At 40.6% G+C, this 57,671-nt stretch carries 56 protein-coding genes (2 of these 56 cut by a window edge); 22 read left to right on the forward strand and 34 right to left on the reverse strand.

Going from position 1 to position 57,671, the window contains the following annotated elements; genetic code table 11:
- A protein-coding gene (locus ABJK37_RS18530; RefSeq protein ID WP_348357006.1) for an HD domain-containing protein crosses the window boundary here: on the forward strand, positions 1 to 175 show its 3' end. The gene continues 407 nt to the left of window position 1, outside the view; only the last 175 of its 582 coding nucleotides appear in the window; the start codon falls outside the window, past its left edge; its stop codon occupies positions 173 to 175.
- Positions 176 to 274: 99 nt separating this feature from the next.
- Complete coding sequence (locus ABJK37_RS18535) at positions 275 to 955, forward strand: glutathione S-transferase (protein ID WP_348357008.1); 681 nt, start codon at positions 275 to 277, stop codon at positions 953 to 955.
- A gap of 67 nt (positions 956 to 1,022) precedes the next feature.
- Here ABJK37_RS18535 and metJ read toward each other — a convergent pair whose 3' ends face one another.
- Positions 1,023 to 1,355: a met regulon transcriptional regulator MetJ gene (gene metJ / locus ABJK37_RS18540; protein ID WP_215926847.1), complete on the reverse strand. Its 333-nt coding sequence runs from the start codon at positions 1,353 to 1,355 to the stop codon at positions 1,023 to 1,025.
- A 145-nt stretch (positions 1,356 to 1,500) separates the two neighbouring features.
- Between metJ and metF the strand changes: the two genes are divergently transcribed.
- Both metF and ABJK37_RS18550 read left to right on the forward strand, forming a co-directional pair.
- Entirely contained in the window at positions 1,501 to 2,385 is an 885-nt protein-coding gene (gene metF / locus ABJK37_RS18545; protein WP_215926849.1) for a methylenetetrahydrofolate reductase, read from the forward strand.
- Positions 2,386 to 2,417: 32 nt separating this feature from the next.
- Positions 2,418 to 3,317 (forward strand): virulence factor BrkB family protein, encoded by a 900-nt coding sequence (locus ABJK37_RS18550; protein WP_348357011.1) that lies wholly within the window; start codon positions 2,418 to 2,420, stop codon positions 3,315 to 3,317.
- A gap of 7 nt (positions 3,318 to 3,324) precedes the next feature.
- Here ABJK37_RS18550 and ABJK37_RS18555 read toward each other — a convergent pair whose 3' ends face one another.
- Complete coding sequence (locus ABJK37_RS18555; RefSeq protein WP_215926853.1) at positions 3,325 to 3,960, reverse strand: DUF2959 domain-containing protein; 636 nt, start codon at positions 3,958 to 3,960, stop codon at positions 3,325 to 3,327.
- A 2-nt stretch (positions 3,961 to 3,962) separates the two neighbouring features.
- Positions 3,963 to 4,190, reverse strand: coding sequence for a hypothetical protein (locus ABJK37_RS18560; protein WP_348357012.1), 228 nt, complete (start codon positions 4,188 to 4,190; stop codon positions 3,963 to 3,965).
- A gap of 119 nt (positions 4,191 to 4,309) precedes the next feature.
- Here ABJK37_RS18560 and pip point away from each other — a divergent pair, with 119 nt between their 5' ends.
- The 3 genes from pip to ABJK37_RS18575 all read left to right on the forward strand — a co-directional run bounded on the left by pip (position 4,310) and on the right by ABJK37_RS18575 (position 6,726).
- Positions 4,310 to 5,278, forward strand: a complete 969-nt coding sequence (gene pip, locus ABJK37_RS18565) for a prolyl aminopeptidase (protein ID WP_348357014.1) — start codon at positions 4,310 to 4,312, stop codon at positions 5,276 to 5,278.
- The gene (gene dtd / locus ABJK37_RS18570) at positions 5,275 to 5,712 is read left to right on the forward strand and encodes a D-aminoacyl-tRNA deacylase (RefSeq protein ID WP_348357016.1); all 438 of its coding nucleotides are present in this window, start codon (positions 5,275 to 5,277) and stop codon (positions 5,710 to 5,712) included. The genes pip and dtd overlap by 4 nt, the downstream gene beginning before the upstream one ends.
- A gap of 90 nt (positions 5,713 to 5,802) precedes the next feature.
- Complete coding sequence (locus ABJK37_RS18575) at positions 5,803 to 6,726, forward strand: bifunctional GNAT family N-acetyltransferase/hotdog fold thioesterase (protein WP_348357018.1); 924 nt, start codon at positions 5,803 to 5,805, stop codon at positions 6,724 to 6,726.
- An 87-nt stretch (positions 6,727 to 6,813) separates the two neighbouring features.
- Here ABJK37_RS18575 and rpoH read toward each other — a convergent pair whose 3' ends face one another.
- The gene (gene rpoH / locus ABJK37_RS18580; protein WP_348357020.1) at positions 6,814 to 7,674 is read right to left on the reverse strand and encodes an RNA polymerase sigma factor RpoH; all 861 of its coding nucleotides are present in this window, start codon (positions 7,672 to 7,674) and stop codon (positions 6,814 to 6,816) included.
- Positions 7,675 to 8,388: 714 nt separating this feature from the next.
- On the opposite strand from rpoH, the gene ABJK37_RS18585 reads away from it, so the two are divergent.
- Positions 8,389 to 9,630, forward strand: coding sequence for an EAL domain-containing protein (locus ABJK37_RS18585; protein ID WP_348357022.1), 1,242 nt, complete (start codon positions 8,389 to 8,391; stop codon positions 9,628 to 9,630).
- A gap of 27 nt (positions 9,631 to 9,657) precedes the next feature.
- Positions 9,658 to 10,773: a succinylglutamate desuccinylase/aspartoacylase family protein gene (locus tag ABJK37_RS18590; RefSeq protein ID WP_348357024.1), complete on the forward strand. Its 1,116-nt coding sequence runs from the start codon at positions 9,658 to 9,660 to the stop codon at positions 10,771 to 10,773.
- Positions 10,774 to 10,807: 34 nt separating this feature from the next.
- On the opposite strand, the gene ABJK37_RS18595 is transcribed toward ABJK37_RS18590, so the two are convergent.
- Genes ABJK37_RS18595 through ABJK37_RS18605 form a run of 3 tightly spaced genes read right to left on the reverse strand, consistent with a single transcriptional unit; the run spans position 10,808 to position 13,694 of the window.
- Positions 10,808 to 11,275, reverse strand: a complete 468-nt coding sequence (locus ABJK37_RS18595; protein ID WP_348357026.1) for an Lrp/AsnC family transcriptional regulator — start codon at positions 11,273 to 11,275, stop codon at positions 10,808 to 10,810.
- A complete protein-coding gene (locus tag ABJK37_RS18600; RefSeq protein WP_348357028.1) occupies positions 11,272 to 12,390 on the reverse strand; it encodes an anhydro-N-acetylmuramic acid kinase in 1,119 nt (372 codons plus the stop codon). The genes ABJK37_RS18595 and ABJK37_RS18600 overlap by 4 nt, the downstream gene beginning before the upstream one ends.
- 8 nt (positions 12,391 to 12,398) lie before the next feature.
- On the reverse strand, positions 12,399 to 13,694 hold the full coding sequence (locus ABJK37_RS18605) for a peptidoglycan DD-metalloendopeptidase family protein (protein ID WP_348357030.1): 1,296 nt from the start codon (positions 13,692 to 13,694) through the stop codon (positions 12,399 to 12,401).
- Positions 13,695 to 13,903: 209 nt separating this feature from the next.
- Between ABJK37_RS18605 and tyrS the strand changes: the two genes are divergently transcribed.
- Complete coding sequence (tyrS, locus tag ABJK37_RS18610) at positions 13,904 to 15,103, forward strand: tyrosine--tRNA ligase (protein WP_348357032.1); 1,200 nt, start codon at positions 13,904 to 13,906, stop codon at positions 15,101 to 15,103.
- A gap of 74 nt (positions 15,104 to 15,177) precedes the next feature.
- On the opposite strand, the gene ABJK37_RS18615 is transcribed toward tyrS, so the two are convergent.
- The 4 genes from ABJK37_RS18615 to mtnN all read right to left on the reverse strand — a co-directional run bounded on the left by ABJK37_RS18615 (position 15,178) and on the right by mtnN (position 17,759).
- The gene (locus ABJK37_RS18615; protein WP_348357034.1) at positions 15,178 to 15,597 is read right to left on the reverse strand and encodes a DUF2721 domain-containing protein; all 420 of its coding nucleotides are present in this window, start codon (positions 15,595 to 15,597) and stop codon (positions 15,178 to 15,180) included.
- Positions 15,598 to 15,615: 18 nt separating this feature from the next.
- Positions 15,616 to 15,990, reverse strand: a complete 375-nt coding sequence (locus ABJK37_RS18620) for a rhodanese-like domain-containing protein (protein ID WP_348357036.1) — start codon at positions 15,988 to 15,990, stop codon at positions 15,616 to 15,618.
- A gap of 111 nt (positions 15,991 to 16,101) precedes the next feature.
- Positions 16,102 to 17,064, reverse strand: coding sequence for a cobalamin biosynthesis protein (locus ABJK37_RS18625; protein WP_348357038.1), 963 nt, complete (start codon positions 17,062 to 17,064; stop codon positions 16,102 to 16,104).
- A complete protein-coding gene (gene mtnN, locus ABJK37_RS18630; protein ID WP_348357041.1) occupies positions 17,064 to 17,759 on the reverse strand; it encodes a 5'-methylthioadenosine/S-adenosylhomocysteine nucleosidase in 696 nt (231 codons plus the stop codon). The genes ABJK37_RS18625 and mtnN overlap by 1 nt, the downstream gene beginning before the upstream one ends.
- Positions 17,760 to 17,888: 129 nt before the next feature.
- Between mtnN and ABJK37_RS18635 the strand changes: the two genes are divergently transcribed.
- Entirely contained in the window at positions 17,889 to 19,049 is a 1,161-nt protein-coding gene (locus ABJK37_RS18635) for a tetratricopeptide repeat protein (RefSeq protein ID WP_348357043.1), read from the forward strand.
- A gap of 88 nt (positions 19,050 to 19,137) precedes the next feature.
- Positions 19,138 to 20,307 carry a tetratricopeptide repeat protein gene (locus ABJK37_RS18640; protein ID WP_348357045.1) on the forward strand — a complete coding sequence of 390 codons (1,170 nt, stop codon included), beginning with the start codon at positions 19,138 to 19,140 and terminating at the stop codon, positions 20,305 to 20,307.
- Between the two features lie 90 nt (positions 20,308 to 20,397).
- Here ABJK37_RS18640 and ABJK37_RS18645 read toward each other — a convergent pair whose 3' ends face one another.
- Genes ABJK37_RS18645 through udk form a run of 3 tightly spaced genes read right to left on the reverse strand, consistent with a single transcriptional unit; the run spans position 20,398 to position 23,144 of the window.
- The gene (locus ABJK37_RS18645; RefSeq protein ID WP_348357047.1) at positions 20,398 to 21,237 is read right to left on the reverse strand and encodes a 2OG-Fe(II) oxygenase family protein; all 840 of its coding nucleotides are present in this window, start codon (positions 21,235 to 21,237) and stop codon (positions 20,398 to 20,400) included.
- Positions 21,238 to 21,264: 27 nt separating this feature from the next.
- Positions 21,265 to 22,473 (reverse strand): NupC/NupG family nucleoside CNT transporter, encoded by a 1,209-nt coding sequence (locus tag ABJK37_RS18650; RefSeq protein ID WP_348357049.1) that lies wholly within the window; start codon positions 22,471 to 22,473, stop codon positions 21,265 to 21,267.
- A gap of 47 nt (positions 22,474 to 22,520) precedes the next feature.
- Positions 22,521 to 23,144: a uridine kinase gene (gene udk / locus ABJK37_RS18655; RefSeq protein WP_348357051.1), complete on the reverse strand. Its 624-nt coding sequence runs from the start codon at positions 23,142 to 23,144 to the stop codon at positions 22,521 to 22,523.
- Between the two features lie 357 nt (positions 23,145 to 23,501).
- On the opposite strand from udk, the gene ABJK37_RS18660 reads away from it, so the two are divergent.
- Both ABJK37_RS18660 and ABJK37_RS18665 read left to right on the forward strand, forming a co-directional pair.
- Positions 23,502 to 26,612, forward strand: a complete 3,111-nt coding sequence (locus tag ABJK37_RS18660) for a TonB-dependent receptor (RefSeq protein ID WP_348357053.1) — start codon at positions 23,502 to 23,504, stop codon at positions 26,610 to 26,612.
- A 115-nt stretch (positions 26,613 to 26,727) separates the two neighbouring features.
- A complete protein-coding gene (locus tag ABJK37_RS18665) occupies positions 26,728 to 27,855 on the forward strand; it encodes an endonuclease/exonuclease/phosphatase family protein (protein WP_348357055.1) in 1,128 nt (375 codons plus the stop codon).
- A gap of 221 nt (positions 27,856 to 28,076) precedes the next feature.
- On the opposite strand, the gene ABJK37_RS18670 is transcribed toward ABJK37_RS18665, so the two are convergent.
- Together ABJK37_RS18670 and gltB are read right to left on the reverse strand one after the other, a co-directional pair.
- Positions 28,077 to 29,492 (reverse strand): FAD-dependent oxidoreductase, encoded by a 1,416-nt coding sequence (locus ABJK37_RS18670; RefSeq protein WP_348357057.1) that lies wholly within the window; start codon positions 29,490 to 29,492, stop codon positions 28,077 to 28,079.
- A gap of 9 nt (positions 29,493 to 29,501) precedes the next feature.
- Positions 29,502 to 33,968, reverse strand: a complete 4,467-nt coding sequence (gene gltB, locus ABJK37_RS18675; protein WP_348357059.1) for a glutamate synthase large subunit — start codon at positions 33,966 to 33,968, stop codon at positions 29,502 to 29,504.
- Positions 33,969 to 34,514: 546 nt separating this feature from the next.
- On the opposite strand from gltB, the gene arcB reads away from it, so the two are divergent.
- Complete coding sequence (gene arcB, locus ABJK37_RS18680; RefSeq protein WP_348357061.1) at positions 34,515 to 36,860, forward strand: aerobic respiration two-component sensor histidine kinase ArcB; 2,346 nt, start codon at positions 34,515 to 34,517, stop codon at positions 36,858 to 36,860.
- A gap of 102 nt (positions 36,861 to 36,962) precedes the next feature.
- On the opposite strand, the gene ABJK37_RS18685 is transcribed toward arcB, so the two are convergent.
- From ABJK37_RS18685 to ABJK37_RS18760, 16 genes are all read right to left on the reverse strand, one after another.
- Positions 36,963 to 37,514 (reverse strand): hypothetical protein, encoded by a 552-nt coding sequence (locus ABJK37_RS18685; RefSeq protein ID WP_348357063.1) that lies wholly within the window; start codon positions 37,512 to 37,514, stop codon positions 36,963 to 36,965.
- A gap of 25 nt (positions 37,515 to 37,539) precedes the next feature.
- On the reverse strand, positions 37,540 to 38,841 hold the full coding sequence (locus ABJK37_RS18690; RefSeq protein ID WP_348357065.1) for a lipase family protein: 1,302 nt from the start codon (positions 38,839 to 38,841) through the stop codon (positions 37,540 to 37,542).
- 46 nt (positions 38,842 to 38,887) lie between these two features.
- Positions 38,888 to 39,793: a hypothetical protein gene (locus ABJK37_RS18695; RefSeq protein WP_348357067.1), complete on the reverse strand. Its 906-nt coding sequence runs from the start codon at positions 39,791 to 39,793 to the stop codon at positions 38,888 to 38,890.
- Between the two features lie 170 nt (positions 39,794 to 39,963).
- Positions 39,964 to 40,842, reverse strand: a complete 879-nt coding sequence (locus ABJK37_RS18700) for a DMT family transporter (RefSeq protein ID WP_348357069.1) — start codon at positions 40,840 to 40,842, stop codon at positions 39,964 to 39,966.
- A gap of 1 nt (position 40,843) precedes the next feature.
- Positions 40,844 to 42,199, reverse strand: a complete 1,356-nt coding sequence (gene mgtE, locus ABJK37_RS18705; protein ID WP_348357071.1) for a magnesium transporter — start codon at positions 42,197 to 42,199, stop codon at positions 40,844 to 40,846.
- A 226-nt stretch (positions 42,200 to 42,425) separates the two neighbouring features.
- Positions 42,426 to 42,701, reverse strand: coding sequence for an HPr family phosphocarrier protein (locus tag ABJK37_RS18710; protein WP_348357073.1), 276 nt, complete (start codon positions 42,699 to 42,701; stop codon positions 42,426 to 42,428).
- Between the two features lie 18 nt (positions 42,702 to 42,719).
- Entirely contained in the window at positions 42,720 to 43,565 is an 846-nt protein-coding gene (rapZ, locus tag ABJK37_RS18715) for an RNase adapter RapZ (protein ID WP_348357075.1), read from the reverse strand.
- Positions 43,566 to 44,009, reverse strand: coding sequence for a PTS IIA-like nitrogen regulatory protein PtsN (gene ptsN / locus ABJK37_RS18720; protein ID WP_348357077.1), 444 nt, complete (start codon positions 44,007 to 44,009; stop codon positions 43,566 to 43,568).
- Positions 44,010 to 44,043: 34 nt separating this feature from the next.
- Positions 44,044 to 44,331 (reverse strand): ribosome hibernation promoting factor, encoded by a 288-nt coding sequence (gene hpf, locus ABJK37_RS18725; protein WP_215926940.1) that lies wholly within the window; start codon positions 44,329 to 44,331, stop codon positions 44,044 to 44,046.
- Positions 44,332 to 44,356: 25 nt separating this feature from the next.
- The gene (locus ABJK37_RS18730) at positions 44,357 to 45,850 is read right to left on the reverse strand and encodes an RNA polymerase factor sigma-54 (protein ID WP_348357080.1); all 1,494 of its coding nucleotides are present in this window, start codon (positions 45,848 to 45,850) and stop codon (positions 44,357 to 44,359) included.
- A 179-nt stretch (positions 45,851 to 46,029) separates the two neighbouring features.
- Positions 46,030 to 46,755 (reverse strand): LPS export ABC transporter ATP-binding protein, encoded by a 726-nt coding sequence (gene lptB, locus ABJK37_RS18735; RefSeq protein WP_348357082.1) that lies wholly within the window; start codon positions 46,753 to 46,755, stop codon positions 46,030 to 46,032.
- The gene (gene lptA / locus ABJK37_RS18740) at positions 46,755 to 47,303 is read right to left on the reverse strand and encodes a lipopolysaccharide transport periplasmic protein LptA (protein WP_348357084.1); all 549 of its coding nucleotides are present in this window, start codon (positions 47,301 to 47,303) and stop codon (positions 46,755 to 46,757) included. Before lptA ends, lptB begins: the two co-directional genes overlap by 1 nt.
- Positions 47,266 to 47,832, reverse strand: coding sequence for an LPS export ABC transporter periplasmic protein LptC (gene lptC / locus ABJK37_RS18745; protein ID WP_348357086.1), 567 nt, complete (start codon positions 47,830 to 47,832; stop codon positions 47,266 to 47,268). The genes lptA and lptC overlap by 38 nt, the downstream gene beginning before the upstream one ends.
- The gene (kdsC, locus tag ABJK37_RS18750) at positions 47,829 to 48,383 is read right to left on the reverse strand and encodes a 3-deoxy-manno-octulosonate-8-phosphatase KdsC (RefSeq protein ID WP_348357088.1); all 555 of its coding nucleotides are present in this window, start codon (positions 48,381 to 48,383) and stop codon (positions 47,829 to 47,831) included. The genes lptC and kdsC overlap by 4 nt, the downstream gene beginning before the upstream one ends.
- Positions 48,383 to 49,342, reverse strand: a complete 960-nt coding sequence (locus ABJK37_RS18755; RefSeq protein WP_348357090.1) for a KpsF/GutQ family sugar-phosphate isomerase — start codon at positions 49,340 to 49,342, stop codon at positions 48,383 to 48,385. The genes kdsC and ABJK37_RS18755 overlap by 1 nt, the downstream gene beginning before the upstream one ends.
- A gap of 24 nt (positions 49,343 to 49,366) precedes the next feature.
- Positions 49,367 to 50,323, reverse strand: a complete 957-nt coding sequence (locus tag ABJK37_RS18760; protein ID WP_348357092.1) for a calcium/sodium antiporter — start codon at positions 50,321 to 50,323, stop codon at positions 49,367 to 49,369.
- Between the two features lie 422 nt (positions 50,324 to 50,745).
- Here ABJK37_RS18760 and ABJK37_RS18765 point away from each other — a divergent pair, with 422 nt between their 5' ends.
- Genes ABJK37_RS18765 through murA form a run of 7 tightly spaced genes read left to right on the forward strand, consistent with a single transcriptional unit; the run spans position 50,746 to position 55,382 of the window.
- Entirely contained in the window at positions 50,746 to 51,546 is an 801-nt protein-coding gene (locus ABJK37_RS18765) for an ATP-binding cassette domain-containing protein (protein WP_348357094.1), read from the forward strand.
- Positions 51,543 to 52,322, forward strand: coding sequence for a lipid asymmetry maintenance ABC transporter permease subunit MlaE (gene mlaE / locus ABJK37_RS18770; protein WP_348357096.1), 780 nt, complete (start codon positions 51,543 to 51,545; stop codon positions 52,320 to 52,322). Before ABJK37_RS18765 ends, mlaE begins: the two co-directional genes overlap by 4 nt.
- Positions 52,323 to 52,333: 11 nt before the next feature.
- Positions 52,334 to 52,801, forward strand: a complete 468-nt coding sequence (gene mlaD, locus ABJK37_RS18775) for an outer membrane lipid asymmetry maintenance protein MlaD (protein WP_348357098.1) — start codon at positions 52,334 to 52,336, stop codon at positions 52,799 to 52,801.
- A 27-nt stretch (positions 52,802 to 52,828) separates the two neighbouring features.
- The gene (locus tag ABJK37_RS18780) at positions 52,829 to 53,473 is read left to right on the forward strand and encodes an ABC transporter substrate-binding protein (RefSeq protein ID WP_348357099.1); all 645 of its coding nucleotides are present in this window, start codon (positions 52,829 to 52,831) and stop codon (positions 53,471 to 53,473) included.
- Positions 53,474 to 53,788, forward strand: a complete 315-nt coding sequence (locus tag ABJK37_RS18785; RefSeq protein WP_348357101.1) for an STAS domain-containing protein — start codon at positions 53,474 to 53,476, stop codon at positions 53,786 to 53,788.
- A gap of 28 nt (positions 53,789 to 53,816) precedes the next feature.
- Positions 53,817 to 54,074: a BolA family protein gene (locus ABJK37_RS18790; protein WP_348357103.1), complete on the forward strand. Its 258-nt coding sequence runs from the start codon at positions 53,817 to 53,819 to the stop codon at positions 54,072 to 54,074.
- 45 nt (positions 54,075 to 54,119) lie between these two features.
- Positions 54,120 to 55,382 (forward strand): UDP-N-acetylglucosamine 1-carboxyvinyltransferase, encoded by a 1,263-nt coding sequence (gene murA, locus ABJK37_RS18795; RefSeq protein ID WP_348357105.1) that lies wholly within the window; start codon positions 54,120 to 54,122, stop codon positions 55,380 to 55,382.
- 46 nt (positions 55,383 to 55,428) lie between these two features.
- On the opposite strand, the gene ABJK37_RS18800 is transcribed toward murA, so the two are convergent.
- On the reverse strand, positions 55,429 to 56,490 hold the full coding sequence (locus ABJK37_RS18800) for a trypsin-like peptidase domain-containing protein (protein WP_348357107.1): 1,062 nt from the start codon (positions 56,488 to 56,490) through the stop codon (positions 55,429 to 55,431).
- 96 nt (positions 56,491 to 56,586) lie between these two features.
- Positions 56,587 to 57,671, reverse strand: partial view of a DegQ family serine endoprotease gene (locus tag ABJK37_RS18805; RefSeq protein ID WP_348357109.1) — the 3' portion only. The gene runs 286 nt beyond the window's last position; only the last 1,085 of its 1,371 coding nucleotides appear in the window; the start codon falls outside the window, past its right edge; the stop codon is at positions 56,587 to 56,589.

Below are 57,671 nucleotides of genomic sequence, written 5' to 3' on the forward strand. Positions count from 1 at the left end.
AATGCCGGTGCTTCAAAACTTGCATAATGGTTGCCAAAGCTGGATTGAACACGATGTTTCAGTGACTCAAATTTTGCACAAAAACGCCGCTATTGAAAAAGCTAATCCGCAACTATGGAAATGGTTAACGCAACAAGTCATCGAAGCCGGAGAACGTGTTGGATTGAGTAACTAATAAAAATCACGAATATATACAAATTTTCAAACTAAAGTGGTCTTAGATTAAGTCAGTGCGTATAAAACACTGCACCTTCGCTACTTACAGGAACCCAAGATGATCACACTTCACCACTTAAATAACTCTCGTTCACAACGTATTTTGTGGTTGTTAGAGGAGCTTAACCTCGAATACCAAGTTAAGACCTATCAAAGAGATGCGGTAACGAACCTCGCACCGAACACTTTGACCTTAATTCATCCTCTAGGTAAATCTCCCGTCATAACTGATGGCGATATCACTATTGCTGAATCAGGTGCAATAATTGAGTACTTAATTGGTACTTACCACAAAGAAAATGCATCAGGACAGCTTGTTGACCCACAGCGTGGTACTGAAGTACATAGACAATATACTTATTGGCTGCATTTTGCTGAGGGCACTTTAATGCCACCCTTAGTGGCCAAGTTAGTGCTTGATAAGGTTAGGACCAACGCCAAACCATTTTTTGTGAAGATCATAGGGAATAAGATTGTGGATAAGCTAATGGCGTCTTATTACGGTCCTATCATTGCCAAGAATATGGATTACATTGAAAGCCATCTGGCAAATAATCCGTGGTTTGCAGGGGAAGATTTAACGGGAGCGGATATACAAATGAGTTTTCCCTTAGAGGCCGCTGTTGCTCGAGGCAATACCAAGAACTTTCCTAACATTAATCAGTTTGTAGAAAAGGTCCATGCAAGATCAGGATATCAGGCGGCTTTAGACAAAGGTGGGAAGTACGATTATGTTTAGGGAAACCCCGCGTATTCTCCTTAAATTCTAATAGGAAATTAAGCACTTAAACGCTAGGTCGCAGTGCTTAATCACCCTCAATTTCTGTATCAATCGTTAACCCCATCTCCAGCATCAACTGTCTGGCTTCTTTGGGGATAAGCTGGGTATTATCTTTTTCTAAATCTTCATCATCTGGTAAGGGTTGCCCTGTAAAGGCATGTAAAAACGCTTCACAGAGCAATTCTGAATTAGTGGCATGACGTAAATTGTTTACCTGACGGCGAGTACGCTCGTCGGTTAGCACTTTTAATACCTTCAATGGTATAGAGACTGTGACCTTTTTCACCATCTCACTTTTTTTGCCATGCTCAGCGTAGGGGTGAATATATTCACCGTTCCATTTTGTCGAATTTGCCATAAATATATTCTTTAGTCTTTCTTATGCATGGAAATTCTAAACAATACCAGCAAAAGGTCAATGATAGACTTCTAAACATCTTGACGGCTCTGCGTGCAAAGTTTACTTTAGACGTCTAAACGGCTAAATACTTTTGGAGTTACCCATGGCGTCTTACGCACAAGGGATAGATGCATTAAATCAATCATTATCAGAGGTGCAGGGGATCGATGTATCCTTTGAATTCTTTCCACCTAAAACCGAATCCATGGAACAAACCTTGTGGAAATCAGTAGAGCGTTTAGCGCCACTTAAGCCATCCTATATGTCTGTGACCTATGGCGCCAATAGTGGTGAACGAGACAGAACCCACGACGTGGTGAAACGCATACAGGCAGAGACAGGGATTCAGGCAGTGCCACATTTAACTTGTGTGGATGCTACCCGAGAAGAGCTCATTGAAATTGCAAAGGATTACTGGCAAAGCGGGATCAGAAAAATCGTAGCATTACGGGGTGATTTGCCAGACGGAGTCGAAAAACCTCAGTCTTATGCATCTGATCTTGTGGCATTGTTAAAAGAGGTGGCTGATTTTGAAATTGCAGTAGCGGCTTATCCTGAAAAACATCCAGAAGCGCCAAATAGTCAATTCGATTTACTCAATTTAAAACGTAAGGCTGATGCCGGGGCAACAGAAGCCATCAGTCAGTTTTTCTTTGACGCCGAAGTGTTCTTACGTTTTAGAGATCGCGCCGCCGCTACAGGCATAGACTTGGATATTGTCCCGGGGATTTTACCTGTTACCAATTACCAGACATTGCAACGTTTTGCCGGGTTTACTAACGTACATGTGCCGCAATGGCTTCATAAAATGTATGATGGCTTAGATAAAGATGACCAAACTACCCGTAACTTGATGGGCGCTAATATTGCTATGGATATGGTTAAAGTCTTGGCCAAAGAAGGCATCAGAAAGTTTCATTTTTATACTTTGAATCGCAGTGAGCTAAGTTATGCTATTTGCCATATGTTAGGCGTTAGAGCAGACTAGTCTTATCTTGGCTATTAAGGTTTATTAAGTACATGCAGGCTAAATCAATAGGGATCGCAAATTTTGGAGAAAGCATGACAATAGCAAAACGATTTTTGCTGTTGTTTTTTGGTCACTGTAAAAAAGATAAAATAACAGTTTCAGCAGGGCATTTAGCTTATGTGTCACTGTTGTCTCTTGTTCCTTTTATTATGGTCTTTTTTAATGTTCTGTCTATCTTTCCGGCTTTTGCAGAAGTGAGAGGCGATTTAGAAGCGTTGATTTTTAGTAGCTTTGTGCCAACAGCTGGTGATCAAGTACAAACTTATATGAGTGAATTTGTTGGCAATGCTTCTAGTATGGGAGCCATTGGTATCATTTCACTGGTTATTGTTGCCTTAATGCTTATATCCAACATAGATAAAACCCTAAACAGTATTTGGCAATCGAAGAGTGAACGTCCACTGATATTCACTTTTGCAATTTATTGGATGGTGCTAACTTTAGGTCCCCTACTTATGGGCTTTAGCGTTATCATGAGTTCGTATCTTGTAGGGCTGGCGACCTATGCCGAAGAATATACGGCGGGTCTTACTACCACCCTTTTGAAAACCTTGCCTTTTATTACTTCAGTATTCGCTTTTTTTATTGTCTATATGTTGGTACCGAATAAAAAGATTTCACCAAAACATGCGGCATGTGGCGCTTTGGTTGCTGCGTTATTGTTTGAAGCTAGCAAGAAACTTTTTGCTGTCTATGTAACCAGTTTTCCATCATATGAACTGATTTACGGCGCGTTAGCGGTTATCCCAATTTTATTCGTTTGGGTTTATTTGTCATGGGTGGTGGTGCTGATTGGTGCAGAGGTGACTCATGTTTTAGAGGTGTTCTTGAACGAAGAATCAGAAGAAACCTTTACAGAAGATGATGACGACCTTGCATCGTCATCATAATTTAGAATTAATTTTGTAAACTAGAAATAAAGTTATTTGATTCAGATATGGCTTTGTTCATTTCTACAATCAACTGATTAATTTCTTTCTTAATGCCATTGAACTCGCCTTGTAGTGCACCTACTGCATTGGCATTAAGATTATGTTTTAAGTACAGAACATTGTCTCTTAGAGAAGACAGGATAGGATCCATAGTGCTTTCAGCTTTGCGCATAGTGCGAACTAAAGACGTATAACGACGTTGTGTGTCTTTTAGTTGTTTTTGGCTATCGCGTTTGAGTTTAGCGTTGGTGTATTTTTCTAGCTCATCTTCCCATTCATCAAATAACGCTTCAGCTACACTTTCTACTTTGTCAATGCGATCGGTAAGGGTATTGGCCGATTCTTCACTGGCTTCAAATTGATCTTTGAGTTGCTCATATACGTCTTGTAATTCACCGCCATCGAAGTTGATAAGTTGGCTAAATTCATCCAAGGCAGAAGTAAATTGCTGCTGTGCATCTTCTTGGGAATCTTTGGCGTCTTCAACGCGGTCCACCAAAATGTCGCGTTTTTCTACACCGACTTTTTCCCATGCGGCGTAATAAGCACTTTGACATCCTGCCAAACATACAAATAATGAGACTAATATTAGTTTTTTCATGATTATCCTTTAAAACGCGCCGCGTCAATAATGGCCCAAATATGAAAAATAAAGCCAAAAAAGGCCATAAAAAATAAGATGCCTGTAGCTGCAAGTGAGTAATTTACACTCACCAATACAAAAAATACTATGGCAGCTAAAATTCTACCTTGTACTAATTGACCTAAACCCGGAATAAAAAAATTGCAAATTGCAGCAATTACATTGCCACCTGAACCTTGACCTGACATATTGTGCCTCCACTAAGATAAAGTACTTTTTGTACGCTTTTGGTACATTTTTTTTCATACACTTAGGTAGTAAATTAAAGCATTAGTGAATAATAAACAAATAGGATGTGTAAATTTATATGACTCTACTCTTCCCTGATATCCAACCTTTTGCGTGTGAAATGTTACAAGTTTCCAATGGACACTCCTTATATGTGGAACAAGCTGGCAATCCTAAAGGCATACCAGTGCTGTTTTTACATGGTGGTCCAGGTGCGGGAATTGGTAAAGATTACCGACGTTTTTTCGATCCTGAAAAATACTGGATCATTGGATTTGACCAAAGAGGATGTGGGAAATCTCAACCTTTTGGTGAACTGGAAAACAATAATAGTCATGCCCTCGTAGACGATGTACTAGTCATTCAGCAGCATCTTAATGTCAAAAAGTGGGTACTATTTGGTGGCTCATGGGGTTCTACTTTAGCGTTATTGGTGGCTATTCGTCAGCCAGAGAGTGTGATTGGACTAATACTACGTGGGATTTTTCTCGCAAGAGAACAGGATTATGATTGGTATCTAGAAGCAACGGGAGGTGCCGCTCAACTGTTTCCAGAATACTATCAAGAGTTTTTAGTACCAATTAATGGTAAATCCCCCGATTTATCAATAGTTGATGCTTACTACCAAATATTTAAGAGCGATAATGAAATACAAAAAATGGCGGCAATCAAGGCATGGTGCCTATGGGAAGCCAGAATAAGCCGTCTTCACTGTCAGTTTGATGAGAGCCAACTAGTTTCAGACGTCCATAGTGCTATTAGTTTAGCCCTATTAGAATGCCACTACATAAAACACCAGTGTTTTATTCCAGAAAATTTCATTTTGCAAAACATTGATAAAATTCAGCACCTACCCGCAAGTATTATTCACGGCCGTTACGACAGTGTATGTAAAATTGAAGGCGCCTATTCTTTGAGTCAAGTTTGGCAAAACAGCCAGTTGAACATAGTACCTGAATCAGGGCATAGCTCCTCAGAAAAGTTGATTACCCAGGCGCTGTGTTCGGCAAGCCAAGCTATGGCAAAATTTTGGAAAGAGAAACAATGAAAGCGTTAATCCAAAGAGTCAAACATGCAAAAGTAGAAGTTGATGGTAAATGTGTGGGTGAAATAAAACACGGCATATTAGTGTTGTTGGGGATTGAAAAAGATGATGATGAGGCTAAGGCTAAAAAACTCAGTCAGAAGGTGATGAATTATCGTATATTTTCAGACCAACTAGGCAAGATGAATCTTAATGTACAACAAGTACAAGGTGAATTACTGATTGTTTCGCAGTTTACTTTAGTTGCTGATACACAAAGTGGTAATCGCCCGAGTTTTTCTTGCGCAGCGCCAGCACAGCTAAGTGAAACCTTGTATCAGTATTTTATTAAGTGTTGCAGAGACAATGGCGTACCCTGTCAAACGGGAGAGTTTGCTGCTGATATGCAGGTTTCGTTATTGAACGACGGACCCGTGACCTTTCAATTACAAGTATAATTTGCTGCTATTGATTTTATAGTTTCTAATACTTACTACTTTTGAGAGCTAACGTCTCCCGGCAACTAAATCATTGAGAGCCTTGATTAAATGTATAAAATTGAAACGCCATCTAGCGAACAAGATTTTAGTGAGTACTTTGCATTTCGTTGGAAAATGCTAAGAGAGCCTTGGAACTTCCCTGAAGGTTCTGAAAAGGATGAGTACGAACAAGTCAGCCAACACCGAATGATGCGTAACTCAGATGGAGAAGTGATAGCAGTTGGCCGAGTACATATGAATACGGCAGAAGAGGCACAAGTGCGTCATGTTGCGGTTGAAAAAGCGTACCAGGGGAAAGGGCTAGCTAAAATGTTAGTCACCTCTCTAGAGTCTGTGGCAAGAACTGAGGGCGCGGTGCGGATTGTGACCAATAGTACTCAAGCGTCGATAGCATTATTTACAAGTTTAGGATTCAAAGCTCAAAAAGGTGCACCCAAAGAGCTTGGGGAACAACAGCGTCAACAAATGGTCAAAAAATTAAGCGACCCGAGTAGTATTTTGTTGCACCCTAAGTGGTGCAAATTGTTACAAGATACTTGGCATGACACTATCCCTATTAGTGAACAAATGGGAATAAAGTTGCATCAATTTAGCGGCCGTACTCTCGAAACTAGAGCATCTTTGAATAAAAATATTAATCTACATGGCACTATGTTCGCTGGCAGTATTTTTTCTTTAGCCACTTTGACTGGGTGGGGGATGATATTTTTACAACTCAAAGAGAAAGGGCTGGACGGAGAAATAGTGTTAGGTGATGGCAATATTCATTATCATAAGCCTATTACTTTGCAACCTCGAGCATTGTGTAACATAGAGTCGTTAACTGGAAAATTCGAACCTCTTAGTAAAAACAAAAAATGTCAGATTAAGCTAAGCGTTGCCATTTTAGACGGTGATAATGCTGTTGCTGAATTTTCTGGGGTATTCTGGGTTTTACCCATTACCGAAGCTGCGGTTGCAGAAGATTCTTAATTTGTAGCAGTTTGGGGCAGAGATAAAAAATTAGACATAAAAAAAGCGCGAAAATCGCGCTTTTAACTAATTATTGGGCCATTGCGGTTAAGCGGCCATTGCGTTTTGTAGCTTTTTCATCGCATTCTTTTCAATTTGTCGAACGCGCTCAGCAGAAACTTGATATTTATCTGCTAAATCTTGAAGTGTGGTTTTGTCATCCGATAACCAGCGTGTTTGGATGATGTGTTGACTACGTTCGTCAAGAGTCTTAATCGCCGAGTATAGTCTATCAGATGCATTCGAATCCCAATCTGAATTAATGACTTCAGATTCTACGTCTTCACTTTTATCTTCAAGAAATTGTACTGGAGCAAAACTACCACTTTCATCATCATCAGCAGATAAGTCAAATGCCTGATCGTGACTGCTCATGCGAGCTTCCATTTGCAGCACTTCTTTAGTACTAACGCCTAAATCGTCTGCCACTTTTTGTACTTCAGCATGGGTAAACCAACCAAGGCGCTTTTTATTCTTGCGAAGGTTGAAAAACAACTTACGTTGGGCTTTAGTCGTGGCAACTTTAACAATACGCCAATTTTTCAATACAAATTCATGTATTTCGGCTTTTATCCAATGTACTGCAAAAGAAACCAAACGAACACCTACAGTTGGATCAAAGCGTTTCACAGCTTTCATCAAACCAATATTGCCCTCTTGAATTAAATCAGCCTGTGGTAAACCATAACCTGAATACGATTTTGCAATGTGCACGACAAAACGTAAGTGAGACATAATAAGCTTTCTTGCAGCTTGTAGGTCATCGTCTTGTTGTAAACGTTCAGCCAAAGCTCGCTCGTCTTCAGCACTAAGCATATTAATGCCACTTACCGCTTGTACATAAGTTTCAATGCTTCCCGTTTGCGGAACGGTTAACGTTAGTGCGCGTAAATCTGTACTCGTACTCATAGATACCTCGTATTACACTTTGCTCGCGATTCTAGCAAAAAACACATTGCTCCGCGACTCTAATTCATTTCGCAAACTCGCTATTCGTTTGCTCTAACTTAGTAGACCGCCGCAATCGTAAAAAATTCCAATTCGGATATCCGAATAGATGTTGTGGCGTAATCTATCTTTTCAAGTCGTGCTATATAATTAGAATACTGCTTGGTGAAAAATCACATTAGTCTCATTGCTACGAGCCAATCCAAATATTAGATTTAATCGGTAATAACTAGACTATTAAAAAGGTCGTTAATTTATGTTTTCGTAGGTTGCGCGTCAAGGAATTTTAGTGAGAAATGGAAACTTAATTTTGAGTGTTGATTTTTAGGTATCTCGATGTGAAATGAGCAACTCAAATTTATCCCTAAATTGCTTTAATTGAGAGACGATGGCATCAATTGACTTTTGATAACTGATACTATTTTTAATCAACAAGCCTAGTTAGCTCGTTTTTTTATGTTTCTAGCAACTAGAATAGTAAAAGTAAGGTGTGAGAGCACGAATTAGCAACTTTGTGAGCGCTTACCTTCGTTATAGATGATTAGAAAACAGACTATTCATCACGCTTTTTTTTAGTGTTATGATGTGCAAAATATGATCGCTATTCAATAAAATGGATCTGCTATTGTTGATCTAGCGATAACCCATAATAATAAAAATTTAGACAGGACGTATATGTTTGCTTTTATAGCTCGCCAACCAATATTGGACAGAAACAAAGAAGTTTTTGCCTATGAGCTTTTTTTTAGAGATGGCAAAAACAATTGTTATCCTGAAGTTGAAAGAGATGAGGCAACTTCCAAACTGATCGCCAAAAATTATCAGACCCTTAATTTAGATGACATATCTTGCAACAAAAAATCACTTATTAATTTTCAATCTGAAACATTAATGAGCGGTTTACCTGCTTCTCTTGACCCAGAAAATGTGGTGGTGGAGCTAGTGACCGGCCGCAATGAAGATAGTAGTCTTTTAGATGTGTGTAAACATGTAAAAAACATGGGTTATAAAATTGCATTGGAAGATTGCCGACTAAAGCCTAGTTGGGAAGAGTTTATACCTTATGTTGACATGCTTAAAGTCAACTCTAATCACGAAAATTTGGATTTTTTCGAAAAAAATGCAAACCGATTTATTGATGCAAATGTACAACTGATTGCAGACAAGGTTGAAACTCAGCAGAGTTTTAGTATTTTTAGAGACATGGGGTTTGACTATTTTCAAGGTTACTTTTTCGCTAGGCCGATGTCTGTGTCGAGCAAAAATATACCCACCTCCAAGCTAACTTTAGTTGAACTGATGGGGGCTAGTTCTAGCGAATCATTTGATATTGAAAGTATTAATAGTGTGATTGAGCATGATGTGGGTTTGTCATATATGTTGTTGCGCTTTATTAATAACCCAATGATCAACAAACGCTACAAAATTACTTCGTTACGCCATGCATTGAATTATATGGGTGAAGTTGAAATTAAGAAGTTTATAGCTTTGTTGGCTTTGGCTAATTTGTCAGATGACAAACCTTTAGAGTTGTTACATTTGTCTCTTGTTCGTGGACGGTTTTGTGATCTTGTTGGAACCGAAAAAAATATCGGTAATAACCCTCCTACAGCTTTTTTAGTCGGGCTATTTTCATTGCTTGATGCTTTGCTCGATCAACAAATGGAGTTCTTGATTGAAAAACTACCGCTAGTTGATGAAGTAAAAGAGGCGCTCTGTGGGGGACAGAATGATTTATCCATGTACCTCATGCTAGCTAAGGCTTTTGAAAGTGGTAACTGGTTGAAGGTGATAAGAATTTCTAAAATTCTAGAATTAGACCAAAAGCTACTCCATAGCCTTTTTAATGAAGCTATTCTTTGGGGCAATGGTGTTCGACGTTCAATATCCCCGCATTTTCCAGCAACAAAAACATAGAAATTTTAGACAGGACTGCCTCGTCGTATGAATCAGTTGTTCAAAGAGCATATAGTGGTGGCGCAGAATGCGTCCGGCAGAAACATGAATGTGCCTATGTATCGGTTTGTTGGTGCAAAGCCAGGACCTAAGGTTTATATACAAAGTTCGATTCACGGCGCAGAAGTACAAGGCAATGTGGTTATTTATCAACTTATCCAGTGGCTTAAAACTTTGCCTATTTGTGGTGAAGTATTGTTGGTACCTAACTGTAATCCTGTGGGCACTAATATCAAGGCAGGGGAGTATACCTTAGGGCGTTTCGACCCTGTTAATGGTACAAATTGGAATCGTGGTTATTACTATGATGATTGTTTTATTCGTAAATTTGCACACAGTATTGAAGATGAAGAATCTGTCGCGTCAATAAAATCTCGATTTCGCCTAGAAATGAAACAACAATTGCAAACTCGATTAAACGAAACGTGGGGGATTGGATTAGCCCAGCATCTCAATCTAAAATTGCAACAATTGGCATTTGATGCAGATTATGTGCTTGATTTACATAACGGCCCAGTGTCAACGCGGCATCTTTATGTGCCTGAATATGCCAAGGAATCTGCTAGTTTATTCAACATTCCACATGTCATATTTATGCCTCAAGTGTTTTCAGGTGCGTTAGATGAAGCCACGTTTTGCCCATGGTGGTTGCTGGCAGATATAGTGAGCAGCAAACGCCAAAAGCCAATTGATTTTGCAGTTGAGGCGTTTACGTTGGAAATGGGCAGCCAGGAAGTGATTAGTTTCACTGAGGGTGAATATGACGCTAAGAGCATTCTAACGTATTTAACGGCGAAAGGATGTCTACCCAAGTGTGACATTTTACCTGAAAAAATGTCACGTAAAGCGGTCATGCTGCGCAATTATAAAACACTCTTCACCCGACAAGGTGGCATTGTGGAGTATATCGTTAAGCCTGGCGACGTTGTAAAAAAGGGAGAGGTATTAGCTAAAGTGCTCAATGTGGATAATCTAGATACCGACGAGGCGACAACAGAAATACTTGCGCCGTGTGATTTGGTGGCGATTCTACATTTTCCTTCGGCTTCGGTGTTAAGTGGTACTCAATTGTATAAGTGTTTTACTGAGTATTTTGAGCTCTAAAGGCAGAGGCATAACGAATGCAATTTGAGGCGACTTATACTTTAGGTAATTCTTTGCTATTTATTTGGGTGTAAATTAATGCCGTTTCAACATGATTTACTTCTTTTCTTGCCGTAATTGCATTGAATACAAAGTCTCGTAAATGTTCTGTATCTCTTAAGCTGGCATGTAACAAAAAGTCATTTTCTCCACCCATATGATAAAGACTTATCACCTCGGGTAGTTTAGCCAACTGCTTTTGAAAGGTATCTACGGTGGGACGACTATGATCGGATAGGCGGATAGAAACCATCACTTGAATATTGCCACCTAAAGCTTGAAAGTCGACGCTTAATTGCGCCCCTTTTATAACCTGCTCAGTTTGCAATTTTTTAATTCTTTCAAGGCATGAAGAAGGAGCAAGACCCACTAATACAGCAATATCTTTATTGTTCATTCTGGCGTCTTTATATAATGCAGCCAAAATAGCAATATCTGTTTTATCTAAAGGACGTTTTGTCATTCTACTTTGCCAGGGCAAAAGGTGCCCAATACCGCCCCTTTTGTTGCTCCAGTGACACTGGCGATACTGCCTTGTATATTATTGATATGTGCATAGGCTAACCACGCAAAGGCCATGGCTTCAACTGCATCCGCTTCAACACCTAACTCATCTGTTGTGAATAGCTCACATTCATGTAGCGCGGACTCAAGTTCTTCTACAAGAAATTCATTTCGTGCCCCACCACCGCAGAGATACACTTGCTCAACATCTTTAAATTGTAAAACTTGCTGGGCAATGGTGTGGGTGGTCAGCATAACTAAAGTCGACTGTACTACCTGGGGATCAATGTCGCGAGATAAGCTAGCTAGGTTTTGATGCAGCCAGGGTAAGTTAAATTGCTCTCGACCTGTGCTCTTAGGTGCCGGCAAGCTAAAATAGGGATGCGAGTACAACAGTTGTAATAATTCGGTATCGGCGGAGCGTTGCGCTGCCCATTGGCCTTTTTCATCATAATCTTTGCCTGTATGCTGTTTACACCACGCATCTAACAAGGTATTTCCTGGGCCAGTATCGTACCCGATAATCGCATCACAATCCCGCCGTGGAAGGTAAGTGATATTCGCTATGCCACCGATATTAATCACCACTCTGGATTTTTCTGGATTGGCAAATACGGCGTTGTGGAAAGCGGGTACCAAGGGGGCTCCTTGTCCACCTAGGGCCATGTCTTTACGTCTGAAATCTGCAATTACATCAATACCCGTCAGCGCGGCTAATGTGTTGGGGTCGCCAATTTGTATACTAAAACAGTGTTCTCCGTGTGGAATATGACGAATAGTTTGTCCATGGGAACCAATCGCTCTGACTTGGTCTGGGCGAACATAGTTGTCTTTGAGTAATTGTAGTGATGCGTCAGCAAATACTTCGGCTAAAGCCCTATCGGCGCGACCCATGCGTTCGATTTCATTCTCACCAGGTGCGCACAGCCTATGTAATTCGGCACACAAAGCTGCAGAAAAAGGAAAGGTTTGGCAGTCTAGCAGTCGGGGTTGAGAACCTGAAAAATCGACTAACGCAACGTCAACCCCATCAATACTGGTACCTGACATTAGTCCAAGATAAAGCTGTGGCATAACAGGCCTTAATTCATCGCTAACATTATGCGTTTGTTATTATTTAACTGCTGCAATCTGTTTTTAGCTATATCGATAAATTTTTGTTTTTCTTTGTTTTCTATAGGTTGCGCTTTGGGTAAATCTACAGTGCGAGGATTGCGATGCACACCGTCAACTAAAAATTCATAATGTAAATGTGGGCCCGAAGCTAAACCTGTAGAGCCTACAGTTCCTATTAATTGCCCTTGTTTAACGGTTTGCCCTTTTTTAACTTTACGTTTGGTAAAGTGCAGATATTTGGTTACATACTTTTCGCCATGTTGGATAAAAACATGATGACCGTTGTATTTGTCATAACTTGACTTGATCACTTTCCCATCACCCGCTGCGATGACTGGGGTGCCGCGATCAGCTGCATAGTCTACGCCTCGGTGTGCTTTCCAACGTTTTTGAACCGGATGAAAACGACGCTTTTTAAAACTTGAACTGATGTATCTAAAGTTAACAGGTGCACGTAAAAAACTCTTGCGCATACTGCGACCTTCAGGAGTGTAAAAATTACCATCTTGGTAACGAATGGCGGTGTAGGTTTCGCCCTGGTTTACAAACTGCGCGGCAACTATGTCGCCATTTTCAATGAACTCACCATTAATGTAATGCTCTTCAAACATTACATAAAAACTATCACCTGTTCTTAGTCCTAATGCAAAATCTATATCCCAACCAAAAATACCGGCGACTTGCATGATTTGGTTGTTGGTCAAATTAGCCTTTAACCCAGCATTCCAGAAACTGTTAGTCACATCACCTTGGGTGTAATTCAAACGGGTATCGACTTTTAGGGTTTCGATGCTACTGCTAAATGAATCGTCTTCAGCTTTAGTGATCACTAAAGTCTCGGTGTTGGAATAAGGATATTGTAGCGATACTAACTGGCCTCGCGGGTCGATTTGTAGTTCCAACACATCGCCGGGCATTATTTTTAGTAATTTTTTGGCTTGAGTTCCTGCCTTGCTGACATGATAAGTCTGCTGAGGAGATAGGCCAACGCGTTTGAATATAGTGGCTAAGTTGTCGCCCTTTTTGACAACTACAGACTGAGAGGTGTTAGTTTCCTCTACAATAGAAAAGTCTTCTACTTTGACATTATCAAAGTTAATGTCCAAATCGTATCGTTTACCTATTTCTAAAGTAGTGGCAGAGTTTTTAATGGCACTCACGGGTTTAGATGGAAAAAGAATCAAAACGAACAAAAATCCAGCCACTCCAGATATGAACCATCTGTGCGGTTTAGGCATATTTTTAAAGGTCTTTTTAATCACAAACACACTACACTTTTTCGAACATAACTGCAGAATATATGGATTACGAAGGATTTTCCAGTTAAGGGTGGTTTTTTGAGTGGTTTATTAGGTGTAGCTAATCACTTTAAGTTATTGTTAAAAATACTATTGCCCTTTCATTGCAAGGGCTTGCCAAGTAAAATGTTAAAGATGAGATTAATAATAGATTTTTAACAAAGGTTACAGAAATGTCAGATTGGCAAAGTGCGATGGCTGAAATTCAGCGCGGAGCAGAAGAAATATTGATAGAAGATGAATTGATTGCCAAACTAAAAACTGGCAAGCCTCTGAAAATTAAGGCGGGCTTCGATCCTACCGCTCCTGATTTGCATTTAGGTCATACAGTTCTGATTAACAAACTACGTACTTTTCAGCAGTTAGGCCACGAGGTTATCTTTCTGATTGGCGATTTTACGGGCATGATAGGTGATCCAACTGGTAAAAATGTCACTCGAAAACCTCTGACTAAAGAAGATGTATTAGCTAACGCTGAAACTTACAAAGAACAAGTGTTTAAAATACTCGATCCGAAAAAAACAACCATTAAGTTTAATTCACAATGGATGGAAACACTGGGGGCGGCAGGTATGATAAAACTAGCCTCCAATCAAACCGTTGCGCGAATGTTGGAGCGTGATGATTTTAAAAAGCGCTATGCTGGTGGGCAACCTATTGCTATCCACGAATTTCTTTATCCACTTGTGCAAGGCTGGGATTCGGTAGCTTTAGAAGCGGATGTTGAACTCGGTGGCACCGATCAAAGATTTAATCTACTGATGGGGCGAGAGTTACAAAAATCCGAAGGACAAAGTCAACAAACAGTATTGATGATGCCGTTACTTGAAGGTTTAGATGGCGTTCAAAAAATGTCGAAGTCTTTGGGGAATTATATCGGAATCACTGATTCGCCAAATGATATGTTTGGTAAAATCATGTCGATATCAGATGATTTAATGTGGCGTTATTATGAATTGTTGAGCTTTAGACCTCAAAATGATATCGCAGTCATAAAACAAAAAGTGGCAGAAGGATTAAATCCACGGGATACAAAGATTGACTTAGCGAAGGAGATAATTGCACGTTTTCATAGCCAACAAGATGCAGAGGCTGCACATCAAGATTTTATCCAACGTTTTCAGAAAAATGCCATACCTGACGAAATGCCAGAGTTTGAATTTGTCTTACCTAGCGAAGGGTTGATGATCGCTAATGTTTTAAAAGAAGCCGGTTTAGTTAATTCAACTTCTGATGCGATGCGCATGATTAAACAAGGGGCAGTTAAATTAAATGGTGAAAAGGTCGAGAATGTAAAGCATCAATTTAACCAAGCGTTGCAGGTGGTTTTGCAAATTGGTAAACGCAAGTTTGCTCGGATAACATTCAAATAAATATACAGGGCCAATTTTTATTGGGATTGGCCCTGTATACGCCTTATGCCTTAATAATTAGTGAAAAATGCTTATTAATTCCTAGTTTTCTTTTGCTTAGAGGGTTTCTTGAACGGTAAGTTTAAGTGACTTAAATGCAAATCAAGGGCTTCAACAGATATATGAATTTCCCTGACCGATAACCATAGCGAATACAATAGTAGCACTAAGCTACACGCAAATATTGTGCTACCAACGGTTTGGTATTCGGCATAAATTGCCAACATTGATAATACGCATAAGAAGAAGCTTCCCATGCCAGCCCCTTGCATATTTTTAATTAATTGAATTCTAGACCGCAAGCTTTTGATTTGTTGCTGATCATTTTCGTTGCTTTCACCTAAATCAAAGTTTCTTATAATACTCGCTAAGGCTAAAAATCGATTGGTGTAGGCGAGCAGCAATAGAGATATTGCTGGGAACAACATAGCGGGTGTAGTTAAAGTGATTACCATATCTGAGCTTAATTAAAACTATTTCTCAACAGCTAAGCCTTGTTCTTGCCATGCCAACATATCACCCTCTAGGTGACTTAGGTTTTCATAACCATCTTTTATCAAGGCTTCTGCAGCTTTACCTGCTCGATAACCCGAACGGCAATACAGCACAATAGATTTTTCTTTTGATGAAGACAAAATCGCTGGGTCATCAATAATTTCACTTAAAGGAACATTTATGGCGTTGGGTACATGCCCTTTTTGAAATTCTTCTGGGGTACGAACATCTACTATGACTAGGCTATTACTGTCTGCAGCTAGCAGTTGTTGTTGGGTAATTGTACTAATGTTACTCGAAAAAGCTGAAAAGCTGAGTAAACCTAATACCCAAAATACGCTGCGTTTAAACATAATAAAGTTCTCGTTCGTGAGTCAGATTGTAAGTTAGTGATAGTAATAAGGACCATCCAGAGTGTAAAGCACAATTGCAGTAACATAAGCCATTCTAATCAGCTATTGAGTTTATTGAGCGAGCGAAAATGACCAAGCACAACCCAAAAAGTATACCGTTAACCACACCCAGGTGGCGCGATTTATCGCCGCTAAGGTTCGGCTATTATCGGCTAATATTATTTGCCTTTTTCCCCCACATTTTGTGGTGCGTATCTTTTGTGATCCGTAGTAGGCAGGCCCCCCAAGTTCAATACCTAAACTGGATCCGCAAAGGTTTAAAACAAACAGGTGATCACATTGATAGCTAACTTTCTGAAATAACGCCTTAGTACCTAGACTAATATTAACTGCCAGTACAATACTCAGACTAGCGAGCTTACTAGGAAACCACTGCAGTACATTGCTTAAGTAGCGCACTGGTTGGCCAAAATACTTAAACCTCTCTAATTTTATGTTCCAACTTAACGACATTTCGTAGACAAATCGATAGAGAAGCGCGCCAACGCCGCCTGTTAGTAGATACCAAAAAATGACGCTGCAATATTGATAGCTAAATCGTAATAATAGCGACTCAATATTCGCTTTGACTATGCCCATTGGCGACATTTTTTCAGTTTTTCTGATGACTATTTGTGACACCGCGTGTCGCGCCAACATTTTTTGTTGTTTGGACAATGCTGCAGTAACTTTGGCTGTTTGTTTAGGCATATCTTGAAACCGCAATGCTATAAGCAGCATTAGTGCTTCAAAAAATATTGGATATTCGGATAAGTATGTAAAGAGTGCCAGTATGACGTAAAACGGAAACAATAAAACAATACACGCTAAGCTACCTGAAAGTTTCTGTTGCCTCGATGAATTGAGGTCGTTTGATAGTACTTTGGCCTGCATCCCCACAGTTAATGCTTTCATAAAGCTAACAGGGTGGTATTTGTCAGGCCAAGGTAAGTAACGTTCCGTAAAAACAACTAGCAACAATACCCAGAATGGCAACAGTTGCTCACTAACTAAGGTATTGACAACGCTATTCATTAGGCCAATTTCGAAATTGTTTGCATCACTAGGGTTGCTGAATTTTTAGCTGCTTGATCTAGGTAGGCTTCGAATGAGACCGTTGAGGTTTTACCTGCAATATCAGATAACGACCGAATCACCAAAAAAGGAATGCCCAACAGATGGCAACTTTGAGCAATAGCAACGCCTTCCATTTCTACTGCACAAACTTTGGGGAAGTTTCTACGAATAACCGCTGCCGCTTCATCACTGCCAACAAAGGAATCACCGGTACAAATAAGTCCTTGCTGTACCTGAACATTGCTTAAACTGGATACCGCGTTAGCAGCGTGCTGAAGCATACTCTTGTCACATTCGAAATACGCGGGCATACCGGCATTTTGGCCTAATTCGTAACCAAAGTGAGTCAGGTCTGCATCATGGTGCCTTAACTCAGTCGCTATCACGATATCACCGATGTTAAGGTGACTCGAAAATCCGCCCGCTGAACCAGTGTTTATGACATAGTCTGGTGCGAAGTGCTGGATCACAACACTTGTTGAAACAGACGCCGCTACTTTACCAATTCCACACTTAACTAGAGCAACTTCTACTTCTCCAAGTTTTCCCACATAAACAGTAAGATGATTAAAAGTTTGTGCTTGGCAATTCTGCAATGAGTCTCGGATAAGGGTTATTTCTTCATCCATGGCACCTAAAATAGCTATTTTCATATGGCTTTCTTAATTTTCAATTAGTTAAATCAATAGTACCTAAGTTTAATACGTCTGCTAGTGTTATAAAACAATTCAAGGATAAACCGCTTCTATAAAGGGTGTCCTAGTGATCACAAAAGGTCATTTATGCAATTTTTAAGTGTTTGGCTTATTTCTATCATTTTTCTGGGTTGTCAGTCTGTTCCTGAAGTCACTGTTGTTAATGGTGATTGGCTGTTTGACCAAGGGTTCGTCGGCTTTGAAGATGTTTCTATCGAAACTGAAAAAGATATTTTTGAATTGAGTGACGAAGCTAAATCATTCGCCAGAGCAGCAGTTAAAGGCGTTTTTAAACCTGAGGAAAAAATTGAGGCTTTAGTTCACCATGTATTCTCTCGCTCAGATTTAAATTTACTATATCGAGCAGACGCTAACACAGTGGCCACTGCGACGTTTCAGAGCCGCGCGGCAAACTGTCTTTCAATGTCCATTATGACTTTTGCGATGGCTAAGGAATTAGGTTTTGAGGTGCGCTTCCAAGATATCGAAGTCCCTGAGTACTGGACTATTAGAGAGGGACAGAGCTTGCTCAATAGGCATATCAATCTTCAAATTATTCCGAAGCAAAAAAATCGTACTCATTTTCATTTTAAGACGAAAGGATACGAAGTTGATTTTGATGCGCAGGCGACTCGCCAGCATTTTCCAAAAACACTGCTTAAGCGCTCGCAAGTTGTGGCTATGTTTCACAATAACAATGGCGCAGATGCGCTTCTAAAAAAAGAATATGTGAGAGCGTATGCCTATTTCCGAACGGCAGTTAAGCTGGATCCCAAATTGTCTTCAGCTTTGGCAAACTTGGGTTATTTATATCGACTGACTGGTCATTACGAGTATTCAGAAAATGCTTACATGCAAGCTATTACAAAAGACAAAAATAACTTATCTGCTTGGCGAAATTTATCGCATTTATATCGTTATATAGGGCAAGACCAAAAAGCCGACAGTATTATTAAGCACGTCTCATCTAAAAGAGCACGCAATCCTTTTTTTCATATTAATCAGGGTGATAAGGCATTTGAAAAGCACCAATGGCAAACTGCCTTAGGACACTACCAGCGAGCTTTGAGGCTAAACAATAGTTATCACGAAGTCTATTTTGGACTAGCTAAAACCTACTTTGAACTGGGTAATATTCAGCGCAGTCAACATTATTTGAAACTAGCAAAAAAGAAATCAAGAACAGGCCAAGAGCAATCTATTTATCAAGGCAAACTAAACTTGTTAGCCAGAATTAAGTCAAGATAAGCGCTCTACTTTTTAAGTTGAATAAAGTAGCGGTTCATACCAATTAGCGCTATGTTAACAGTATGTTAATTTGCTTGAGGCATTTTCTATGCTGCAGTTTTCATCTATTCATAATGTATATATATCATTGATTTTTTTTAGTTTTTTTAGCGCATGTCAATCTACTGCGGTTCAAGTTGTCCCTACTGATAATTTACTATATGACCAGGGATATTCAGGTTTTTCTAAGGTAACAATCGAATCTGAGCAGCAAGTATTTTACTTAGGTGATTCGGCTAAGGCATTTGTAGGATCCACAATTGAACCCTATAAAAATAAACTTGATCAAATGGAAGCCTTAGTTAAAGCGATATTCGATCGCTCTGAACTCAATTTACTGTACCAAGGTGATGCAAATACAACCGCAAATGATACCTTTAATGCACGAGCCGCGAATTGCCTATCTATGTCTATTATGACCTATGCCTTGGCAACTGAAGCAGGGTTTGAGGTAAATTTTCAAGAAATTATGATCCCCGAATACTGGACTAGACGTGCCGGTTTTAGTCTGTTAAACGGGCATATAAACCTCAAATTGTTAACGCCTAAAGACCCCAACGTTTATGTATTCAATACTCGCAGTTATCAGGTTGATTTTGACCCACAATCATCTAGGCGCGGATTACCCAAAAAAATCGTTAGTAAACAAGCGATTTTATCTATGTTTTATAACAATAAGGGCGCCGATGCGGTGTTACGCAAAGATTACCTGACCGCTTATGCCTATTTTCGCGGGGCGCTAAGTATCCAACCTAACTTTCATTCTGCATGGATTAATCTTGGTATTGTGTATCGGTTAAGCGGATATTTTCAACAAGCAGAAAGTGCGTATCATCATGCACTTGCAATTAATACTGATAGTCTAACGGCCATGGAAAATTTAGCCTATTTGTACAAACTCACTGGTCGAATGGCAGAAGCCGAAGAAATTTTAACTAAAGTGGCAGATCAAAGAAACAATAACCCCTATTACCATGTTGATTTAGGTGAGCAACAAATGGAACAACAACATTGGGATCAAGCTCTTGCACATTTTAGAAAAGCTTTAGCGTTAGATCGAAATAAGCACGAAGTCTATTTTGGACTGGCTCGTGCCTATTTTGAAATTGGGGAATTACAGCAAAGTGAGCGTTACTTAAAACAAGCAAAAAACAAAGCTCGCAACAAGCAAGATGAACAAAGGTATCAATCTAAATTAGAGTTTCTTAGTCGTTTATAAGTTAACGCCTCATAAACATTAGCTGCCTAGTTATTATTACAGGCGGCGACTTTTTACGAGGCGATAGTGATAAACTTGTGTCGTCTACGTTTAGGCTACGCCTAACTCTTCAAGACGTTCTTTTAAGTAACTCTTGGCTGTGTATCTATCCGACAACACTACCTCTGGGTTGGGGTGCAAAAACAAAGGTAAAGAAACGCGCGCCTTTGTTTGATCGCTTCCTTGAGGGTTTACCACTCTGTGAGTGGTGGATGGGAAGTAACCACCAGAGGCTTCTTGCAGCATATCGCCAATATTGACAATTAAGTTGCCGAAATCACAAGGTACGTCAATCCAAGAATCCCCGGTACCTTTTACTTGCAATCCAGGTTCGTTGGCAGAAGGTAGGATAGTTAGTAAATTTATGTCTTCGTGAGCAGCTGCTCGTATTGCGTCTGGTTCTTCAGAACCGTTTAGCGGTGGGTAATGCAAAATACGTAATAGCGTTTGTTCGCTATTAGTTACCATACTCGAAAGAGACTGGGTATACTTATCAGACACCTCTTTAGGAGAGTATTTCTCTACCCATGATAGCAACTCAGCCGCTAATGTATTGGTGTCTCGATAATAATCAGCGACTTCTTGTTTTAACGCTTCAGGACAACGCCCCCATGGGTAAAAGTGGAAGTATTCTTTGATGTCTTTTTTCTTAAACCCTTTTGCGGTTTCAGATATTTCAGTAGAAAAAAATCCATCATGGGTATCTTTATTAAATGCATATTGATTTTTTTCTTCGCTATTAAAAAAAGCTTCCCAGCGTTGATATATACTCGTTACTCTGTCTTGGCTAATAGGGTGATTCTTTAATACGCCAAAGCCAGTTTGATGCAAAGACTCTACAAAAAGTTTATCTGCATTGGGCGCTTTATAATCGACTGCTACTAATTCCATAATTTTTCTCTCAAAATAAATATATATTTAAAGGCTAAGGTAAAACCCTGCCAATGCGGCACTCATTAAGTTCGCCAAAGTGGCGGCGAGTACCGTTTTTAAACCCAGTTGGGCAATTTCTTTGCGCCTAGTAGGCGCCATTGCACCTATGCCACCCATCAATATGGCAATTGACGAAAAGTTTGCAAATCCACACAAAGAAAAAATAACGATGGCTTGAGTTATAGGGGAAAGCTCAGCCTGATACTTAAGGAAATCTAGATAGGCGACAAATTCATTCACCACCATTTTTTGTCCGATAAAACTTCCCGCAATATTCGCTTCATCCCATGGCACACCTAACGTCCACGCTATGGGTTGGAAAAGATAACCCAAAATCACCTGAAAACTTAAATCTTCCGAACCAAATAGTCCTCCGCCCCAGCCTATTAATCCGTTAAGTAAAGCGATTAAACCAATAAACGCTAGTAACATTGCGCCCACATTTAATGCCAAATGCAAACCACTTGCTGCGCCACTAGCCGCAGCGTCAAACACATTAGCGTATTCGTTATCTTGCTCTTCTTTCGCCGTTAACTCATCTTTCACTTTTTCTGTTTCTGGAATAATAATTTTTGCCATTAATAAACCGCCGGGAGCGGCCATAAAACTAGCGGCCAGTAAATACTTAATTTCTACGCCCATACCTGCATACCCAGCCATAACTGAACCCGCAATAGAGGCTAACCCACCTACCATTACAGCAAAAAGCTCTGAGCGGGTTAAGTTGGGGATATAGGGTCTAATGACTAATGGCGCTTCGGTTTGACCTACAAAAATATTCGCCGCTGCAGACATGGACTCTGGGCGACTGGTTTTTAAGAAAAATTGTAAAAAACCACCTATTACTCGAATAATGACATTCATAACTTTTAGATGGTACAGAACAGTGATTAGTGACGAGAAAAATACGATGACTGGCAATACGTTAAAGGCAAAAATGAATCCCATCGACTTATTACCCAAGGGTCCAAAAATAAAATTAATACCATCTTGGCTATAACTAATAATGTTTTCAACATAGCCTGTTAAAGCCAGTAAAAACTGTATGCCAGGTGGAAAATATAATACTAAGGCGCCTACTCCTGCTTGGATTGCAAAGGCTCCACCTACCGTGCGCCAATTAATCGCTTTTTTATGAGCTGAAAACACAAAGGCAATCAGCAGCATTAAAGCAACGCCAATAAGACTAACCATACTTTTTCCTTCTTTTTATTATTATCTGAGCTGCGAAAAACTGATAGTTATAACAAGCTCTGTTGAATATGAGATTTAATAACATCTAAAGCAATTCGATTTTTTCCACCTTGGGTAACAATTACGTCTGCGGTGAATCGACTCGGTGCGATAAATTGATGATACATAGGTTTGACCGTTGTTTGGTATTGGTGTGCCACTGACTCAAAGGTTCTACCTCGCTCTGCAATATCCCTTTTCATTCTGCGTAATAAACAAATATCTAAAGGGGTATCAACAAATATTTTGATATCAAACAAGGGCTGCAGTGCGTCATTTGCTAAAAGCATGATGCCTTCGATGATAATTACAGGCGCTGAATTGAGTGTCTCAGTTTCTGCTAGGCGTGTGTGGGTCTTGTAGCAGTAATGAGGATATTCAATTGATTGCCAATTTTTTAACGCTTGTAGATGTTTGACTAGTAACTCGTGCTCGAAGGCTTTGGGGTGATCGTAATTGTTTTTTTCACGATCAGCCATAGGCAAATGGTCTTGAGAACGATAGTAATGATCTTCTCGGAGGATTTGCACCGTTTTACCCTCTTCCGAAAACTCTTTTAATAAATTCTCAGTAAACAAGGACTTACCAGAACCAGATGCGCCTGAAATGGCAATAACTAAAGGGGTAGACATATCAAACAGCTTCACAAAGAAAATAATTGGTACGAAAGATACCAGCGAACTTGATAAAAGTCAGTTCACAATGTACATTTTTCTACTTGACCCGTTGGTCAGGTTTGTAAGTTTAATGTTAAAGTATGTTGCGAACTTGTGTAGTTTGACGGAGATATGTGACAGTTTCATAAAATTATACCAATACTGTTACGACTGTAATAAAAGTGTCATAATCATTCTGTTAAACTTAGAGTTAACGTAATGAGAAATCGGTTTAAATCGATCGACCAAGCCATCAGCATTGACTCATGGCGTTCAGTACAGATAACTGTTCGGACTAAATGTTCAGAACGCATAAAACTTAGGAAACACATAATGTTTAAAAAAATAAAACTCAATCGCATCGCGATGGCAGTGACACTAGCCGTAGGCATGTCAGGTGCTGCGATGGCACAAGAAACGTCATCAGGTATTTCAGGTAAAATAACAGGCCCACAAGGTAATGCTGCGCCCGGAACCGTTATTACTATTACACACGTCCCTTCAGGAACCGTTAAAACCACAGTGGTTAACGACTCTGGCCAGTTTTCGGCTAAAGGTTTACGTGTTGGCGGTCCATATACAGTAAAAGTTGATTCTAACAAGTTTCAAGATCGAACTGTAGAAGACGTATTCTTAAACTTAGGTGAAGCCTTTAACCTAAGTCTTGCCCTTGAAAATGATCAAAATATCGAAAGTATTGTGGTAACTGCTTCCGCAGTCAGTACTTCAGCATTTGGTGGAACGGGTCCTTCAGCTAACTTTAACTTAGCCGATTTAGAAAATGCGCCATCGATCAATCGTGATATTAACGATGTTATCCGCGCCGATCCACGTATTTATATCGATGAAAGTTTTAATGATGCGGTTCAATGTGCCGGTGCAAGCCCTCGTTACAATAGCTTAACGCTTGATGGTGTGCGCATGAACGATAACTTTGGCTTGAACAGCAATGGTTACCCAACTGAACGTATGCCATTCTCTTTTGACGCTATCGAGCAAGTTGCTGTTGAGCTAGCGCCTTTTGATGTTCAATATGGTGGTTTCACCGCTTGTAACATTAATGCTGTTACCAAGTCTGGTACTAATGAAGTTCACGGTAGTGCTTTTTACGACTTTACTAGCGACTCTTTCAAAGGCGATTCAGTAGAAGGCGAAGAGCAAGATAACGGTAATTACACCGAAAAACGTTACGGTGTAAACGTTGGTTTCCCACTGATTAAAGATACACTTTTCTTCTTTGGTTCTTACGAAAAAGTTGAAGGTGTTCAATTGTTTGGATATGACGCATTAGGTCGTATCACTCAAGATGAAGTCGATCAAGTGACTGAAATTGCGCAACGTGTATATGATTATGATGTAGGTGGTCTACCAGGTAGTGCACCAACAGAAGATGAAAAAATCTTAATTAAATTGGATTGGAACATCAATGACCAACACCGTGCATCACTTATGTACAACTGGAATGATGGTTTTAGTCTAAGTCAATCAGACACAGGTTCAAGCCGTTTATCTTTGTCTAACCATTTCTACGAGCGTGGCGCAGAGTTAACCAACACTGTTGTTTCTATCTATTCAGATTGGACAGACAACTTCAGTACTGAATTACGTATTGGTCAATCTGAACTACTTAATCGCCAGAATTCACTAGATGCAGCCTCAGGGTTTGCTGAAGCGCAAATCAATACAGATGGTGGCACAATCTACATTGGTCCAGATGATTCTCGTCAATCTAACCAACTAAATTATGATACAGATACATTCAAATTAGCAGCGACTTACTATTTAGATGATCACAAAATCACTGGTGGTATCGAATACGAAAAATTAGACGTATTTAACTTGTTTATGCAGCATACAGTGGGTGAGTATCGTTTTAACTCTATCGCTGATTTTGAAGCGGGTGCAGTTGACCGTATTTACTACAACAACTCTGCGGGTACTAATAACCCTGCAGACGCTGGCGCTTCGTTTGCTAACACTACTACTACTATTTATGTTCAGGACGATTTTGATTTAACTGATGATATCCAGCTAATGGTAGGTTTGCGTTATGACAAATTCAGCACTGACGATACTCCAACATTAAACGTTAACTTCCAAGAGCGTTATGGTTTTGCTAATACAGGTACTGTAGACGGCTTATCTTTGGTTCAGCCTCGAGTCGGTTTTAACTGGTCTGTTGCTGAAAACCTAGAAATTCGTGGTGGTGTAGGCCGTTACTCTGGTGGTAACCCTAACGTTTGGATTTCAAACTCCTATTCGAATGACGGTGTAACTAACATTGGGGTGCGTGAAGGGGAAATTGAAAACTTTGATACTTTGTTTACTACTCAATTAACCGGAGCTGGTCGCCCAATCTACGACATACCACAAGCCATGTATGATGCGGTTGCTAATACCTCTATTACTTCAGGTGATGGTGGCGTGAATGCAACTGATCCAAACTTCAAAATGCCGTATGAGTGGAAATATGCAGTAGGTGGTACTTACGTTACTGACAATGATTACGTGATATCTGCTGACCTAATGTACAGTAAGAAAAAAGACTCTCCTATTCTTCAAGACTTAGCATTGTCTGATGTTGGTGTAGATGCACCAGATGGTCGTCCTATTCTTGCGTCAAATGGTCGCTTTGACGGTTACGATTTGATGTTAACTAACGTTAAAGGTTCAGGTGGTGATTCTAAAGTTCTTTCTTTAGCGGTAAGCAAAGAATATGACTCAGGTTTAGATGCGTCTTTAGCTTACGCATTTACGCGTGCTACTGATGTTAGTCCGATGACTAGCTCTACTGCTGGCTCTAACTTTGGTAATGTTGCAACGTCAAACGTTAACAACCCTGGTCTATTTACCTCTGATTATGAAACTCGTCACCGTTTCACAATGAGCTTGAGCTATAAGCATGAGTTTATCGACGGTCATGACACCCGTTTTAGCTTGTTTGGTACTGCAAACGAAGGTAAGCCAATTTCTTATACCTTCTCAAATTCTTCAAGCATGTTCCGTGATTCAAACGACTACAGAAGTTTGATTTATGTACCTGAAGAAAATGATGCAAATGTTGTTTATGCAGATGGCTTTGACCTTGAAGGCTTCAACAAGTTGATCGACGATGAAGGCCTAACTCGTGGTGCTATCATGGATCGTAACTCTACTTCTGCCGATTGGTGGATTAAGTTTGACGTGCGAGTTGAGCAAGAGCTTCCTTCGTTCTTTGAAGGTCATAAAGCCAGTGCGTTCTTCGTTATCGAAAACTTGGGTAACCTACTAAACGATGATTGGGGTGTATTCCGTCAAGGTTCATTCGTTGGTGATGACGTAATTACAGCATCAATCAATGACCAAAACCAATATGTGTATGAAGCTTATAATGCTTCTGAGCAAGGTGTAAACCGTGGCGCTTCACTATGGGAAGTGCGTTTTGGTGTTAAATATAAGTTCTAAGCTGTAACTTAGACGAGCTAAAAGCCGACTACTTGTAGTCGGCTTTTTTATTGGCACTCTCACCTATGGTTGAACTATGTATAAAATATTGATGAGTTTTTTTATGGTATTCAGCATGACTTCAAATAGCCAAAATGTTCGAGTTGCGACTTTTAATGTCAGTATGGACGGCACTAATTATGTCGAGCAAGGGCAAGTGCCCATTGGTAATGAATTGTCGAAAAACTTGCTGAGTGGCGAGCATAAACAAATCAAAAATATTGCTGAAATTATCCAGCGAATTAAGCCTGATATCATTCTTTTAAATGAATTTGATTATTCAAATCAGCCGCAAACAGATGTCGGGAACTTTATAAAGCAATATCTAAAGGATTATCAACAAAGTAATCAGCCAATTGACTATCCGTATTTTTACAGTGGCGCTGTTAATACTGGGGTCGACTCAGGTATGGATTTAGATAAAGATGGTATTGCGTCAGGGACTCAAGGTGATGCATTTGGATTTGGCTTTTATCCTGGTCATTATGGCATGTTAGTTCTCAGTAAGTACCCCATTGAACAACACAAAATCCGAACCTTTCAACATTTCCTTTGGAAAGATATGCCCAATAGTCTATTGCCTACGATTAAAGAAACAAATGGTGAGCCTTACTATAGTCATGCGACTCAGCAAATATTACGTTTGTCTTCTAAGTCGCATTGGGATATCCCAATTAAAATTGGTGACGGTATTATTCATTTGTTAGCCAGTCATCCGACACCTCCGGTGTTTGATGGACCTGAAAATCGCAACGGCAAACGGAATCATGACGAAATTCGCTTCTGGAATGATTATCTATCGGGTAAGCAACGCTCGGCATATATTTATGATGACCAAGGAAACGCAGGTGGTTTTCAAGGAAAACACTTCGTTATCGCAGGGGACTTAAATGCGTCTCCAGATGAAGGAGACGGATTAAAAGACGGGATTAGAGGACTACTTACCCACCCTTTGATTAACGACATTTTAGTGCCTAAAAGTGAAGCGGGTAGTATCCATAGTCCCAACAATAAATTTGGTGCACAACATACTGCTGAATGGGCTATGCGAGCTGATTATGTATTGCCTTCTAATTCACTTGAAACCAAAAAAAGTGGAGTATTTTGGCCGAAAAAAGACGATCCTCTGTACCGTTTAATCAAAGATCGCAAAAGCTCTTCAGACCATCGATTGGTGTGGGTAGATATTACTGTTACTAAATAAACAAATCTTCACCACAGAGGGCGCAGAGAACACAGAGGAAAAGCATAATATAGTGAGTTTTTAATTGTGTATCTTTTCTCTGTGTAGCGAAGCGCTCGGCGCTCTATGTTCTCAGTGGTTCAGATTTTTTTACTTTTTTGCATAAGATCAAAAAAGGGGCGTGAGCCCCTTTTTCAGTTTACCTTATGTCTTTAGCTTCTTACGCTTACATAGCTAGTAGCTTAAACGCCAAGATAATCTAATATGCCTTCTGCAGCGCAGCGACCTTCATCAATGGCTGTGACAACTAAGTCCGAACCACGAACCATGTCTCCACCAGAGAAGATCTTAGGGTTAGAGGTCTGGAAAGCGTACTTGCCATGTTTAGGTGCACGTACTCTGCCTTTTTCGTCTAACACTATGCCATAGTCAGCAAACCAACTAGCAGGACTTGGTTGGAAGCCAAAGGCAATGATTACCGCATCGGCTTCAAGCACATGTTCTGAGCCTTCAACTACAACAGGTCGACGGCGACCTTCGGCGTCTGGCTCTCCCATTTCAGTTTTAAGCATTTTTACACCTATGGCTTTACCATTGTCATCAACAGCAACATCAAGAGGCATAAGGTTAAATTTGAAGTTGACCCCTTCTTCACGGGCATTCACGACTTCGCGGCGCGAACCAGGCATACTTTCTTCATCACGACGATAGGCACAGGTGACTTGTGTTGCGCCTTGACGTATTGCAGTACGCACACAGTCCATGGTTGTATCACCACCACCTAGTACCACCACTTTTTTGCCTTTCATATCGACAAAATCGGACGCTGATTTTTCCAGTCCTAGTTGACGATTAACATTCGCAATTAGATAAGGTAGGGCCTCATAAACACCCGGAGCTTTTTCATTATCAAAACCACCTTGCATGGGTTTGTACGTACCCATACCAAGGAATACTGCATCGTAACCGTCCAATAGTTCTTGGAAAGGTTTGTCCTTACCAATTTCGGTATTTAGGACAAATTCGATACCCATTTCGCTGAATATTTCATGACGTAGTGCCATTACATCTTTTTCTAATTTGAAAGAGGGGATACCGAAAGTTAACAATCCGCCGATTTTTTCGTATTTATCAAACACTACTGGTGTAACACCATTGCGCACTAAAATATCTGCGCAACCTAACCCTGCTGGGCCTGCACCAATGATGGCCACCTTCTTCTTGGTCTTAACGACCTTGGACATATCCGGTCGCCAGCCTTGTTTAAAGGCGGTGTCGGTAATGTATTTTTCAATACTACCTATGGTAACCGCACCAAAATCATCATTTAAGGTACAGGCACCTTCACACAATCTGTCTTGTGGGCAAACACGTCCACATACTTCTGGAAGTGTGTTGGTTTTGCTGGATAATTCAGCCGCCTCAAAGATGCGTCCTTCGTTAGCTAAACTTAACCATTGTGGAATGAAATTATGCACTGGGCATTTCCATTCACAATAAGGGTTACCGCAGTCAAGACAGCGGTCAGCTTGACCCGCTACTTGGGTATCACTCATTGGCTGATAAATTTCAGCGAATTCTTCACGTCTGATGATAGAGGGCTTTTTAGGTGGATCTATTCGCTCTACATCAACAAATTGGTATACATTTTTAGACATGATACCCCCTTATTGCACTTGAACACGTAATTCGGCTGTAGACCGACTTATGTGACCGAGTAAATTTTTAACGTCACTGGTTTTAGGCTTAACCAGTCTGAACTTCGGCAAATACTCTGCAAAGTTACTTAAGATATCATGTGCATGCTCACTGCCGGTTTCCTCATAATGTTGGTTAATTAGACCACGCAGATGCTCCATCAAAATCGCTTTATCTTCGATGGACATGAGTTCGACTAACTCACCGTTAACCCTTTGCTCAATATCATCCTGTTCGTCTAATATATACGCAAAACCACCAGTCATACCTGCGCCAAAGTTAACACCTGTGCGCCCAAGAACTGCCACTATGCCACCAGTCATGTATTCACAACCATTGTCACCTATGCCTTCTACAACAGCTATGGCGCCAGAGTTACGCACCGCAAATCGTTCACCTGCTATGCCTGCGGCAAACAATTTACCACCTGTTGCACCGTACAAGCAGGTATTACCAGCGATGACACTTTCATTTGACTTAAAGCTAACACCTCTTGGAGGATGAATAACTAACTTACCATCAGTCATCCCTTTACCCACATAATCGTTGGCATCGCCGACTAAGGTCATTTCTAAACCGCCGGCATTCCACACACCAAAACTTTGACCGGCTGTACCGGTAAAATTCAATTTAATTGGATGTTCGTCCATGCCTTTATTGCCGTGGTGCTGCGCAATTAAGCCAGAAATAATAGCGCCAACAGAACGATCAGTGTTGCGAATAGGGTAATGGAAAACTCCACCACTTTTATTTTTGACACTTTGCGTTAATTCAGCTAACAACAACTGGTTCAAGTCACCTTTATCAGCTGGTGCATTTGCCTCTTCACTGCAGAATAATTTAGTATGATCTCCTGCTTCTGGCTTGGCCAAAATAGGGCTAAGATCTAACTTATTTTGTTTAGACGATATACCGTTTAGGACGTCTAATAAATCTGTTCTACCAATTAAGTCATCTAATTTACGAACTCCCATAGACGCCATAATTTCACGGACTTCCTGAGCAATAAATTTAAAGTAATTCATCACCATGTCTGGTAACCCGATGAAATAATTATCGCGCAAATTTTCGTCTTGAGTAGCAATACCCGTAGCACAGTTATTAAGGTGGCATATACGTAAATATTTACATCCTAAAGCTACCATTGGTCCGGTTCCAAAACCAAAACTCTCAGCCCCCAAAATAGCTCCTTTGATTACATCTAGACCTGTTTTTAATCCGCCGTCGGTTTGTACTCTAACTTTATGACGCAACCCATTACTCACTAGCGCTTGTTGAGTTTCAGCTAAACCTAACTCCCAAGGACTTCCCGCGTATTTAACTGAAGTTAAAGGACTGGCACCTGTGCCTCCGTCATAACCTGAAATCGTAATTAAGTCCGCGTAGGCTTTTGCTACACCACAGGCTATGGTCCCTACACCCGGCTCTGATACTAATTTCACAGAAATAAGCGCGGTAGGGTTGACTTGTTTTAAATCAAAAATAAGTTGAGCCAGATCTTCTATCGAATAAATATCATGATGAGGCGGTGGTGATATTAAGGTTACGCCCGGTACCGAATGACGTAATTCAGCAATATATGCATTCACTTTGTCACCAGGTAATTGCCCACCTTCTCCTGGTTTCGCACCCTGAGCTACTTTTATTTGCAAAATTTTGGCATTCACCAAATAGTGAGGTGTTACACCGAAACGGCCAGAGGCAATTTGCTTAATGTTAGAGTTTCGTTCATTACCAAAACGTTTAGGATCTTCACCACCTTCACCAGAATTAGAATTTCCACCTAAACGATTCATCGCGATAGCCAAAGCTTCATGGGCTTCAGGGCTCAAGGCCCCAATGGACATGGCTGCCGTATCAAATCGAGGGAATAAGTTTTCAGCCGGTTCAACTTCGTCTATTGAAATGCCCTCCGCTGCTGGAGACAAGGCCAATAAATCTCGCAAACAGGCGACGGGTCGTTCATTCACTAAGGCACTAAACTTTTGATAATCTTGATAATTACCACTGACTACCGCTTTTTGTAGTGATGTAACAACGTCAGGGTTGTACGAATGATACTCGCCACCATGAACATATTTTAATAGTCCACCGTGGGCCAAATTTTTACGTTTTAACCAAGCAACACGGTTTAAATTAATTTGTTCTTGTTGGAAATCTTCAAAATCTGCACCTTGAATACGACTAGGTACACCTTTAAAACAGGTATCCATTACCGAATTGTTGATACCTATGGCCTCAAATAATTTTGAGCTACGATAACTGGCAATAGTAGAAATACCCATTTTCGACATGATCTTGTACAAACCTTTATTAATACCTTTGCGGTAATTAATCACGGCCTGCATCGGAGTCATATCTAAATTACCAGATTCGCACATTTGCTCAATAATTTCATAAGCAAGGAAAGGATAAATAGCTGTAGCACCTAAACCAAGTAATACTGCATAGTGATGAGGATCCCTAACAGAGGCAGTCTCAACTACTATGTTGGCATCACAGCGTAACCCTTTGTCTACTAAACGCTTTTGCACTGCTCCTACTGCCATAGCTGCAGGAATGGGAATGCGAGACGCTTTAATAGCGCGGTCCGATAAAATAACAAAAGCGGCACGTTTATGTGATACCAAGTGCTCCACTTCATTACATATACGATTGATGGCGGTTTTAAGTCCTTCATCTGGCGGGTAGTTGAGATCAACAAATTCTGCGTAATAGTGTTCGGGATCATAATTACGCAATTGTTTAAGATCGGTATAAACCATAATTGGTGAATCAAACAATACTCGGTCTGCGTAACCTGATGTTTCAGTGAACACTGATTTTTCACGGCCAATACAGGTAGCTAATGACATCACGTGATTTTCACGCAAAGGATCAATTGGTGGATTAGTTACCTGGGCAAACTGTTGACGGAAATAATCATAAACGGTTCTATTTTTACCTGAAAGCACAGCCATAGGGGTGTCATCACCCATAGAGCCTGTGGCCTCTTGGCCGTCTTTAGCCAACACTTTAACCACTTGTTCTATTTCTTCATAGCTGTAGTTAAATTGTTTGAAGTAAGTATTCATCATGTCGTCGTCAAACATTCGTTTGCCTATTTCAGGCGCATCACATTCTTCAATTGGTGTTAAACGACGAATACTTTTATCAAGCCATTCTTTATAGGGATGCCGTCCTTTTAAATCATCATCTATTTCATTTGAACGCCATAATTTACCTGTTTGGGTATCTATCGCTAACATTTCTCCAGGGGCAACGCGGCCTTTCTCGAGAACGTTTTCTGGAGCGTAGTCCCAAATGCCTACTTCTGAAGCCAAAGTAATTAAACCATCATTGGTTATTACATAACGCGCTGGGCGTAAGCCATTGCGGTCAAGGTTACAGGCTGCGTGCCTACCATTTGTTAACACAATACCGGCAGGACCGTCCCACGGTTCCATATGCATTGAGTTGAACTCATAAAAGGCTTTGAGGTCTTCATCCATGGTTTTGTTATTTTGATAGGCTGGTGGCACCAATAAGCGCATGGCGCGAAATAAATCCATGCCGCCAGCTAAAAATAATTCAAGCATGTTGTCTAGCGATGAAGAGTCAGAACCCACTTCGTTTACAAAAGGAGCAGCATCAGCCAAATCAGGTAACAATGGAGTTTTAAATTTACCTGTTCGAGCTTGCGCCCAATCTCGGTTACCCCGGATAGTATTGATTTCACCATTATGTGCTAAAAACCTAAAAGGCTGAGCTAGGGGCCATCTAGGTAAAGTATTCGTTGAAAAGCGTTGGTGAAATACACAAATAGCCGATTTCATGTTTTCGTCAGCTAAGTCTAAATAAAACTTTGGCAAGTCACCGGCCATGACTAGGCCTTTATACACAGTGACTAAACTAGATAAACTTGCAATGTAGAACTCTTCATCGTCAGCCAAACGTTTTTCAGCACGTCTACGTGCCATAAACAAACGGCGCTCTAAGTCTTGAGAACGCCATCCTGATGGCCCGTTAACAAATACTTGTTCGATTTGTGGGACGCAAGATGCTGCTAAGTCGCCTAAAATAGAATTGTCGGTAGGCACAACTCTCCAGCCCACAACCCCAAGGGTTTCTTTTTCGAGTTCTTCGGTGATAACCTGTTTTGCAGCATCAGCTAGGTCTTGGTTTTGATTAAGGAAAATGACCCCTACGGCGTACATTTTACTTAGTTTCCAGCTTTCCTGTTCAGCAATGCCTCGAAAAAAAGCATCGGGTTTTTGTAACAACAGTCCACAGCCATCGCCTGTTTTGCCATCTGCGGCAATGCCGCCACGATGTTGCATACGATCTAGGCCTTCAATAGCAGTGCTGACCAATTTATGACTTGGCTCGCCTTCAGTGTGGGCGATTAGACCAAAACCACAGTTATCCTTTGAATCATTAGGATGATATAAACTCATTAATGCAAACTCCTTCAACCTTCGACTGGGCAGGGTGTGTATATTGTTAGTACTAATCATACATCTATGAAACGAGTATGAATGTGAGGTGGCGTCATGCCCTGGTGCTTATTTTCCGGTCGTAATTATTATCGGGGATACCAGTCGAGTATCGAATATTTATACTAAGCAGGTTGTACAAAATACCGAGGATTATTTTATAAATCAATTCTCTTATATGCAGGATTTTGTATTTTTCATGCTTTACACTCTATTTGGTTCTAAAAATTCTTTTATTTCAAAGGTATAGCTGCGTATTGCAGCTTGGTTATAAGCTATAAAAAAAAGCTAAAAAACAACGGTGTTTGTTATCAAAAAGTTAAAATAATCGCTTTATTTCAAATGACAACTAGTCACACATTGAATTTATATTTAAAAAAAGTGCATAAATAGTTCATTTGGGCGTGATATATATACTTTAATACTTGGCTAAGTTTTGATCCTAGGAATATTCTTGCTAGCATGTCGCGAATCGGTTAAAACCACACAAGTTTGAGACCCTATAATATGACTAAAATGACCTCAGTTGAGCCATGGGCAATCCGTGTTGCACAGTTAATTAATCGCTTCGGGGCGGTAAAATCCAGTGTTCTATTTGTTATTTTGACTCTGATATTTACTTTCACTGGCACTTACTTTATGAGGCTTATTGTCAGTGATAGAGCTCACATTGAAGACTTTATTAGCGCTTTTATTCTGACGTTACTCAGTGCGCCTTGGGTGCTGTGGTTATTTAGTGAATTAGTCAAACAATTGGAAAATTCAAGAGAAAGCCTCAAAGATGCGGTAACCCAGTTAGAAAAACTACGAGAAGAAGATGAGTTACTGAATCGCACTTTGCAAAATAATATAAAACAGCTCAATCATGAGATTGAACAGCGCAAAAACGCACAATTGGAGCGAGAAAGTGTATTTACAGATTTAGAGCACGAAATCAAAGATAAGTCTGAAAAAGAAAAACAAGCATCGCAGTTATCTACATTATTGAGATCTATTATCGATGCGTCTCCCGACTTAATTTACTATCGTAATCAAGAGGGCCAGTTTGCAGGCTGCAACCGAGTTGCAGAACAAATGACAGGTAAAACCGAACAAGAATTAATTGGTTTAACACCACACCAAGTTTACGACGAAGAGCTCGCTCGCCAAGTTGTCGCGAGTGACCAAGATATCCTCGAAAACGATGTCAGTATCACTGAAGAATTATGGTTGCGCTTTGCTGACGGTCGCCGCCGTTACTTTGAAATGCGTAAGGTGCCATTTTTTAGCGCAGATGGAACTCGACTAGGCATACTCGCTTTCGGTCGTGATATTACAGAGCGCAAGCAAGCAGAAAACGTAGTAACGAAAGCCAGTAAAGATAAAACTGCGTTTATCGCGACTATTAGTCATGAATTACGCACCCCACTAAATGGCATAGTTGGCTTAAGCAGAATGTTGCGCGATACCAACTTAACCAGCGAGCAATTTGCTTGGGTTAGCACTATATACGCAAGCGGTATCACTTTAGGTAATATCTTTAATGATATTATTGATTTGGATCGTCTCGATAGAGACAGGCTTGAGTTATCCCTTAAGACCGTTTCTATAAACGACTTTACCAAAGAACTTGGCAGTATTATTGAGTTGTTAGCTGATGATAAAGAGCTGACCTTTGTTGCACATGTGCAAGAACCTCTACCGGCCTTAGTGGAAGTGGACGGGACCCGACTTCGACAAATTTTGTGGAATTTATTATTTAACGCCGTCAAGTTTACGCAAAAGGGCACGGTGTCTTTAGAAGTAAAAGCTGAAAGCATTGATGCCGAAACTTCTATGGTGACATTTAAGGTATGTGATACCGGCGTTGGCATACCACAGCAAGAATTAGACAAAATATTTGCAATGTATTATCAAGTCGATTTACCTGAACATCAAAGTGCCACTGGTACAGGGATTGGTCTCGCTATTTGTCAACAAATGGTGTCATTGATGAACGGGAAAATTAGTGTCAGTAGTGTTGAAGGCAAAGGCACTTGTTTTACGGTTGAGCTGCCGCTCGCTATTAGTAAAAATCCTATACAAGTTGAAACACTTAAAGTGACAGGCTTGCAGATTCTGTTAGTCGAAGATATTGAATTAAACGTGATGGTCGCTAAAGCTTTGTTGGAAAAGCTTGGACAGCATGTTGACGTAGCAATGACAGGTAACGAAGCCATTACTATGGCGAGAGACAAACAATATGATTTGATTCTATTAGACATTCAATTACCAGATATGAATGGATTTGAAGTCGCCAATGTTTTACATGAAGAGTCATTAGTAGAGCAAACCAGTATTGTGGCCTTAACAGCCAATGTGATTAAAACCCGTCAGGAATATCTTGATAATGGTATGGATGATGTCATAGCTAAGCCGGTTAAAAAGAGTCGAATTATCGAAGTGTTTAATAGCTTATTTTGTGAACAGCCAAGTGAGCCACACCAACCTGCACCAGAGCCTAAAAAAGACCAATTGAATACCATCCTTGACTTAGAATTACTGCAAATGTTAGTTGATACTATTGGCCATGAAATGGTGCGTACCAGTGTCAAAGTGTTTGAAGAAAAAATGCCCGAATACTTAGAGATATTGCAAATTAGTTTAAGTGCCGATGAAAAAGATGAGGTGTGTTCGCAAGCACATAAAATAAAAGGTGCGGCAGGCTCAGTAGGACTAGCCAGAGTCCAAAAAATTGCTAATGAAATTCAACAAGGCGATCACCCCGCCTGGTGGCAAAATGTGCATGATTGGGTCGAGCAATTAAATCAAGCTGCGGCACAAGATATGCAAAAATTAGTGAATTGGTTGAGTCAGCAAGATATTGATGATTAGCATTGCCTAGAAGCTAGAAGCTAGAAGCTAGAAGCTAGAAGCTAGGTGAATTAAAAACAGCACAGTTCATTTATTATGGCGTGTGCTGTCAGTATTATAAGGTTAAGTAAAATCTAATTGTCTTATGGCGATAAGCAAGTTATTAATGGCTTCAACATCATTGGCATATTGTTGTTGCCATAGCGTCATCTCTTCGCCAGTTAATTTTTTATCTATGGCAGGGAGTTCAGCGGGTAGTAAATTTAGCAGTGATTTAAATTCATTGTGATCAATTTGCGCATATGCTGCCTCAATACGTTCAGCTAACTGGTCTTCAAGTCCATAAACATTTGCCATGTAAGTTTCAATGTTAAACTCCTCTTGGGGGTCTGCTGCTTGAGGCTCAGCATCCCTGCTTAACTCCACAGTAGGAGCTTCTGGTTCAATGATAGGACTCTCGACATCAGAATCGTAAAAGTCTAAGCCTTCCATCGCCGCAAAATTTAGATCCTCTAAATTAGTATCGAGTTCTAGTTCGTTTGCAAGCTCAGTGTCATCAATAGGCTGCAAATCATCGAGCAAAGAATCCAAATCAGCGGGTAAACTGCGAAGTGCCAACTCAGTGAGGCAATTCGCATTGACGTACAAATAGTGAAATGTTTGTTTAGTAATCATTGTTTTGCGCTTATATGTTTATTGACTACAAATTGGACGCCGCTGATAAAGCCCATGCCGTTCCTAAACCTATGGTCATCGGAGTAATATTTCGGCTAATAAAAGCGAGTGAATTTGCCGCTAAAGTGCGCAGTGTTGACAACATTTTTGATAAAATTCTTTTTATAATACCAGCAGTAAAGTCAGAACCTTCTACGGCTTTAATGCCCGCCCAAACAGCCGCATGTTTAAGTAAAGTAAAGATTTTTTGACCCAATACTTTTAATTTATTGAGTCCTTTTAGTAATATTTCAGCCAACAAATCAACAGCTGTTAGTCCTAATATTAGTACTGAACTGATACTTTTTAACACATGACTAAACAGTTTAAATAATATCGATAAGGTTTTTGCTGAAGCATAAGCCACCCAGCCCGCATCATTAGTATCATGTAATAACCATCGCGAAATAAGCGCGTTATCATGATCTACTGCGTTCGAGGCTCTTCGCACCTGATCCCAGCCTAACAGCCCCACAGAATTAATATACTCTCGCATATCATGATTTGCGGTACTTAATAGCTTCCCGGTGGGTGACAACATTGTCATATTGTTGGGATCGTTAGGTCTTGGTTGCAAATGTATGTATGGGTATGGTGCAATCAATGAGATTGGATCAAGATCATGACTGACTCTATATATGTTGTCTACACCTATCGCCTGTTCTATGGATGAATAGGTATTTAAGCAACCTACTCTGGGACTACCAAAGGTATAGAGTTTTACGCCTTTTCGGGAAGACGCTATATCAGCCGCTATCAAAGTGGCTACTGCTCCGCCTAGACTATGGCCGACGCAGTGCACTACGTCTGCTTGTGAAATCAAAGTGGTGTCTCTTTTGAGACTAGTTTGTATACTATCAAAGGTGCGTTTAAACCCTTTATGCACGGCACCAAAACTGCCAAAAGGCGCCGCGGCTGCGCGCAAATCAGTAATAATGTCTGGCGCTCCACTCATCTCAGGGCGGGTACCACGACTGGCTATTACAAGGTGTTTTTTACCGGCTGCTTGGTAGGTTAAGGTGTAACCAAAACCCGAACTGGTACCAAAACCAGTAGTCGCAGTATGCACATTGCCTAATTTTGAAGACGCCATCGCGGTAGATTGCAATGACGTATTAGCATGGCCTCCTGTTCCAGCGTTCCCAGAACCAATCACTCGGTTGTGGATGTTTGCTCTGGATTCAACTCCTGCAGTGGGTTCGTTGTTTATCCAGTCTTTTAAGGTGAAGTAGCTATTTGTCGCGATATGTGCCGCTTCTTTGGGGGTAAGGGTGTCAGCAATGGGCATTTCAAACTCCGTTTGAGCGAGTAAGCAATAACTTTACGTCGCTGCGTTAATTGATTAAAACCTTTGACAGATCTAATGACCAATAAAATGTCTTTGGATCTTTGTTATTACGATTGTCTATTGTGTGTAAAAGCAGCTTTTTATCAACAACTTGCCACTGTTCGATATTACCGTCGTCAATACTCAGTTTGAGAACTTCGATGCCTTGAGGGTAGTGATCCGAGAACAGGACAATATTGTTAAAATAATTGTGATAAATCTCAGCAGACTTTCGTTTTGTCTCGCTGTAGTAAAGTAAAATTGACTCGCCACTTTTTAGGTCTTTCTTTTCAAAGTATTTATCTAAATTTTGGGCATTTGATTCTGCTTCTGAAAAAAGACTAAATTGTTTACTCACCACGTCGTAAAGATAAAGCGCGATTTTTGAACGAGGGTCGTAATAATTGACCGCCACCAGTAATTGCTGCTGTGGTAAACAAGCCAAATCAACCACGCTATAGTTTATCCAGTTATTAGATGCAGTGCTGAGTTGGTTCGTAGGTACTTTTCTAAGGGGGCTAAGGGAGTGCATTGAATCGAGCTCCCAAACATCGAAACGGGCGTTTTTTTGGTCATTGACCAGCGCCACAGGAGAGGATGATTCACATATAAAGGCAGCTTGCGCCGTTTCTATGTAACCGTCACTCTTGGTGAGAGTGATTAACGCATCTCCTTGTACCTTTGCTTTTATCGCACTTGTGGTTTGACTTTCGGTTTGATTAGAGTCAAAAGGTGGGCTAGTTAATTCAGTTAATTTGGAGTCTAACGAAGCATGCACAATAGTGGCTGTAGCTTTGTCTTTAGAAAAAAAGGAAAACATATCAAAGCTCCATGCATTTGCAGTATTTAAAATAAGCATACCGGCAATTAAGGTCAGAAGAAACACTATCAAATTTGATGATCGTTTAATCACGATTGCCCCTCCTTAAGAAACCTGACTATCATTCTAGACATAATTGATCGTCTTGTTTGAATTTCAATCCACTTAAACTAGAACGATAAACTATCATCACTTTTCATACAAAGCTATTTTGTAAATTTTACTACTTGTCTAAATTATTCATGGTAGTGACTGACTATTGGCTAGGTAACCTTTTTTATTGCGCGGTTACTTTTAGCAAGAATCACCAGCAATATGCCACCTAAAATGACTATTGCGGATATTGCTAGGTGCAATTCAACAGGTTCACTTACTAAAACTATTCCTCCCAAAGCTGCCCAAATTGGCACTGATAGTTGGGATACTGCGGCAATACTGGGTTTTAATTTGGGTAAAACCTGATACCAAAGGGTGTAGCCCACTCCAGAGGCTAACGCCCCTGAAGCAACAGTGTAGAACAGTCCCTGGGTACTAATATTCATATCAAAATAAAAATACGAATAAACCAAACCAATGATGGCTATAGGAGTAAGCCGAATAAAGTTACTGGCGGTATCGTATAATGGCTTAGTTGACCTTGCGCCTATTAAGCTATACATACCCCAGGCCATTCCCGACAGAATCATTAACAAACAACCCATCATGCTTGGCTTTTCAAGTTCTGGAAACACAAAATAAACAAATCCAACTAATGACAGCAATATACCAATAGTTTCTTGCAACCCCATTTTATTACCAGCTAACCAGCCCTTAAAGAGCATGGTGAATTGAACCGCAGCGAATAATATTAGCGCTCCAGTTGCAGTGCTTAAAGAGATATACGCATAAGAAAAACCCGCAGCGTAAATAAATAAAAATAAAGCCCCAGCGTGGCTGCCATAGTGGTGTATTTTGCCAATAACTGATTTGTCTCTGACTATAATAATGATGGCTAAAATGAGTGACGCACTGAGTAAACGAATTGCCGTGAAATCTGCGGGGTTAACTTGCTCTGCATTTAACGCTAAACGGCATAAAACAGAATTGGCTGCAAAGGCAATTAAAGCAAAGAGGGTGAGGACAATAAGACCGGTAGGACTCATACTACATTAACAACCATGTAGCCGAGCCCAAAAATGCAAATATTCCCACCACGTCGGTAATGGTTGTTAAAATAACACTACCAGCAAGGGCAGGATCAATTTTTAATTTTTTCATTATAATCGGTAAACTGGCTCCAGCGAGCCCTGCTGCAATCATATTGATCATCATTGCAAACGCAATCACCGCGCCTAACATTAAGTCTTGTTTCCACAAGGCAATGACAGACGCAATCAATATCGACCATATCACTCCATTTAAAAATCCAATGGCAAGTTCTTTGCTAACCAACCATCTAGCGTTAGCCGAATTAACGTGGCCCAATGCCATCCCGCGTATAACTAAGGTAAGGGTTTGATTGCCTGCCACGCCCCCCATGCTAGGTACAATGGTATTGAGAATAGCCAACACTGCTAGCTGACTTAAGGTTGCTTCGAATAAGTCACTGACGGCTGCTGCCATAAGGGCTGTTACTAGATTTACTCCCAACCATATTGAGCGACGTTGGGTACTTTTGACTACAGGGGCGAAAGTATCTTCTTCATCGTCCAAACCGGCCATACTCATCATTGAGTGTTCCGCATCTTCGCGAATAATGTCCACCACATCATCAATGGTTATACGGCCTAATAATTTGTTGTTTTCATCTACTACTGGTGCTGATAGCCAGTTATAACGTTCAAATTGACTCGCTACTTCATTATCCATCATGGCCGCGGGAATGGCTTCAGAGTTCTTAATTAGCGACTCGATTGGGGTGTCAGCTGCAGCGGTAATCAGCCGCGTGAGTGCGACACCACCCATTAGTTTGTCATCACGATCCACTACATATAAGGTATCTGTATGCTCTGGCATATCGCCTTTAAGACGCAGATATCTCAAGATTACATCTACATTAATGCCTGGCCGAAGTGTAATGGCATCGGTATTCATGATAAAACCCGCGGTTTCATCACCGTAAGATAATCCTAGCTCAGCCCGCGCCCTATCTTGCTCGTCCATGGCAGCTAATAAATCTTGTGACACCTCTTGTGGTAAACCATGAAGAGTATCAACAAGGTTATCGGTGTCCATTTCTTCTAATGCATCAGCAACCTTATCAGGTAGCATTGTTCTGATAATGCCATTACGTACATCATCAGAAAGCTCTTCAAGCACATCACTGTATAGATCGGGTGGAATAAGTTGCCAAATATCCAAGCGATTGCGGCTGCGGCTCGACTCCAAAAGCAAAGCAAGATCACCAGGTTGCAACTGATGCAGCATCTCTTTGGCGAGCTCTGTTTGACCACTACCTAAGGCTTCATTGATATCATGAAGTTGGTTGTGACTGCTTTTGGCTTCGAAGGTATGTGGCATGATTTAGATAAAATTACTCAATTGAATAAAATAGGGTGTTGTTAGATATTTTTATTAGGATGCTAGTTTAATCTATGCTTACTAGTTGATCAGCACATATTTTACATTAGAGTGGGAAATATACTTGGCAATAAAAGTAAAAAGATCTATCCGTATACACAGGGTAAAGAGATAGTCGTGTAGGCTAAAAGAACAAAGAGTCTCTTTATGCGGTTAAACTAAATAGCTATTCTTCTTCGTTAAACTTAGTCGCGATTAGTGTCTCTACTGCATCTAACGCTGCCTTTGCATCTTTGCCTGCACTGACTATTCTGACTTCTTTACCTTGATGACTTTCAAGCATCATTAATCCCAGAACACTATTTGCTGATGCTTGTTTATCACCTTGATGTAAAGTGATCTCGGCTTCAAATTTATTGGTTAACTGCACAAGTTGAGTCGCGGCCCGTGCGTGTAAACCTAACTTGTTAACAATCACAACTGTTCTTTCGAAACTAGGCATAAGATTTCTGTACTCTTATTAACGATTTAGCTCACGATGTCGAATTTGCACATCTGGATGTGAATCAGTAAAGGTCTTTGCCAACGTTTCGGTTACGTAAACCGAGCGATGTTGACCTCCGGTGCAACCTATAGCGATGGTCACATAACTACGATTATTACGCTCTAAGTGAGGTAACCAAGTGGAAATTAGGTTTTGGATTTGCCAAATAAATTTAGTCACTATAGGTTGTGAGCCTAGGAATATCTGCACTGGCGCGTCTAAACCTGTTAAGTGTTTCAGGTCAGGTTCCCAGTGAGGGTTTGGTAAAAATCGACCATCAAAAACATAATCTGCATCTTTGGGGATACCGTGTTTAAATCCGAATGATTCAAATACCAATACTAACCTTGAACTCTTTTTACCTAAAATACGTTCTCGAACTAATTCTGCTAGTTGATGAACTGATAACTGATCGGTATCTAAGTAAAGATCGGCTCGTTCTGCAATAGGTGCCAGCAGTTCACTTTCTGAGCGGATTGCTCCCGCCAAAGATTTATTTTGCTTTGACAACGGATGTAAGCGTCTAGTTTCACTAAATCGTTTGATTAATACGTCATCGCTCGCATCTAAATAGAGTATGGTCATATTCCAGGTTGAGGGGAGATAATCCAATATTTCTACTAATTCATTAGGGTTCTTGGGTAAATTGCGGACGTCGATACTCACCGCAACTTGATCATATTCATCGACAACAGTGTGGGTTAATGTAGGTAAAAGATTGACGGGGATGTTATCTACACAATAATAACCAAGATCTTCAAGGGAACGCAGCACTATTGATTTACCTGAGCCGGAACGTCCACTAATTATGATGAGTTTCATTTAATCCAGCGCCTCAAATAATTCTTCATTTGTTTTAGCATGGCGCATACGACTTAATGTTTCTTTATTATTCAGTTTGGTTGCTATGGCTGCCAAAGTACCTAAATGTTCGGACGCTTTATTTTCGGGTACTAAAATGGCAAAAAATACATCAACTGGCGCATTATCTATGGCGTCATAATCGATTGGCTTTTCGGTAGTGACTACAATCGCAATAACATTTTCCAGATCTTTTAGGCGACCATGTGGTAACGCGATGCCATTACCTATACCTGTACTACCCATTTTTTCTCTACAGGTTAGGCTAGACAAAATAGTCGCTTGATCAATATCTATTAAGTATTGATTAGCAATTTGGCTGATGAGTTCAAGAACTCGCTTTTTGCTGCTTCCCTGAACTGCACACAAAGTGCAGTCAGGGTGTAGAATATTTTTAATTTCCATTATGGATTCTAATTGTAGTTAACCGTTACTGCGATTAATGGCGCTTAATTTTTTCCTTATGCTTAATCACTTGTCGGTCAAGTTTATCGATTAAAGCATCTATTGCTGCGTACATATCTGAATGCTCAGATGTTGCAAACACCTCTGTTCCACTGAGGTGCAATGTGGCTTCAGCTTTTTGGTTTAGCTTCTCCACGTTTAAGATCACATAGACGTTGTTTATATGATCATAATGTCTTTCTAGTTTGGTAAATTTGTTGTCGACGTAGTCTCTTAAAGAATCTGTAATATCTACATGATGACCGGTAAGGTTAATTTGCATATCGCCTATTCCTTCTTCAATTAGCCTAAAGTAGGCTCTTACGTTGGTTTGACGGTGGGATCATTAATGATTCCCGGTATTTTGCTATTGTTCGCCGCGCCACCATAATACCTTGGTCGGCCAACAATTGTGCAATCTTGCTGTCACTCAAAGGTTTACTGGGTTTCTCTGCTGCCACTAATTTCTTAATCAATGCTCTTATAGCCGTTGATGAGCATTCTCCGCCAACATCTGTGGCGACGTGACTAGAGAAAAAGTATTTCAGTTCAAAAATGCCTCTTGGAGTATGCATATATTTTTGAGTGGTAACTCTTGAAATAGTGGACTCGTGCATATCTACCATTTCTGCCACATCGTTTAGCACCATAGGTCTCATCATTTCAGGACCATGTTCAAAAAAGCCCATTTGTTGCTGCACTATACAATTAGACACTTTTAATAGGGTTTCGTTGCGACTTTCTACACTTTTAATAAACCACTTAGCCTCTTGTAAATGAGAGCGAATAAATTGGCTATCTGAAGAGCTCTTAACACTTTTGCTCATCGCCGCATATTGTTGATTTACATTAAGTTTAGGCAAGCTGTCAGGATTGAGTTCTACTGTCCAACGGCCGTTTTTCTTCGCTACAGAGACATCTGGGATCACGTACTCAGATTCTCCGGTTACTATGGCAGTGCCTGGTCTAGGATTAAGTGTTTGCAATAAACGCATCGCTTCTCGCAACTCTTCTTCCTTAAGACGAGTTTTACGCATAAGCGTTCGGTAATCTTTGCTTCCTATAAGGTCGCAGTAATCAGTAATTAACATTTTGGCTTCTTCTAACCAAGGAGTATCGGGGCCAAACTGTTGTAGTTGTATCAGTAAACACTCTTGTGCACTGCGGGCGCCTGAGCCGACAGGATCAAACATCTGAATTCGCTTGAGTACTACCGCTACTTCGTCTAGTTCAATATCTTCATCATCCATACTAGCTAGTACTTCTTCGATGCTGATTGTCAAATAACCTGCTTCATCGATAGAGTCGATAATCGCAATGGCTATTGCGATATCAGTGTCGCTAAAATGGGTTAATCGCATTTGCCATAACAAATGATCTTGGATGTTATCGGTGGTTTCGCCTTGAAAAACTTGGTCGTCATCACCCGCTGAACCAGCACTACTCATAGAGGCCGGGGCCGATGAAGTATTCAAGTATTCATCCCAAGTGCTGTCCAAAGGTAAGTCTTCTGGGATGTCATTATTTTGCAGAGCATCACCGCTTTCGACACTATCGACGCTGACTTCTACTTGTTCGCTTGCACTATCGTTACTATCAGCGCTGTGATTGGTTTCAAGTGCTTTTTCCCCGCTAGTACTATCGTTTTGCTCTTCTACCTCTAATAAAGGATTAGAATCTAACGCTTCTTGGATCTCCGTTTGTAAATCCAAAGTAGATAGCTGCAACAGCTTTATTGCTTGTTGCAGTTGCGGTGTCATTGTAAGTTGTTGGCTAAATCTTAACTGTAAAGAGGGTTTCATTTACTTCTTATGTCTAATCTGTTGTTGTTATCAGCCGAGTTAAACTATTCATTTTAGAAATTACAGCTGTGTTGTCTAAGTATTCCCACTTCAATTATTTAATAACTTAATAAATGCGAAGTTAGACTACTTTTGGGTCGTGCCGAGATTTCAATACCGTGAAATAATCTTGAGCTTAACTATAGCCTGAATTGTTCACCTAGGTATACATCTCTTACACGTTGATCACTCAAAACTTCTTCTGCAGTGCCAGATGCTATTAATTCACCATGGCTAACTATATAGGCTTTTTCACATACATCTAGAGTTTCACGAACGTTATGATCGGTAATTAATACCCCTAGACCTCTATCCCTTAACTGTTGAATAATTTTTTTGATGTCGTTGACCGAAATAGGATCAACCCCAGCAAAAGGTTCGTCTAATAATATAAACTCTGGGTCGGCAGCTAACGCTCGGGCAATTTCTACTCTCCTACGTTCGCCGCCAGATAAACTCATCCCTAAACTATTACGAATATGGTTGATACTAAATTCATCTAATAATGCGTCAGCTTGTTGTTCGCGCTGTTCCTTAGAAAGTTCCTTTCTAGTTTGTAATATTGCCATTAGGTTTTGATGCACGGTTAACTTTCTAAATATTGACGCTTCTTGAGGTAAGTAACCTATCCCTTGTCTAGCCCGAACATGCATTGGTTGTAATGTGAGAGATTGTTGATCAATATAAATGTCGCCCTTATCTAAAGGGACCAGACCAACAATCATATAGAAAGTAGTGGTTTTACCTGCGCCGTTTGGGCCTAATAAACCCACAATCTGTCCAGTTTCTACCTCAATGCTGACGTCGCGTACTACTTGTCTTGATTTGTAAGACTTGGCTAAATGTGACGCTTTTAAAACGGCCATTAAGGTTGCTTATCCTGTGGTTTGTTTTCGGACTCTTTGGGTTTTGACACTGGCTGAAATGTAGTGATAACACGTCCACTATCTTGATCACTACCTTGGGCTATGATTTGCTCAAGCTCCATATTAAATTTAATCGACTCGCCTTTCACACTACTGGAGTTTTGCTTTATTTGAGCACTTCCATCTAAAGAAAGTGAACGAGTTTCGCGGTGGTACTCAATTTTGTCCGCTTGTGCGGTAACTATGCTGCCATCTTCTTGTTGTTGGGAATATTTAGCTGGATTGCCTGTAGCGATAAATATTTCGTTGCCTTCACCTTTGCTAGCATCGATTTGTAACTCATCGGCACTGATTTTTAATGATCCTTGTTGAATCACAACATTACCTTGGTACGAAGCCCTTTTGGCAATGCCATCAGCATTTTGGTACAACGAGGCCAGCTCAATTTTTTTAGTAAAATCGTCTTTTCCAGCATGAATGTGAGCTGAAAATAATAAAGTTGCTAAAAAACTAGCGCTGTATAGACGGTTGGTAAACAGTTTTAACATGGTCTAATAACTCATATCTTTGGGTTTCTAGGCTAGCGGTAAAGCCATTGCTTTTTATCACATAATTGGGGCCAACAATCTCGACCGCTTGATCAGAATGTATGGTTTTGTCTTCTAAATTAACTTCAACAAAGTTAGTACGGATCACCTGTATATAGCCTTGTTTGTCAAGGCTGGTAATTTCAACATTAGTTTCAAACTGAATGCGTTGATCTTCATACAAAGTACCTTCTTGTGCTTCTACTTTCCAAGGATGCAGTGACTGTGCAAACAACAAATAGTTAGGTTGTTTAAACAGTGTGAACCCAAGCAAATCAAAATGTTCCATTTTTTGCGCAAACACCTGATGGTTTATTTGCCCTAGTTTATCATACAGCGTACTGCGCATTTTACTTGCTTGGTAATTGGGAATCCAAGCCTCTTCTGTTTGCGAGTCAACCAGTACTTCCTCGTCAGAAAGCCATCCAGGTAGACTCAAAGCTAAAGCTAAAATAAATAGTACTGCGATACATAAAGTAACGCGATTCATATACTGGCGCCGTGAATAGTATCTAACTGTCCATGGGCAAGAAGAATCAAGTCACATAATTCGCGAACTGCCCCAAACCCACCTTCTGTAATCGTTTTATAATGGGCATGGGCAGCTAATACAGGGTGTCCATCCTGTACACAAATATTACAGTGGGAAACATGAAACATGCCCATATCTGGCATATCATCACCAATAGCTGCAGTTTCACTCATGGCAATACTGAGTTTCTTTTGTAAGGCGCGTAAAGTGGGTTGTTTGTCTTCGCATCCTTGGTAAATATGTTGCACCCCTAAAGCTGACATACGCTTTTCTACCATATTTGAGGTACGCCCCGTAATAACTGCTACTTGCACACCTATTTTTTGTAGTGCTTTGATCCCGTATCCGTCTCTAGTATGAAACGCTTTTAGCTCTTCACCATCTTGGCCCATGTATATCCGACCGTCTGAAAACACTCCGTCGACATCACAGGCTAGCAGTTTTATTTGCCTCAATTGCATAATGAATGTTTTATCAATCGGCCCATAAGGTGTATTTAACGCTGACATTAAATTATCCCCGCTTGAAGTAATAGCTGCATATTGATTGCGCCTATAGGTTTGCCAGTAGAGTGGGTTACAAACAGCGAGCTTATTTTATGTTTTTGCATTAAAGATAATACTTCTGCTGCAAGCATTTCAGGTTTGGCGGTTATACTGTTAGGCGTCATTATCTGCTGAATTTTGGTTTTATGGATATCGATTTTATCGTCAAGTACTCGGCGTAAATCGCCATCCGTGAATATGCCTATCAATTTCCCATAGTCATCTATTACCCCTGCCATACCTAAAGCTTTCTGGGAAATAACCAATAAAACTTCACTTAAAGTTTGTTCTGTTGACACTAAAGGTAAAGCCGATTCTTTAACCATCACGTCTTCTAATTTAAGTAACAGTTTTCTGCCTAATGAACCTCCAGGGTGAGATAAAGCAAAATCTTCAGACGTAAAACCTCTAGCATCAAGTAAGGCAACAGCCAAGGCATCTCCCATAACTAAAGTGGCGGTGGTGCTAGAAGTAGGAGCAAGGCCAAGCGAACAAGCCTCCTGTTCGACTTTGATACATAGGTTAATGTCGGCGTATTTGCCAAGGGAGCTCGCCGAGTTTGATGTCATTGCAATAATAGGGACGCCCATTCGTTTGACTACCGGGATTAGAGCCAATAGCTCGGCGGTTTCGCCTGAATTAGAAATAGCCAATAATATGTCTTGATCGCTGAGCATGCCTAAATCACCATGATTGGCTTCTGCGGGATGCATAAAAAAAGCAGGGGTGCCGGTACTCGCCAATGTGGCCGAAATCTTGTGACCAATATGACCTGATTTGCCCATCCCACAAACAATCACTTTACCTTTGCATGGTAAGATCAGTTGGCAAGCTTGTACAAAAGCGTCGTCAATATATTGCGCCATTTGTGCAATAGCCCGTTGTTCAATTTCTAATACTCTCAGTGCAGATTGTTTAATCATAGTGTGATTCAAAACGTCGCTATATTAACTAAATAACAAATATTGATAGCCTAAGAAGCATGATACTAGGCAAAAACCTTCGACGCGATTTATACACCGACTTCCTTTTAAGTTAAAACTAAATATCAGTAGTAATATAGTTAGCCCAAGCATCACATAACTGTCACGGACTGCGGCATTTTCGTCAATTACGCCAGGAGCAATGAGTCCTGGCATAGCTAATACCGCCAAAATATTGAAAATATTTGAGCCGATTATGTTGCCTAATACTAAGTCGTCTTCATTCTTAAGGACACCGGCAACGCAGGCAGCTAACTCTGGCAAACTGGTACCAATGGCAATAATAGTGAGTCCAATCACTAGTTCACTTAAACCAAAGTATCGAGCGATTATCTCAGCTGAATTCACCATATAGTGGGCACTTAATGGCAGCAGAATCATGCCTACAACTAACCAAATGATTGCTTTAGATGTAGGCACGCCAGAGGGAATTTCACTCTCTGTTTCGGGTTGTAATAGATCGTCTTTTTCCATATTGAAAGACACCCAAGTAAGGCCGCCTATTACAACAAAAAACAAGATGATCAAAACGATCCCTTCTATTTTTATCAATAAAAAGTCTGATAGGAAATACACCGCTAGTAAAGTCACTAGCAATAGCACAGGCATTTCTTTTTTTAGTGTACTTGATGCAATTGATAAAGGTTTAAGTAGCGCAGTAAATCCCAATACTAAGGCAATGTTGGTAATATTAGAGCCTAAAGCGTTGCCTACTGCAGTATTCGTATTACCGTTAAAGGACGACGTGGCGGCTACCATAATTTCCGGGGCGGACGAACCCATTGCGACTATAGTGAGGCCTATAATCATAGGCGAGACGCCTATATTTTTCGCGAGTACCGAGGCGCCAAAAACAAATCTATCTGCGCCCCAACTTAAAACGATAAGCCAAATCAGGAAATAACAAGCTTCTAAAATCACAAAATTTCACTTCTAGTTTTTAAAGGGGTTAAAAATAATCAAATTCAATTGTCGCAAAAAGCCAAGGCTTTGCATATGAATGTTAAAATAAAATAGTTTGGTAATATTATGGCTGTTTAAGAGGTCTAGAAACAACGTAAATAAAACTTAATTGGATATATGCATCTACACGCAAGAAAGCAAGTAGCTAAAGTATATTTGATTTGGGATACAATGGCGTCAGACCTTTAGGTGTTTCAAGCCATTTTTAAGCAATAGATTAGTGTTAAGCTGATATTCAGTAACAATTGTATTAAATCTATATACCTTGTTACTTTTTGTCTTTGTTATTTCATGCAGAAAACTAATACAATAGTCACCCTTAGAGCAGGGTTGTTTTTTAACCTAGTCGCAATTAGCCAAAGTGGAATGTTCCTATCGTAATGGAAAATTTGATTGAAATTAATAATCTAACCTTTAGTAGAAGTGGGCGAATTATATACGATGATATTTCACTTCGGATTAAAAAAGGTAAAACTACCGCAATAATGGGCCCAAGCGGAATTGGAAAAACAACGATGTTGCGTTTAATGGGTGGCCAATTGTTGCCTGATAAAGGTGATATCAAATTTAAGGGCGAGTCGATTCCTAATATGCGCCGCAATCGACTATTTGAAGTGCGTCGACAAATGAGTATGTTATTCCAAAGTGGCGCATTATTCACCGATATGTCGGTGTTTGATAATATTGCGTTTCCGCTAAGAGAGCACACTAAATTATCTGAATCCACTATACATACTGTAGTTATGTTGAAATTACAGGCTGTTGGTTTGCGTGGAGCAGCTGATTTAATGCCAGCGGAACTTTCCGGTGGAATGGCCCGACGAGCGGCTCTGGCAAGGGCAATCGCTTTAGATCCTGAATTAATCATGTATGACGAACCTTTCGCAGGCCAGGATCCCATATCAATGGGAGTACTAGTTAAGTTGATAAAGGCCCTAAATGATGCATTGCAACTGACCAGTGTTGTGGTGACTCATGACGTGACCGAAGTGTTAACTATTGCAGATTATATTTATATTTTGGCTGAGAAAAAAGTGATTGGTAGTGGTACTCCAGAACAAATAAAAACCAGTGATTCACCTTTAGTTCAGCAGTTTTTGCAAGGTCAGGCTGATGGACCAGTACCTTTTCACTATCCCGCTAGCGATATTGCTCAGGCATTTTTAGGTCGTGCATCATGAGTTGGTTGATAAATTTAGGAGCCAGTACTCTTAATCGATTAGAAATGTTCGGCCGCGCCACTCTTATGCTGTTTGGAGCTGTTGTTGCCAAACCTCAACCATTAAAGTTGATACCACTGACTATCAAGCAAATTCATGTAGTCGGTGTGCAGTCATTGCTGATAATAGTGGTCTCGGGTCTATTTATTGGTATGGTGATGTCACTGCAAGGATACACCATTTTGGTCAGTTACGGCGCTGAGGGAAGTCTTGGACCGATGGTGGCCTTGTCTCTATTGAGAGAGTTGGGCCCAGTGGTTACGGCATTGTTGTTTGCTGGGCGAGCAGGCTCGGCACTTACTGCTGAAATAGGTCTGATGAAAGCAACTGAACAACTAAGCAGCTTAGAAATGATGGCAGTTGATCCTTTACGTCGAGTCATCGCGCCGCGTTTATGGGCTGGCATAATCTCTATGCCCATGCTCGCACTTATCTTTAGTGCCGTGGGTATATTAGGTGGGCACTTAGTCGGTGTTGATTGGTTAGGAGTCGATTCAGGCAGTTACTGGTCTATCATGCAAGCGACAGTTGATTGGAATAAAGACGTGGTGAACGGCATCATAAAAAGCGTTGTGTTTGCTTTTGTGATCACCTGGATTGCCACTTTCAAAGGATACGATTCTATCCCCACCTCTGAAGGGATAAGTAAGGCAACAACAGAAACCGTGGTGTTTTCTTCGTTAGCGGTACTTGGGCTAGATTTTATATTAACCGCATTAATGTTCGGAATTGAGTAGAGGAAATGGCAATGAAATCTAAGAAAGCGGAATTACTAGTAGGTGTATTTGTAGTCTTAACTATTGCAGCAGGTCTGATGTTGGCACTTAATGTGGCTAATAATAGTATGTCGGGCAGTGATGATACTTATACCTTGTACGCTAAGTTTGACAATATTGGTGGATTGAAAGTCCGTTCAGCAGTGAAGGTGGGTGGTGTCACAGTAGGCAGAGTGGACAACATTTCACTTGGCAACACGGATTTCACACCAATAGTGACAATGAGTATCCTGTCAGAATTTGATCAATTTCCGGAAACTAGTTCGGTATCTATACTTACCTCTGGTTTACTAGGTGAACAATATATTGGGTTTCAGCCCGGTTTTGCGATGGAAGGCATTGAAAGCTTGGGGCAGGGGGACTACATCGAGGACACTAAATCAGCGTTAGTGTTGGAAGATCTCATCGGTCAATTTTTATTTAGTAGCAACGACGGCTAAGCGAAATCGTCGTTTGGAGAAAGTAACGTGATAAACAAATGGACACTGTTGTTATTGAGTGGGGTAGTGGTATTTTTTTCAGGTATCGCTCAGGCTGAAAGCCAAAACCCTTATGTAATGTTGGAAGAGGTAGCGACCAAAACTTTCGACAGAATCAAAAAAGAGCGTCAACTTATAGAAGTCGATCCTGAACTTTTACGAACCGTGATGGAAGAAGAGCTTATTCCTCATGTGGATTACAGTTTTTCTGCTTTAAAGGTACTAGGGAAATACTATAAAAAAGTACCCAGAGAAAAAATACCCGAATACATTAGTGTATTCCGTTCGTATTTAATTACTACTTATGCCTTGGCCATGGCTTACTATGACGGCCAAGATGTCGAGTTTCAGCCTGTTCGTGAAGTGACAGGTGAAAAAACCGTAACGGTAAGAGCTGTAGTCAAAGAAGCTGGAAGACCAGATATCAATTTAGCCTTTAAATTACGTAAGAATAGTAAAACTAATGAGTGGAAAGCTTATGATATGGTGGCGGAAGGCATTAGTCTTTTATCTAGTAAGCAAAGTGAATTTCAAACGATACTACGTAAAGATGGCATACAGAAAGTCATTGATTTAATGAAAAATACTATCAGTAAACCTATCAATATTGATTTAGAAGAAAAGGAAAGCTAGGTGCCTAATTTGCAAGTGATTGAGTCACCCAAAGGGTATTTTACCTTAGAAGGCGAATTGAACCGCAATACGATAGCTAAGTCGGCTGCATTGGACACGCTTGATAAGCACATTCAAAATAGTACCAGTGGCTCTGCTGCAACTTTAGATATGTCGAGGGTCAGCCACTCTGATACCGCGGGTTTAGCCTGGCTAATGAACTTTCTTAAATACAACCAATCACGGAATGTCAGTGTTGAACTTAAAAATATCCCTGAAAGCTTAATAAAGCTTGCAAAAATTAGCGACGTTGACAGTTTTTTATCGGTACAATAGTCGACTATTTTTTTATTTTGGACTCCTCATGGATAATCAACAAATCGAAGCCCTGTTACTAGAAACATTAGGCTTAGCCGAAGCCCATGTGAATGGTGATGGCTCACACTTTCAAGTCATAGCTGTAAGCGACCAATTTGCAGATATGAGCAGAGTTAAAAAGCAGCAGTTTGTGTATGCGCCTTTAGCCGAAAAAATTGCAGAAGGCAGTATGCACGCCGTTTCCATCAAAACCTTTACCGAAAGTCAGTGGAAACGCGAGAAGATGTTTAATCTTCCCCAGTAATAATCCTAAAAATTTCTTATTAATCACATCAAATAGAGTGTAGTCATGGACAAATTAATTATTGAGGCTTGCCCGCCTTTGAATGGTAGCGTCAACATTTCAGGGGCCAAAAATGCTGCCTTACCTATTTTGATGTCCAGTATCTTGGCAGACTCCACCTGTTATTTTGATAACGTGCCTGAGCTAAGAGATATTCACACTAGTTTATCTTTGTTAAGTGAATTAGGTGCAAATGCGTACCGCCAAGACGGCCAATCTGTAGTGATTGACCCCAGTTCGATTAATAATTTTAACGCTTCCTATGAACTGGTTAAAACCATGCGAGCCTCTATTTTAGTGCTTGGGCCATTATTAGCTAAATTTGGTGAGGCGAACGTATCCTTACCAGGGGGCTGCGCAATAGGAGCCCGCCCAGTCAACTTGCATTTGCAGGGGCTGGAACAAATGGGAGCCAAAATCGATGTTGATAGTGGTTACATAAGAGCGACAGTAGATGGCAAATTACAAGGCGCTCGGATTTTTATGGATGTTGTGAGTGTTGGCGCCACAGAAAACCTAATGATGGCAGCCAGCCTAGCGCAAGGTGAAACCATATTGGAAAATTCGGCGAAAGAACCGGAGATTGTCGACCTTGCGAACTGTTTAAATGCAATGGGCGCAAAGGTGATGAATGCCGGAACGGATAAAATTACCATTCAGGGGGTAGAGTCGTTATCTGGGTGTCGATATCGGGTATTGCCAGACCGAATTGAAACGGGAACGTTTTTAATCGCAGCAGCTGTTACAGGTGGAAAGGTGCGTTGTGAGCATGCAGCACCTAAAACTCTTGAAGCCGTATTAGACAAATTATCTAAGGCAGGTGCTAAATTAACTCTTGGTGATGATTGGATTGAGTTGGATATGACCAATAGACAACTTAAAAGTGTTGATATTAAAACTGCTCCACACCCTGGGTTCCCCACCGATATGCAAGCGCAATTTGTCGCATTGAATTGCTTAGCGGCAGGTACGGGTGTAGTTACTGAGAATATATTTGAGAATCGCTTTATGCACGTTCCTGAACTTCAGCGAATGGGTGCAAATATTTCGCTACAAGCTAACAGCGCAGTGTGTGATGGCGTATCGTCATTGAAAGGGGCGCAAGTGATGGCGACTGATTTGCGGGCTTCAGCTAGTTTGGTGATTGCCGGGCTGGTGGCAGAAGGGCAGACTATAGTAGACCGTATTTATCACCTAGATCGCGGCTACGAACATATAGAGAAGAAGTTGAATGGTGTAGGCGCTAATATCAAGCGAGTTAGCGAATAGCCTAATCTCCTAGCTTAGTCATGAAATCAATCACACTTTTAGAAGATTACTGTAATTCGCCAACTACCATATCTAGTTGCAGGATTTTACCATCCCTATTTACTTCAAGAGTTACAGTGCTGCCAGGTGTTGTGTCGGCAATGTAGTCTAGCGTCTCACGAATACTAACCGCGGGTAAAGTATTCACAGATAGGATCAAATCATCAACCTGCAAGCCGCCTAGCTCTGCGGGTGTGCCTTGACTCACAGCCGTTACGACTATTCCTGTATTTGAAGGGCCACCTTGCAGACCCACAAAACCCAGTGCTCCACGAGTGACTTTACCGGTGGCAATAATTTCACTCATGACTTTTTTGGCCACACTGTAGGGCAAAGCAAAAGACACCCCATCCACTGATTCAACACGATTTGGGCTAATGCGGGTTTTGAAATTTGCATTGTTAATGCCTATCAAGACACCTTCACTGTCTACTAGTGCTCCACCAGAGTTACCTTGGTTAAGTACCGCGTCAGTTTGAATGTAGTCGAAGAAGTTATTCAAGCCGTTATTATTAATTCGGCTAACAATACCTTGGGTCACGGTTTGCCCTAGATTGTAAGGATTACCTAAGGCCAACACTACGTCTCCTACTAAGGTTTTAGGATCTTCTAATTGCGGAATTGGATGCAAGTTTTCTGCCGATACACTGAGAACTGCCAAATCTGTTATTGAGTCAAAACCCACAATCTGTGCTTCTTCTAAACGCCCATCTTGTAAGCCTACTAATATTAACTTGGCATTGGCGATGACATGATAACAAGTCAAAATGTAACCGTTGGTGGTCATGATCACCCCAGATCCAAGGTTAGTACGTTCGATAGCCTGTCTGCGTTGATAACCACTTCTTTCAATGCTTTGACTGTAGATATTAACCACCGCAGGCCCTGCAGCATTTACCGCCGAATTAAAGCTGAGCTTTTTGGAGCTTTCTTGTTCAGTGAATAATGTTAGTGGCATCCCGCTACCTTCTCTTAAATCAGGTACAAGTAACAAAATGACCGAAGAAATGATCACGCCAATAAGGATGGATTTTAGAAAAAAAGATAAGGTTTTTAGCACGAGCAACATTAAATGTGTTTTACGTCAGGTGCCAAGAATAATAACATTGAAGTCAATGAGTTGATAGCGGTACTAAGGGCTAGTACCGCTATCTTTAGAGAGTTTTTATTGGCGAATAACCAAATATAAAGAAGTTACTCCACGTTTTACACTCAGTGCAATGACACCTTTCGCATCTTCTAGTTCAGTGCGTAGTTGCACAACTGTATCTACCTTTTTACGATTCACTCCAATAATAACGTCACCATCTTGCAAGCCGATACGAGACGCAGGAGAGCGCGACACAATCTCAGAAATGACAATACCATTGTCGCCTTGTTTGGTTTTGCCATTGGTCAAGGTAGCTCCTTCTAGAGCGGGATGTATTTCTTTGGCAACCACTTCATGTTGAGTCGCATCACCTAGCACTACATTGATTTTTTCACTTTTGCCTTTGCGCAATACAGTTAATTCAAGTTTAGCGCCGGCCCCTCTACTTGCGACTTTTGCTCTTAACTCTTGGAAACTCACTACTGCTCTTCCATTAATTTTTGTAATAATATCACCAGCTTGAATACCGCCTTTGTCCGCAGCAGAATCTGGTGTCACTTCACTTACAAATGCGCCTTGGTTAACATCTAGGTTCATTGCATCTGCTAGACCAGAATCAATGTCTTGCCCCATTATTCCTAATAAGCCGCGGCGTACTTCGCCGAATTCTATGATTTGATCAACCAAGTTTTTCATCATATTGCTGGGGATTGCAAAACCAATTCCTACGTTTCCGCCATTTGGTCCAAAAATAGCGGTGTTAATACCCACTAACTCGCCACGTAAACTCACTAAGGCTCCACCTGAGTTACCGCGATTTATCGCTGCATCGGTTTGAATAAAGTTTTCGTAACCACCAATGTTTAAACCAGAGCGGCCTAATGCACTAACAATACCTGAGGTAACAGTTTGATTTAGTCCAAAAGGGTTTCCAATAGCAACAACAAAGTCACCTACACGCAATTCGTCTGAATCAGCCAGAGGCATAGCTGACAATGCATCTGGTTCTATCTTTAATAATGCAATGTCACTTTGCTCATCAGCGCCAAGCTTTTTAGCTGTAAACTCGCGGCCATCGGTTAACTTAACAATAATCTCATCGGCATTATCTACCACGTGATTATTAGTCACCACATAGCCTTTGGTTGCATCGATAATTA

Origin of the sequence: Paraglaciecola sp. (genome assembly GCF_039964565.1) — a bacterium.
In the GTDB taxonomy this organism is placed as follows: Bacteria; Pseudomonadota; Gammaproteobacteria; order Enterobacterales; family Alteromonadaceae; genus Paraglaciecola.

Excerpts from the sequence above, each read along its gene's own strand:
- ABJK37_RS18595 (WP_348357026.1), bottom strand. The coding sequence starts at position 11,275 with ATGACAAAACGTCCTTTAGATAAAACAGATATTGCTATTTTGGCTGCA.
- ABJK37_RS18790 (WP_348357103.1), top strand. The coding sequence starts at position 53,817 with ATGGATAATCAACAAATCGAAGCCCTGTTACTAGAAACATTAGGCTTA.
- ABJK37_RS18700 (WP_348357069.1), bottom strand. The coding sequence starts at position 40,842 with ATGAGTCCTACCGGTCTTATTGTCCTCACCCTCTTTGCTTTAATTGCC.
- ABJK37_RS18585 (WP_348357022.1), top strand. The coding sequence starts at position 8,389 with ATGTTTGCTTTTATAGCTCGCCAACCAATATTGGACAGAAACAAAGAA.
- ABJK37_RS18620 (WP_348357036.1), bottom strand. The coding sequence starts at position 15,990 with ATGTTTAAACGCAGCGTATTTTGGGTATTAGGTTTACTCAGCTTTTCA.
- udk (WP_348357051.1), bottom strand. The coding sequence starts at position 23,144 with ATGTCTACCCCTTTAGTTATTGCCATTTCAGGCGCATCTGGTTCTGGT.
- ABJK37_RS18670 (WP_348357057.1), bottom strand. The coding sequence starts at position 29,492 with ATGTCTAAAAATGTATACCAATTTGTTGATGTAGAGCGAATAGATCCA.
- ABJK37_RS18710 (WP_348357073.1), bottom strand. The coding sequence starts at position 42,701 with ATGCCTAGTTTCGAAAGAACAGTTGTGATTGTTAACAAGTTAGGTTTA.
- hpf (WP_215926940.1), bottom strand. The coding sequence starts at position 44,331 with ATGCAAATTAACCTTACCGGTCATCATGTAGATATTACAGATTCTTTA.
- ABJK37_RS18685 (WP_348357063.1), bottom strand. The coding sequence starts at position 37,514 with ATGATTACTAAACAAACATTTCACTATTTGTACGTCAATGCGAATTGC.
- tyrS (WP_348357032.1), top strand. The coding sequence starts at position 13,904 with ATGTCAGATTGGCAAAGTGCGATGGCTGAAATTCAGCGCGGAGCAGAA.
- ABJK37_RS18590 (WP_348357024.1), top strand. The coding sequence starts at position 9,658 with ATGAATCAGTTGTTCAAAGAGCATATAGTGGTGGCGCAGAATGCGTCC.
- kdsC (WP_348357088.1), bottom strand. The coding sequence starts at position 48,383 with ATGTCAGCGTTAAATACACCTTATGGGCCGATTGATAAAACATTCATT.
- arcB (WP_348357061.1), top strand. The coding sequence starts at position 34,515 with ATGACTAAAATGACCTCAGTTGAGCCATGGGCAATCCGTGTTGCACAG.
- lptC (WP_348357086.1), bottom strand. The coding sequence starts at position 47,832 with ATGAATCGCGTTACTTTATGTATCGCAGTACTATTTATTTTAGCTTTA.
- ABJK37_RS18625 (WP_348357038.1), bottom strand. The coding sequence starts at position 17,064 with ATGAATAGCGTTGTCAATACCTTAGTTAGTGAGCAACTGTTGCCATTC.
- ABJK37_RS18575 (WP_348357018.1), top strand. The coding sequence starts at position 5,803 with ATGTATAAAATTGAAACGCCATCTAGCGAACAAGATTTTAGTGAGTAC.
- ABJK37_RS18765 (WP_348357094.1), top strand. The coding sequence starts at position 50,746 with ATGGAAAATTTGATTGAAATTAATAATCTAACCTTTAGTAGAAGTGGG.
- ptsN (WP_348357077.1), bottom strand. The coding sequence starts at position 44,009 with ATGGAAATTAAAAATATTCTACACCCTGACTGCACTTTGTGTGCAGTT.
- rpoH (WP_348357020.1), bottom strand. The coding sequence starts at position 7,674 with ATGAGTACGAGTACAGATTTACGCGCACTAACGTTAACCGTTCCGCAA.
- pip (WP_348357014.1), top strand. The coding sequence starts at position 4,310 with ATGACTCTACTCTTCCCTGATATCCAACCTTTTGCGTGTGAAATGTTA.
- ABJK37_RS18800 (WP_348357107.1), bottom strand. The coding sequence starts at position 56,490 with ATGTTGCTCGTGCTAAAAACCTTATCTTTTTTTCTAAAATCCATCCTT.
- ABJK37_RS18635 (WP_348357043.1), top strand. The coding sequence starts at position 17,889 with ATGCAATTTTTAAGTGTTTGGCTTATTTCTATCATTTTTCTGGGTTGT.
- ABJK37_RS18615 (WP_348357034.1), bottom strand. The coding sequence starts at position 15,597 with ATGGTAATCACTTTAACTACACCCGCTATGTTGTTCCCAGCAATATCT.
- mlaD (WP_348357098.1), top strand. The coding sequence starts at position 52,334 with ATGAAATCTAAGAAAGCGGAATTACTAGTAGGTGTATTTGTAGTCTTA.
- dtd (WP_348357016.1), top strand. The coding sequence starts at position 5,275 with ATGAAAGCGTTAATCCAAAGAGTCAAACATGCAAAAGTAGAAGTTGAT.
- ABJK37_RS18640 (WP_348357045.1), top strand. The coding sequence starts at position 19,138 with ATGCTGCAGTTTTCATCTATTCATAATGTATATATATCATTGATTTTT.
- lptB (WP_348357082.1), bottom strand. The coding sequence starts at position 46,755 with ATGGCCGTTTTAAAAGCGTCACATTTAGCCAAGTCTTACAAATCAAGA.
- ABJK37_RS18555 (WP_215926853.1), bottom strand. The coding sequence starts at position 3,960 with ATGAAAAAACTAATATTAGTCTCATTATTTGTATGTTTGGCAGGATGT.
- ABJK37_RS18535 (WP_348357008.1), top strand. The coding sequence starts at position 275 with ATGATCACACTTCACCACTTAAATAACTCTCGTTCACAACGTATTTTG.
- ABJK37_RS18645 (WP_348357047.1), bottom strand. The coding sequence starts at position 21,237 with ATGGAATTAGTAGCAGTCGATTATAAAGCGCCCAATGCAGATAAACTT.
- ABJK37_RS18550 (WP_348357011.1), top strand. The coding sequence starts at position 2,418 with ATGCAGGCTAAATCAATAGGGATCGCAAATTTTGGAGAAAGCATGACA.
- mtnN (WP_348357041.1), bottom strand. The coding sequence starts at position 17,759 with ATGAAAATAGCTATTTTAGGTGCCATGGATGAAGAAATAACCCTTATC.
- ABJK37_RS18730 (WP_348357080.1), bottom strand. The coding sequence starts at position 45,850 with ATGAAACCCTCTTTACAGTTAAGATTTAGCCAACAACTTACAATGACA.
- ABJK37_RS18600 (WP_348357028.1), bottom strand. The coding sequence starts at position 12,390 with ATGCCACAGCTTTATCTTGGACTAATGTCAGGTACCAGTATTGATGGG.
- murA (WP_348357105.1), top strand. The coding sequence starts at position 54,120 with ATGGACAAATTAATTATTGAGGCTTGCCCGCCTTTGAATGGTAGCGTC.
- ABJK37_RS18560 (WP_348357012.1), bottom strand. The coding sequence starts at position 4,190 with ATGTCAGGTCAAGGTTCAGGTGGCAATGTAATTGCTGCAATTTGCAAT.
- rapZ (WP_348357075.1), bottom strand. The coding sequence starts at position 43,565 with ATGAAACTCATCATAATTAGTGGACGTTCCGGCTCAGGTAAATCAATA.
- ABJK37_RS18755 (WP_348357090.1), bottom strand. The coding sequence starts at position 49,342 with ATGATTAAACAATCTGCACTGAGAGTATTAGAAATTGAACAACGGGCT.
- lptA (WP_348357084.1), bottom strand. The coding sequence starts at position 47,303 with ATGTTAAAACTGTTTACCAACCGTCTATACAGCGCTAGTTTTTTAGCA.
- ABJK37_RS18690 (WP_348357065.1), bottom strand. The coding sequence starts at position 38,841 with ATGCCCATTGCTGACACCCTTACCCCCAAAGAAGCGGCACATATCGCG.
- ABJK37_RS18650 (WP_348357049.1), bottom strand. The coding sequence starts at position 22,473 with ATGGTTAGTCTTATTGGCGTTGCTTTAATGCTGCTGATTGCCTTTGTG.
- metJ (WP_215926847.1), bottom strand. The coding sequence starts at position 1,355 with ATGGCAAATTCGACAAAATGGAACGGTGAATATATTCACCCCTACGCT.
- ABJK37_RS18660 (WP_348357053.1), top strand. The coding sequence starts at position 23,502 with ATGTTTAAAAAAATAAAACTCAATCGCATCGCGATGGCAGTGACACTA.
- mgtE (WP_348357071.1), bottom strand. The coding sequence starts at position 42,199 with ATGCCACATACCTTCGAAGCCAAAAGCAGTCACAACCAACTTCATGAT.
- mlaE (WP_348357096.1), top strand. The coding sequence starts at position 51,543 with ATGAGTTGGTTGATAAATTTAGGAGCCAGTACTCTTAATCGATTAGAA.
- gltB (WP_348357059.1), bottom strand. The coding sequence starts at position 33,968 with ATGAGTTTATATCATCCTAATGATTCAAAGGATAACTGTGGTTTTGGT.
- metF (WP_215926849.1), top strand. The coding sequence starts at position 1,501 with ATGGCGTCTTACGCACAAGGGATAGATGCATTAAATCAATCATTATCA.
- ABJK37_RS18665 (WP_348357055.1), top strand. The coding sequence starts at position 26,728 with ATGACTTCAAATAGCCAAAATGTTCGAGTTGCGACTTTTAATGTCAGT.